Annotated in this window: 41 protein-coding genes (1 of these 41 cut by a window edge); 17 read left to right on the top strand and 24 right to left on the bottom strand. The window is 62.8% G+C overall.

Annotation, left to right across the window (positions count from 1 at the left end):
- Nucleotides 1-125: 125 nt before the first annotated feature.
- The 4 genes from PQR40_RS31900 to PQR40_RS31885 are packed head-to-tail and all read right to left on the bottom strand — an operon-like array spanning nt 126 to nt 3912.
- On the bottom strand, nt 126-866 hold the full coding sequence (locus PQR40_RS31900) for a PqiC family protein (RefSeq protein ID WP_408225303.1): 741 nt from the start codon (nt 864-866) through the stop codon (nt 126-128).
- Nucleotides 863-2521 carry a PqiB family protein gene (locus PQR40_RS31895; RefSeq protein WP_408225306.1) on the bottom strand — a complete coding sequence of 553 codons (1659 nt, stop codon included), beginning with the start codon at nt 2519-2521 and terminating at the stop codon, nt 863-865. The genes PQR40_RS31900 and PQR40_RS31895 overlap by 4 nt, the downstream gene beginning before the upstream one ends.
- Nucleotides 2514-3164, bottom strand: a complete 651-nt coding sequence (locus PQR40_RS31890; RefSeq protein ID WP_408225309.1) for a paraquat-inducible protein A — start codon at nt 3162-3164, stop codon at nt 2514-2516. Before PQR40_RS31890 ends, PQR40_RS31895 begins: the two co-directional genes overlap by 8 nt.
- Before the next feature lie 7 nt (nt 3165-3171).
- Nucleotides 3172-3912 carry a paraquat-inducible protein A gene (locus PQR40_RS31885; RefSeq protein WP_408510634.1) on the bottom strand — a complete coding sequence of 247 codons (741 nt, stop codon included), beginning with the start codon at nt 3910-3912 and terminating at the stop codon, nt 3172-3174.
- Nucleotides 3913-4401: 489 nt separating this feature from the next.
- On the opposite strand from PQR40_RS31885, the gene PQR40_RS31880 reads away from it, so the two are divergent.
- The 4 genes from PQR40_RS31880 (at nt 4402) to PQR40_RS31865 (ending at nt 7741) form a co-directional block, all read left to right on the top strand.
- A complete protein-coding gene (locus PQR40_RS31880) occupies nt 4402-4962 on the top strand; it encodes a cytochrome b (protein WP_408390749.1) in 561 nt (186 codons plus the stop codon).
- Nucleotides 4963-4970: 8 nt separating this feature from the next.
- Nucleotides 4971-5534: a YceI family protein gene (locus PQR40_RS31875; protein ID WP_325043415.1), complete on the top strand. Its 564-nt coding sequence runs from the start codon at nt 4971-4973 to the stop codon at nt 5532-5534.
- A gap of 71 nt (nt 5535-5605) precedes the next feature.
- Nucleotides 5606-6175, top strand: a complete 570-nt coding sequence (locus PQR40_RS31870; protein ID WP_408225938.1) for a YceI family protein — start codon at nt 5606-5608, stop codon at nt 6173-6175.
- Nucleotides 6176-6463: 288 nt separating this feature from the next.
- The gene (locus PQR40_RS31865) at nt 6464-7741 is read left to right on the top strand and encodes an MFS transporter (protein ID WP_408510633.1); all 1278 of its coding nucleotides are present in this window, start codon (nt 6464-6466) and stop codon (nt 7739-7741) included.
- Nucleotides 7742-7899: 158 nt separating this feature from the next.
- Here the strand turns inward: PQR40_RS31865 and secF are convergent, their stop codons facing one another.
- The 5 genes from secF to queA form a co-directional block, all read right to left on the bottom strand.
- Nucleotides 7900-8850 (bottom strand): protein translocase subunit SecF, encoded by a 951-nt coding sequence (gene secF, locus PQR40_RS31860; RefSeq protein ID WP_408225321.1) that lies wholly within the window; start codon nt 8848-8850, stop codon nt 7900-7902.
- 18 nt (nt 8851-8868) lie between these two features.
- Nucleotides 8869-10908 carry a protein translocase subunit SecD gene (gene secD, locus PQR40_RS31855; protein WP_408225324.1) on the bottom strand — a complete coding sequence of 680 codons (2040 nt, stop codon included), beginning with the start codon at nt 10906-10908 and terminating at the stop codon, nt 8869-8871.
- A 118-nt stretch (nt 10909-11026) separates the two neighbouring features.
- Nucleotides 11027-11356, bottom strand: coding sequence for a preprotein translocase subunit YajC (yajC, locus tag PQR40_RS31850; RefSeq protein WP_169486259.1), 330 nt, complete (start codon nt 11354-11356; stop codon nt 11027-11029).
- A 206-nt stretch (nt 11357-11562) separates the two neighbouring features.
- Complete coding sequence (tgt, locus tag PQR40_RS31845) at nt 11563-12768, bottom strand: tRNA guanosine(34) transglycosylase Tgt (RefSeq protein WP_408225327.1); 1206 nt, start codon at nt 12766-12768, stop codon at nt 11563-11565.
- Between the two features lie 230 nt (nt 12769-12998).
- Nucleotides 12999-14057: a tRNA preQ1(34) S-adenosylmethionine ribosyltransferase-isomerase QueA gene (queA, locus tag PQR40_RS31840; RefSeq protein WP_408225330.1), complete on the bottom strand. Its 1059-nt coding sequence runs from the start codon at nt 14055-14057 to the stop codon at nt 12999-13001.
- Nucleotides 14058-14205: 148 nt separating this feature from the next.
- Here queA and recG point away from each other — a divergent pair, with 148 nt between their 5' ends.
- The 6 genes from recG to PQR40_RS31810 all read left to right on the top strand — a co-directional run bounded on the left by recG (nt 14206) and on the right by PQR40_RS31810 (nt 20294).
- Nucleotides 14206-16500, top strand: coding sequence for an ATP-dependent DNA helicase RecG (gene recG, locus PQR40_RS31835; RefSeq protein ID WP_408225333.1), 2295 nt, complete (start codon nt 14206-14208; stop codon nt 16498-16500).
- A 102-nt stretch (nt 16501-16602) separates the two neighbouring features.
- Nucleotides 16603-17562, top strand: coding sequence for a hydrogen peroxide-inducible genes activator (locus tag PQR40_RS31830; RefSeq protein WP_408333156.1), 960 nt, complete (start codon nt 16603-16605; stop codon nt 17560-17562).
- A gap of 182 nt (nt 17563-17744) precedes the next feature.
- The gene (locus PQR40_RS31825; protein WP_408225338.1) at nt 17745-17885 is read left to right on the top strand and encodes a hypothetical protein; all 141 of its coding nucleotides are present in this window, start codon (nt 17745-17747) and stop codon (nt 17883-17885) included.
- Nucleotides 17886-17954: 69 nt separating this feature from the next.
- Nucleotides 17955-19409 carry a catalase gene (locus PQR40_RS31820; RefSeq protein ID WP_408510632.1) on the top strand — a complete coding sequence of 485 codons (1455 nt, stop codon included), beginning with the start codon at nt 17955-17957 and terminating at the stop codon, nt 19407-19409.
- Between the two features lie 80 nt (nt 19410-19489).
- Nucleotides 19490-19651: a hypothetical protein gene (locus tag PQR40_RS31815; protein WP_408225344.1), complete on the top strand. Its 162-nt coding sequence runs from the start codon at nt 19490-19492 to the stop codon at nt 19649-19651.
- Nucleotides 19652-19805: 154 nt separating this feature from the next.
- Nucleotides 19806-20294: a Dps family protein gene (locus PQR40_RS31810; protein WP_027777895.1), complete on the top strand. Its 489-nt coding sequence runs from the start codon at nt 19806-19808 to the stop codon at nt 20292-20294.
- Nucleotides 20295-20503: 209 nt separating this feature from the next.
- Here PQR40_RS31810 and PQR40_RS31805 read toward each other — a convergent pair whose 3' ends face one another.
- Nucleotides 20504-20656, bottom strand: a complete 153-nt coding sequence (locus tag PQR40_RS31805; protein ID WP_408510631.1) for a hypothetical protein — start codon at nt 20654-20656, stop codon at nt 20504-20506.
- On the opposite strand from PQR40_RS31805, the gene ubiA reads away from it, so the two are divergent.
- Entirely contained in the window at nt 20655-21518 is an 864-nt protein-coding gene (ubiA, locus tag PQR40_RS31800) for a 4-hydroxybenzoate octaprenyltransferase (protein WP_408225350.1), read from the top strand. The two genes, PQR40_RS31805 and ubiA, sit on opposite strands and share 2 nt — an antisense overlap.
- A gap of 199 nt (nt 21519-21717) precedes the next feature.
- Here ubiA and proC read toward each other — a convergent pair whose 3' ends face one another.
- From proC to PQR40_RS31770, 6 genes are all read right to left on the bottom strand, one after another.
- Entirely contained in the window at nt 21718-22533 is an 816-nt protein-coding gene (gene proC / locus PQR40_RS31795) for a pyrroline-5-carboxylate reductase (RefSeq protein ID WP_408510630.1), read from the bottom strand.
- A 53-nt stretch (nt 22534-22586) separates the two neighbouring features.
- On the bottom strand, nt 22587-23285 hold the full coding sequence (locus PQR40_RS31790; protein WP_408225356.1) for a YggS family pyridoxal phosphate-dependent enzyme: 699 nt from the start codon (nt 23283-23285) through the stop codon (nt 22587-22589).
- A 208-nt stretch (nt 23286-23493) separates the two neighbouring features.
- Nucleotides 23494-24720, bottom strand: a complete 1227-nt coding sequence (gene glcF / locus PQR40_RS31785; protein ID WP_408225359.1) for a glycolate oxidase subunit GlcF — start codon at nt 24718-24720, stop codon at nt 23494-23496.
- An 8-nt stretch (nt 24721-24728) separates the two neighbouring features.
- Nucleotides 24729-25817 (bottom strand): glycolate oxidase subunit GlcE, encoded by a 1089-nt coding sequence (gene glcE / locus PQR40_RS31780; protein WP_408225362.1) that lies wholly within the window; start codon nt 25815-25817, stop codon nt 24729-24731.
- A 149-nt stretch (nt 25818-25966) separates the two neighbouring features.
- On the bottom strand, nt 25967-27460 hold the full coding sequence (locus PQR40_RS31775) for an FAD-linked oxidase C-terminal domain-containing protein (protein WP_408510629.1): 1494 nt from the start codon (nt 27458-27460) through the stop codon (nt 25967-25969).
- A gap of 99 nt (nt 27461-27559) precedes the next feature.
- Entirely contained in the window at nt 27560-28975 is a 1416-nt protein-coding gene (locus tag PQR40_RS31770) for an FAD-linked oxidase C-terminal domain-containing protein (protein ID WP_408333144.1), read from the bottom strand.
- 238 nt (nt 28976-29213) lie between these two features.
- On the opposite strand from PQR40_RS31770, the gene PQR40_RS31765 reads away from it, so the two are divergent.
- Together PQR40_RS31765 and hmpA are read left to right on the top strand one after the other, a co-directional pair.
- Nucleotides 29214-29768: a cob(I)yrinic acid a,c-diamide adenosyltransferase gene (locus PQR40_RS31765; RefSeq protein ID WP_408510637.1), complete on the top strand. Its 555-nt coding sequence runs from the start codon at nt 29214-29216 to the stop codon at nt 29766-29768.
- A gap of 98 nt (nt 29769-29866) precedes the next feature.
- Nucleotides 29867-31072 carry an NO-inducible flavohemoprotein gene (gene hmpA, locus PQR40_RS31760; RefSeq protein ID WP_408510628.1) on the top strand — a complete coding sequence of 402 codons (1206 nt, stop codon included), beginning with the start codon at nt 29867-29869 and terminating at the stop codon, nt 31070-31072.
- A 54-nt stretch (nt 31073-31126) separates the two neighbouring features.
- Here the strand turns inward: hmpA and PQR40_RS31755 are convergent, their stop codons facing one another.
- From PQR40_RS31755 to PQR40_RS31730, 6 genes are all read right to left on the bottom strand, one after another.
- A complete protein-coding gene (locus tag PQR40_RS31755) occupies nt 31127-31459 on the bottom strand; it encodes a helix-turn-helix domain-containing protein (protein ID WP_408510627.1) in 333 nt (110 codons plus the stop codon).
- A 3-nt stretch (nt 31460-31462) separates the two neighbouring features.
- On the bottom strand, nt 31463-31801 hold the full coding sequence (locus tag PQR40_RS31750; protein ID WP_408510626.1) for a type II toxin-antitoxin system RelE/ParE family toxin: 339 nt from the start codon (nt 31799-31801) through the stop codon (nt 31463-31465).
- 198 nt (nt 31802-31999) lie between these two features.
- Nucleotides 32000-33073: a 3-deoxy-7-phosphoheptulonate synthase AroG gene (gene aroG, locus PQR40_RS31745; protein WP_408333132.1), complete on the bottom strand. Its 1074-nt coding sequence runs from the start codon at nt 33071-33073 to the stop codon at nt 32000-32002.
- Nucleotides 33074-33476: 403 nt separating this feature from the next.
- Entirely contained in the window at nt 33477-34943 is a 1467-nt protein-coding gene (gene tldD, locus PQR40_RS31740; RefSeq protein WP_408225379.1) for a metalloprotease TldD, read from the bottom strand.
- A gap of 92 nt (nt 34944-35035) precedes the next feature.
- Complete coding sequence (locus tag PQR40_RS31735; protein ID WP_408333129.1) at nt 35036-35914, bottom strand: carbon-nitrogen hydrolase family protein; 879 nt, start codon at nt 35912-35914, stop codon at nt 35036-35038.
- 128 nt (nt 35915-36042) lie between these two features.
- Nucleotides 36043-40245 carry a YhdP family protein gene (locus PQR40_RS31730; protein ID WP_408390775.1) on the bottom strand — a complete coding sequence of 1401 codons (4203 nt, stop codon included), beginning with the start codon at nt 40243-40245 and terminating at the stop codon, nt 36043-36045.
- A gap of 186 nt (nt 40246-40431) precedes the next feature.
- Here PQR40_RS31730 and glnE point away from each other — a divergent pair, with 186 nt between their 5' ends.
- A complete protein-coding gene (gene glnE, locus PQR40_RS31725) occupies nt 40432-43224 on the top strand; it encodes a bifunctional [glutamate--ammonia ligase]-adenylyl-L-tyrosine phosphorylase/[glutamate--ammonia-ligase] adenylyltransferase (protein WP_408510625.1) in 2793 nt (930 codons plus the stop codon).
- Nucleotides 43225-43397: 173 nt separating this feature from the next.
- Here glnE and recN read toward each other — a convergent pair whose 3' ends face one another.
- Entirely contained in the window at nt 43398-45068 is a 1671-nt protein-coding gene (gene recN / locus PQR40_RS31720) for a DNA repair protein RecN (protein WP_408510624.1), read from the bottom strand.
- A gap of 117 nt (nt 45069-45185) precedes the next feature.
- The gene (locus PQR40_RS31715; protein WP_408225394.1) at nt 45186-46088 is read right to left on the bottom strand and encodes an NAD kinase; all 903 of its coding nucleotides are present in this window, start codon (nt 46086-46088) and stop codon (nt 45186-45188) included.
- Between the two features lie 354 nt (nt 46089-46442).
- Here PQR40_RS31715 and hrcA point away from each other — a divergent pair, with 354 nt between their 5' ends.
- From hrcA to hslR, 3 genes are all read left to right on the top strand, one after another.
- A complete protein-coding gene (gene hrcA, locus PQR40_RS31710; protein WP_408216074.1) occupies nt 46443-47468 on the top strand; it encodes a heat-inducible transcriptional repressor HrcA in 1026 nt (341 codons plus the stop codon).
- Nucleotides 47469-47642: 174 nt separating this feature from the next.
- On the top strand, nt 47643-48713 hold the full coding sequence (gene hemH, locus PQR40_RS31705) for a ferrochelatase (RefSeq protein ID WP_408225400.1): 1071 nt from the start codon (nt 47643-47645) through the stop codon (nt 48711-48713).
- A gap of 8 nt (nt 48714-48721) precedes the next feature.
- Nucleotides 48722-48950: the 5' portion of an Hsp15 family ribosome-associated heat shock protein gene (gene hslR / locus PQR40_RS31700; protein ID WP_408390779.1), read on the top strand. It continues 179 nt past the right edge of the window; the window shows 229 of its 408 coding nt (coding positions 1-229); the start codon lies at nt 48722-48724; the stop codon falls past the right edge of the window.

The following is a 48950-nucleotide window of genomic DNA, read 5'->3' as shown; positions in this document are numbered from 1 at the left end:
GCGGCGGCAAAGAAAGTAAGTGCCTGCCCCGCACAGGGGCGAACGCTAATAGACCAATAACAATTCAAGGAAAGGCCAACACCATAAGCAAACAGACAAAGCGCCGCAAAGGCAAAAAAAAGCCATTAACTACCGGCAGAGGCAGCCCCAACCACAACAGCAGAAGGACACGCCGGCACGGCAAAAACAGCCCCTTTCCCACTCCCCCCAGCCTTCCCTTGCGGAGCAACAGATGCCATTCCTTGCACAGCAGAAGCAATCTGCAAAGCAATCTGCTGCAACGCCACCCGATGCCCATTAACAAGAGCGTCATACCCGCCGCTAACCGGCTCACTCACCACGCTCCGACAGGTCATCACAGCAGTACTACGTACAGCCCTCACACTCCAGACCGCATCGATCAATGCATGCGACCCCGGCCATGACTCGAACCGCTGCACATTCAGGCTGACCCGATACACAGGTGTCGCATCCGGATAAGCCGTGCCGTACACATCGATCGTGCCGAGTTGCTGCGTGAGACTGGTCGACAAAGCCCGCCGGATCTCATCGCCCGGCAACGAAGCCCAACGCTCCTGTTCGAGCACCTGGACCTGCGTAGGGCCCGTCTGCACGACAAGCTGATTCTTCGCCACTTGCGGCGGTACGTCGATCGGCGCGACTTCGATCAGCCACGCCGGCGCGGCCGTCGTCCGGGCGCTAACCGGCGCCGCTGAGCCGGCAGGTGCACCATCCGCGCCGAGCGTATAAAAGCGGCTGCTCGGCGACGAACATGCCGCCATCGCCAGCAGTCCAGCCAGAGCGCCAACACAGGCAGCACCGCGCAAGAACCCGCGCGGCGGGCGGGGGAGCCGGGCAAACATCATGGTTTATCTCCTGTTTTACCGCGCAACAGCGATTCCGGATGACGCTCCAGATAATCCGACAGCGCATTCAGCGACTGCAGCGTGCGTGTCAGTTCCTGCAACGCCTGATGAACATCCGACTGCAACGGCGAGTCCTGTTGCAACGTCGCCTCGGCCGAACCGAAGGTCTGCTTCGCCGCGGCCAGGGTATCGCGCGCCTCCGGAACGACTTCCTTGTCGAGTCGCGTGAACAGCTGGTCGGCATTCTTCAATGCGCTGTTCAGGTTCGTCCCGATCTGATCGAACGGCACCTTGTCGAGCTTCTTCGCAATGTCGGCAACCTGCACCTGCAGTTCGTCGAGCGAGTTCGGAATGGTCGGCAACTCGAGCGGATCGCCCGTTACGTCAACCGTAGCCGGCGGCGCTTTCGGGAAGATATCGAGCGCCACGTACAACTGGCTCGTAATCAGGTTGCCGGTGCGCAACTGGCCGCGCAGGCCATGCTTGACGAGCTGTTGCAGCAGGCTTTGACCCGCCAGGGTGCCCGGCGTCGGCGCGGTTTCGCGGAAGCGCTTGCCGAGGCGGTCCGGATACAGGTTCATCGTTACCGGCATCGTGAAGCTGCGCGTCTTCGGATCGTAGTCGATGCCGATATTGGTCACCTGGCCCAGTACGATGCCGCGGAAATCGACCGTCGCGCCGACCGACAAGCCACGCAGCGACTGATTGAAGTTCATGACTACGCGCAATGGCACGCCGTCCGGTTCGCGCATCGCGTCCGATTCATCCGGGGCGAGGCGGAACGTCATGTTGTTCGGTGCCTGCGCACCCACGCTCTGGCCAGGCGGCGACTGGAATGACAAGCCGCCGACGATCACCGTCGCAAGCGATTGCGTATTCAGTTTGAAGCCGCTCGAGTCGAGCCGTAGATCGACGCCGCTCGCATGCCACCATCGCGAATTGGTGCCGACGTACTGGTCGAACGGCGCCGACACGAATACCTGCATCGTCACACCGGTACCGTCCTTGTCGAGCGAGAAGCCGACCACCTGGCCGACCTGCACGCGCCGGTAGAAAATTGGCGAGCCGATGTCGATCGAGCCGAGTGAGTCACCGTGCAGAATGAACTGGTGGCCCTTCTGGTCGCCCGTAATCGGCGGCGGTGTTTCGAGGCCGACGAAGTTTTTCTCGGTGTCCGGTGAGTGCCCGGCGTCCGCGCCGATGTACGCACCCGAGAGCAGTGTGGTCAGTCCCGATACCCCGCTCGCACCGACGCGAGGGCGCACCACCCAGAAGCGCGAATCCTTCACCGCGAAGTCTTCGCCTTCCTTGGTGAGCTGCACCTGAACCAGCACGTGCGAGAGATCCTTCGACAGCGTGATGGTCTTCACCGAGCCGACGTCGACGTCCTTGTACTTGACCTTGGTCTTGCCGGGCTCGAGGCCTTCGGCGCTGACGAACGTGATCGTAATGGTCGGGCCTTTTTCGGTCACCGACTTGATCACAAGCGCGAGGCCGATCAGCGCGGCGATCAGCGGAATCACCCAGACCAGCGAGGGCAGCCAGCGGCTGCGCGGCTCGATGTCGGGATCCGGCAGTTGGGGCGGCAGCCTGGGTCCGTTCGAATCGTTGCGCGGCGCATCGGAGGCGGGCGTCGGTCCTTGCGGGCTAGTCATGGTTGAGGTCCTGAGGTTTTTGAGTGCGGCCTTCCACGTTGTCCCAGATGAGCCGTGGATCGAATTGCATGGATGCCATCATCGTCAGAATCACCACCGAACCGAAGGCAATCGCGCCGGGTCCGGCCGTGATCACAGCAAGCGACTTGAAACGTACCAGCGCAACGGTCAGCGTGACGACGAATACGTCGAGCATCGACCAGCGTCCGATCCGCTCGACCATCCGGTAGAGCGTGGTGCGTTGCTCGGGCCGCCAGCGCGAACGGCGCTGCGCGGTGGCGGTGAGCAGCACCAGCACGCTCAGTTTGAGCATTGGCACCATGATGCTGGCGATGAACACGATCACGGCCAGCGGCCAGTCGCCCGAGGTCCAGAAGTACACGACACCGCTCATGATGGTGTCGTCTTCCGAACCGAGCAGTGACGACGTGTGCATGACCGGCAGAAGATTCGCGGGAATATACAGCAACGCCGCCGCGATGAGCAGCGCCCAGGTGCGCATCAGGCTATCGGGGTTGCGCACGTGAAGGGCGGCGCCGCAGCGACTGCAGTGCTGCGGTGTGACGGAGCGGATTCGCGGCTCGACGCGTCCGCACGCATGACAGGAGACAAGACCCGCGCGCTTTGCGGTGACGTATTTCATCGTGCGCTCATCCCTGATGCGGCGCCGGCGGCGCGTCTGGCGGCAATGGGGATTGCACCGCGGGGTCGTCAAGCGAACTGACCGCGACCGCCGCGCTGTCCGCTGAGGTGCGCGGCTGCGGTCTCTGGCTGCGCGCGCCCAGTTCGTCGGCGAGGTCCCACAGGATGCGCGGGTCGAATGTGACAACCACGGCGAACATCAGTGTCAGCACGCCGAAGGCGAACAGCGCTGCTTCGGGAATCACGCGCGCGAGGCTCACCATCTTCACGATGGTGATCAGCACGCCGAGCATGAACACTTCGATCATGCCCCACGGCCGCACGAATTGAACGGCGCGCAACACGCGGTTGAAGGCGGGCGGCACGTAGCCGGCGCGCAGCGGGATCAGCACGTAGAGAAGGGCGACCAGCTCGGTTAGCGGGAACAGGATGGTCGAACAGAACACCATGACCGCGACGATCTGCATGTCCTCGCCCCACAGTGCGATGAGCGCGCCGAACAGCGTGGTCTGCGAGGTGATGCCGTTGGTTTCGAGTTCGACGATCGGGAAGCCCTGAGCGATCAGGAAGGTGATCAGCGCGGCCAACGTCATCGAACAGATACTGTCGAGCTTGCGGGAGACGCCGCGATAGAGCGTTGCGCCGCAGCGCGGACAGCGCGGACAGCGCGCGACCGCTCGCCCGACAAGCCGGGGCTTGCGGAACAGCGTATCGCATTCATGGCACGCGATCAGGTTGTCATGTTCCATACGGCAGAAGGGCTAACGACATGAGGGGAGGCGTGCGATGCCGGTTTTAGGGCCGCGCTGCAGAAAGCGTGGAGCAATAGTACCAAACGCGCTTCGCCGCTGGGCAGGCCATTGCGCCTGGCGCCGCCGTGGGGCAGGCGGCGCGGGCATCAGGACTAGTCTTACACACAATCAATGGGCTCTGACAGATTCCGTCCCCAATTGTTCAATACTGTACTGCACGCGGGAAAACTTTCTGTCTAGCCGCGTTTCGGGCCTGTGGCTTTGCGTGGGACCAGAGTAAGCGCTTTGCATGGGATCGGAGTAAGTGCTAAAGCGCTAACTCTGGTCGACACAGCCAGCTTTTTCCGCTTGCGGTAGCATGGCGGCCTTGGCGTGTGCCGCGGCCGCCATGCTTTCTATCGAGTCGCACGATGCAACATGCATTGGCAGCATGGAATAGCAGGGCCGGCTGCGCCGTTAACCTCTCTTAACTTGCGCTGACCTGTCATGGCACTCAATCCTTCTTTCGGTGGCCGGGAGTCGTACACGCGGACGGCCATCGCCTTTCATTGGCTGATCGCGCTGCTGATCGTGTGTGGCTTCGCGCTCGGTTGGGTGATGACCGACATTCCCGGCTTCACGCCCACCAAGCTGCGCTACTTCTCCTGGCACAAATGGATCGGCGTGACGGTGTTCGCGCTCGCCGTGCTGCGCATTCTGTGGCGCGCCACCCACGCGGCCCCGCCGCTGCCGCGCCGCATGCCGTCCTGGCAGCGCGCCGCCGCGCATCTCATGCATCTGCTGCTCTACGTGCTGATGATCGCGATTCCCGTATCTGGCTATCTGTATAGCTCGGCGGCCAATGTGCCGGTGGTGTACCTCGGACTGATCCCGCTGCCGCGCCTGATCGCGCCGGACCCGCATCTCAAGGAGTTGCTGAAGAACGTCCATATCACGCTGAATTACACGTTGCTCGTGCTGGTCGCGCTGCACGTCGCGGCGGCGCTCAAGCATCAATGGCTGGACCGCGACGGCTTGCTGTCGCGCATGCTCCCTTTCATCAAATAAGGATAACCATGAAAGTCTCGTTTTATCGCTACATGCTCGCCGCGTTTGCGGCGGCCTCGCTGACAGCCGCCGGCAGTGCGCTCGCGCAGGTCGACGTCTCGAAGAGCTCGGTGACGGCAACGTCGAAGCAGATGAACGTGCCGGTAGAAGGTAAATTCGGTAAATTCACCGCGCAAGTGAAGTTCGATCCGGCAAAACCGGCTGACGGCAGTGCCCAACTGAGCATTGACGTCGGCAGTTACGATCTCGGCGACGAAAGTTACAACGACCAGGTGCGCGGCAAGGACTGGTTCGACGCGAAGACCTATCCGACTGCAACTTTCGTGTCGAGCGCGATTGCGCCGGCCGGCGGCAACCAGTTCAAGGTCACCGGCAAGCTGACCATCAAGGGTAAATCGCAAACTGTGGTGGTGCCGGTCACGGTCACCCAGCAGGGCGCGACGCAAACCTTCGACGGCTCGCTGTCGATCAAGCGTTCGCAATTCGACATCGGCACTGGCGAATGGAAAGACACCTCGGTGGTCGCCGATGACGTGGTGATCAAGTTTCATATCGTTGCAGCACGCAAGTGACGTACGCTGTGCCGCCGTTCGGGCGCAGCAGCTTTCCTTCCAGAACAAAGGAGCATGAATTGAAAACTTCCCTGTTGATCGCCGTCGGCGCACTGGCTTCTTCTTTCTCGCTCGGCGCGTTTGCTGCTGCCGATACCTATCAGCTCGATCCGACCCACACCTATCCGAGCTTCGAAGCAGATCACTTCGGCGGCCTCTCGGTGTGGCGCGGCAAGTTCACCAAGAGCTCCGGCACGGTCACGCTCGACCGCGCGGCGAAAACCGGCACGGTGGACGTCACGGTTGACCCGGCTTCGGTCGATACCGGTAACAGCAAGCTCGACGAGCATCTGAAGACGGACGCATTCTTCGACGTCGCCAAGTATCCGTCGGTGACTTATAAAGGTACCGATATCAGGTTCGACGGCGACAAGCCGGTCGAAGTGGTCGGCAGCCTGACGATTCGTGGCGTGACCAAGCCGCTGAATCTGAAGATCGAATCGTTCAAGTGCATGCAGCACCCGGTGCTCAAGCGCGAAGTGTGCGGCGTGGAAGCGAGCGCCCATTTCAGCCGGGCCGACTACGGTATGGATTTCGGCGCGAAGTACGGTTTCAGTATGGATACCAAGCTGCATATTCAATCTGAGGGCATCAAGCAATAAGCGCTTTAGTGAGCCTTTTACGTATTCGTATTTAAGGCCGCTCACGGCGCTGCCGTTGCGTCGCAACAAAAACCGTTTCATTCGCTTTTGCGATGAAGCGGTTTTTTATTGCCTGCTCGGCGCGCTGGAAGCCCTATGCCGCCGTCATCGCCCATTTGTCGCTCGCCTCGTTTTAATTTTTCAGGTACATAGAGCGCTGACGCCGTATTGGCTGTGCGCGCATCCGGTTCGGCAAAGTGGGCGCGTCAAGCCTACGTTAATAATATTTAGCGCGCATTGGAGATCTGCATGAATGCAACGACAGCGGCAAGCCTGGCGGGGAGCCGGCAAAATTCGTGGCGCGCGGTGGCCGCCGCCTCGATCGGCAACGCGCTGGAATGGTTTGATCTGGTGGTGTATGGCTTTTTTGCGGTCATCATCGCGAAGCTGTTTTTCCCGGCGGGTAACGACACGGTCTCGCTGCTGCTGACGCTCGGCACCTTCGGCGTGTCGTTCTTCATGCGACCGCTCGGCGCGATCGTGATCGGTGCTTACGCCGACCGCGCCGGACGCAAGGCGGCGCTCACGCTGTCGATCCTGCTGATGATGTGCGGCACGCTCATCATCGCGGTGCTGCCGACGTATCAAAGCATCGGCATTGCGGCGCCCGTGATTCTCGTGGCGGCGCGTCTGATGCAAGGCTTTTCGGCGGGCGGCGAGTTCGGCAGCGCCACGGCTTTTCTCGCGGAACACGTACCGGGGCGGCGTGGTTTCTTCGCGAGCTGGCAGGTCGCGAGCCAGGGGCTCACCACGCTGCTCGCGGCCGGCTTCGGTGTGCTGCTGACCGGCAAGCTTTCGCCTGAGCAGATGGGCTCGTGGGGTTGGCGCGTGCCGTTCTTCTTTGGTCTTCTGATCGGACCAGTGGCATGGTACATCCGCACCAAGCTCGACGAAACGCCGGAGTTTCTCGCAGCGGAAACTACCACGACGCCGCTGCGCGACACCTTCGCCAGCCAGAAGCTGAGCCTCGTGATTGCGATCGGCGTGGTGGTGCTCGGTACGGTGTCGACCTATCTGGTGCTGTTCATGCCGACCTACGGCGTGAAGCAGTTGGGATTGGCGCCTTCGGTCGCGTTCGCGGCGATTGCGCTAACCGGTTTGATCCAGATGGTATTTTCGCCGTTGGTCGGCCATCTGTCTGACCGTCACGGGCGCACCACGATCATGCTGATATCGGCACTCCTGCTGCTCGTGCTGATCAACCCGGCATTCGTGTATCTGGTCGCGCATCCGACCTTCGGCACGCTGATGGTGCTGCAGATCGTGTTCGGCTTTCTGATGACAGGTTACTTCGCGGCACTGCCGGGTTTGCTCTCCGAAATGTTCCCGGTGCAGACGCGTACGACCGGCATGTCGCTGGCCTATAACATTGCCGTGACGATCTTCGGCGGCTTTGGGCCGTTCATCATCGCGTGGCTGATCAGTTTCACAGGTTCGAAGGCCGCGCCGAGCTACTACATGATTTTTGCCGCGGTGGTTAGCCTGGTCGCGCTAATGGCGGCGCGGCGCAAGCTTGGGTTCCGCTAACACGTTGCCACGTTATCCTGCTGCGCGACAGGGCTCGGCGAGCGTATAGGGCGCGAGAGCAGCAAGTTAGAGCAGAGTCGTGCGGTAAAAGCGGTAAACGTAAAAGGCCGGTTCGAGAGAACCGGCCTTTTTTCATTGCGACGCGATCGACAGCAAAATCAGACTTGCGCGCCTGCGTTTGGATCGTCCGGATCGGTGCGTTCCTTCTTGTCCTTCACCAGATCTTCGCGCTTCACGCCGAGCCACATGGCGAGCGCCGCGGCGACGAACACTGACGAGTAGATACCGAACAGAATACCGACCGTCAGTGCCAGAGCGAAGTAGTGCAGCGTCGGGCCGCCGAACAGGAACATCGACAGCACCATCATCTGCGTACAGCCGTGCGTGATGATCGTGCGCGACATGGTGCTGGTGATCGCGTGGTTGATCACCTCGATCACGGTCAGCTTGCGTTCGCGGCGGAAGGTTTCACGAATCCGGTCGAAGATAACGACGGATTCGTTCACCGAGTAGCCGAGCACCGCGAGCACTGCCGCCAGCACCGACAGCGAGAACTCCCACTGGAAGAACGCGAAGAAGCCGAGAATGATGATCACGTCGTGCAAGTTCGCGATCACGCCGGCCACCGCGTATTTCCACTCAAAGCGGAACGACAGATAGATCACGATGCCGACCACCACACAAGCCAGCGCCATCAGGCCGTCGGTAGCGAGTTCCTTGCCGACCTGGGGGCCGACGAACTCGACGCGCTGCAACTGCACCTGCGGATCCTGGCCCTTCAGCGCGCCCATCACCTGGTCGCTCTGTTGCGCCGACGTGTAGCCCTGCTTGAGCGGCAGACGGATCAGCACGTCGCGCGAAGTGCCGAAGTTCTGCACCTGCGCGTCGGGATAGCCGAGCTTGTTGAGCGTGCCGCGCACCGGTTCGAGCGGCGCGGCGCCTGGATACTGCACTTCGATGACGGTACCGCCGGTGAATTCCACCGACAGATGCAGCCCGCGATGCAGCAGGAAAAACACAGCAGCGACGAACGTCAGCAGCGAGATTGCGTTGAACAGCAACGCACGCTGCATGAACGGAATGTCTTTGCGAAAACGGAAAAATTCCATGGTCTTGTTCTCCGGGACTCAGCGGGATGAACCCGGTTTCTGCGGCGTATTGGACGCGTCACGGCGGCGCACGGTCGGCTTGCTACGCGCCTGGGCCGCAGCTTTGGCCTTCGGCTTGGCGCTGGCCGCTGCGACGGCTCGCGCTGTGTCGGTCGCTGCATCTTCGTTACCGAGGTAGGCGGCAGCGCCGTCGATGCCTTCTGGCTGCGGGCGCCACACCTGACCGATGGCCAGCGACTTGAGCTTCTTCTTGCCGCCGTACCAGAGGTTCACGAGGCCACGCGAGAAGAACACGGCCGAGAACATCGAGGTCAGGATACCGATACAGTGGACCATCGCGAAGCCGCGTACCGGGCCGGAGCCGAAGGCGAGCAGCGCGAGACCGGCGATCAGCGTGGTGACGTTCGAGTCGAGAATCGTCGCCCATGCATGCGCGTAGCCGTTCTGGATAGCCAGCTGCGGCGGCGCGCCGTGGCGCAATTCTTCACGCACGCGTTCATTGATCAACACGTTCGCGTCGATCGCCATACCGAGCGCGAGCGCGATAGCGGCGATACCCGGCAAGGTGAGCGTGGCCTGCAACATGGACAGCACGGCGATCAGAAGCAGCAGATTGACCGACAGGCCGATCATCGAGATCACGCCGAACAGCATGTAGTACGCAATCATGAAGACGGCGATAGCCGCGAAGCCCCACACCACCGAGTGGAAGCCCTTCTTGATGTTGTCCGCGCCGAGGCTCGGGCCGATCGTGCGTTCTTCGATGATGTCCATCGGCGCGGCCAGCGAACCGGCGCGCAGCAGCAGCGCGAGGTCGGCGGCGCCTTGCGGCGTGGCCTGGCCCGTGATCTGGAAGCGGTCGCCCAGTTCCGACTGGATGGTCGCCACCGTCAGCACTTCGCCCTTGCCCTTCTCGAACAGCACCATGGCCATCGGCTTGCCGATGTTGTCGCGCGAGACGCTGCGCACCGCGCGGCCACCCGCCGAGTCGAGGCGGATATTGACCGACGGACGCTGATGTTCGTCGAAGCCAGCCGACGCGTCGATGATGCGGTCACCCGTGAAGATGATCTGCTTGCGCAACAGCACCGGCGTCTGGTTGCCTTGGGTAAACAGCTCGTCGCCCGGCGGCACCGGATCGGACGGATTCGGATGCGTGTTCACCGGATCGGCAAGGCGCGCTTCGAGCGTTGCCGTGCGGCCGATGATGTCCTTGGCCTTCGCCGTGTCCTGCACACCTGGCAGTTCGACGACGATACGGTCCGAGCCTTGCTGCTGGATCACCGGCTCGGCCACGCCGAGTTCGTTGACGCGGTTATGCAGCGTGGTGATGTTCTGCTTGAGCGCGGCGTCCTGCACGGCTTTCTGCACCGCCGGCGTGAACGTGCCGACCAGTTGCACACCGCCGTCAGGGTTCGCTTGCGAGGCCCACTGGAGTTCGCCGATGCCGCGGCCCAGTTGCTTGATCGCTGCGTCCGCCGTGGCCTGGTCGGCGAAATTGATCACCACCGTCTGGTTGACGCGGTTCACGCCGCCGTCGCGGATGTTGTTGTCACGCAGCATGGTGCGCGCATCGGAAGCGTCGGAATCGAGCTTCTTGTTCAGCGCGCCTGCCATGTCGACCTGCAGCAGGAAGTGCACACCGCCGCGCAGATCGAGACCGAGGTACATCGGCAGCGCGTGCATTGCGGTCAGCCAGCGCGGCGACGCGCTTTGCAGGTTCAGGGCAACGACAAACTGCGGATCGGTCGGGTCGCTGTTCAGCGACTTTTGCAGCAGGTCCTTCACGCGCAATTGCGTGTCGGTGTCGGGAACGCGCACGCGGATGTTCGCGTTGGTCGACGAATTGTCGAACGTGACTTCGTCAGGCTTGATCTGATTGGCAGCGAGCGCCGCTTCGACTGCCGACAGCGTGGTCGAGTCGAGCTTGACTGTTGCCTTGCCGCTCGACACCTGCACCGCCGGCGCTTCGCCGAACAGGTTGGGCAGCGTGTACACGAGGCCGATGACCAGAGCCACCAGCATCACGGCATATTTCCAGAGGGGGTAACGATTCATGAGTGGTCCAACGGGAAGGTTGGCTTGGAAGCGATGCGTCCGGCGATGAGCGCGGGCAGTTCAGCGTTGTTCTGCGAAAACCGCCGGCGAGGCCGCGCCGGACGCGAGAGAGCAGGCCTTACAGCGACTTGATCGTGCCCTTCGGGAGAATCGTCGTAACCGACGCTTTTTGCACGGTGATTTCCGTGCCTTCCGAGATTTCGACGCCGACGTAAGCCTCACCCACCTTGGTCACCTTGCCGACGATGCCGCCGTTCGTGACCACTTCGTCGCCCTTCGCCATCGCGGAGAGCATGTTGCGATGTTCCTTCTGGCGCTTCATTTGCGGGCGAATCATGATGAAGTACAGCACGCCGAACATAAGGATCAGCGGCAGGAAGCTCATCAGGTTCGATTCAATGCCACCTGTTGCTGTGCCTTGGGCAAAGGCATCGGTAATGAACGACACGTTGGTCTCTCCGTTATAAATCAAAACAATCAAAAAAATCAGCCGGTTATTCTACCACCGGCCTTGCGCGCGTCGGCGCGGCGAATCGGCTTTGGGATCAAACGGTTAAAGCCTTTTTCACCGTCAACGAAAGTTAATTGTAAGGTTTTCTGCGCCGAGCCGACGGATTCCTCCAGCAAATTCGTCAGTTGATTGCCGATTGCCGGCTAGTCGATGCCGCGCGCGCGGTTCTCGTGGAAGCGCTTGCGGAAAGGCTCGAACAGTTTTGCGTCGATCGCGTCGCGCATTTCCTGCATCAGTTCCAGGTAGTAGTGCAGGTTGTGGATCGTGTTCAACTGCGCACCGAGGATTTCCCCTACACGATGCAGATGGTGCAGGTAGCCGCGGGTGAAATTTCGGCAGGTGTAGCAACCGCATTGCTCGTCGAGCGGGCGCAGCGAGTTCTTGTGCGCGGCGTTGCGGATCTTGATGTCGCCAAAACGCGTGAAGAGCCAGCCGTTGCGTGCGTTGCGGGTCGGCATCACGCAGTCGAACATGTCGACGCCGGCGGCTACGCCCGCCACCAGATCTTCCGGTGTGCCGACGCCCATCAGATAGTGCGGCTTGTCGGCCGGCAGCTTCGGGCCGATGTGATTCAGCACGCGCATCATGTCTTCTTTCGGCTCGCCAACAGACAGGCCGCCGATCGCGAGACCGTGGAAATCCATCGCCGCGAGACCCGCCAGCGACTCGTCGCGCAGGTCCTCGAACATGCCGCCCTGGACAATGCCGAACAATGCGTTCGGATTGCCGAGGCGGTTGAATTCGTCGATTGAGCGCTTGGCCCAGCGCATCGACATGCGCATCGAATCGGCGGCTTCCTGATGCGAAGTCGGCACGTTGTTGGTCGCGTACGGCGTGCACTCGTCGAACTGCATGACGATGTCCGAGTTCAGCACCTTCTGGATCTGCATCGACACTTCCGGCGACAGGAAGAGCTTGTCGCCGTTGATTGGCGACGCGAACGTGACGCCATCTTCGGTGATCTTGCGCAGATCGCCGAGCGAAAACACCTGAAACCCGCCCGAGTCCGTCAGAATCGGCTTCTTCCAGCCCATGAAGCCATGCAGGCCGCCGTGCGCCTCGATCGTTTCCAGGCCCGGGCGCAGCCATAGGTGGAACGTATTGCCGAGGATGATCTGCGCGTGCATTTCTTCGAGCTCGCGCGGCTGGACCGCCTTCACCGTGCCGTAGGTGCCGACCGGCATGAAGATCGGGGTTTCGACCACGCCGTGATTCAGTGTGACGCGACCGCGCCGCGCCTGGCCGTCGGTGCCGAGCAGTTCGAATTTGAGGCCGTTGTCAGGGCGCTCAGGAGTGTGCGCGCAGGTATTGCAGGTACTGCTTGTATCGTGGCTATGACCGTCGGTCATGGGGGACTCCTGTGCTACCGGAGAACAGTCCGGCGCAAACGATGAACGCCGCCGGGTAGGCCACGGCGGCTGGGTAAAGAAAACTTGAGATGCGGCGCCGATCTGTCGCTGCACGTGGGTGCAGCAACGACTGCCTCTACATCAACGTGGCAAGGAGCGGCAGACTACCGCGCGCGCTGCCGTCGCGCAACGCTATCGCACGGGGATATCGCCGTGCGATACGAAACGGTTCAAACGTCGCGGCGCGTGAGCAGCATCGCGTCGCCATAGCTGAAGAAGCGGTAACGCTGTTCGATCGCGTGGCGGTAAGCCTCGCGAATCGTTTCGACACCGGCGAACGCCGAGACCAGCATCAGCAACGTCGACTTCGGCAAATGGAAATTGGTTACGAGCCGGTCGACCACGCGGAATTTATAACCGGGCGTGATGAAGATGTCGGTTTCCGTGCTGGCCGCGCCGAGCGGCCGGCCGGCCGCGTCCGCATCGCGCGCGGCGGCTTCGAGCGCGCGCATCGACGTCGTGCCCACCGCGATCACGCGATTGCCGCGCGCCCGCGTGGCCGCGATTTTGTCGGCGAGCGATTGCGGCAAGTGATACCACTCGCTGTGCATTTTGTGTTCGGACAGATTCTCGACCCGTACCGGCTGGAAGGTGCCCGCGCCGACGTGCAGCGTCAGCGTCGCGCGCTCCACGCCGCGGGCGTCGAGCCGTGCGAGTAGCGCGTTGTCGAAATGCAGGCCCGCGGTGGGCGCGGCCACCGCCCCGGGGTTTTGCGCGAACACTGTCTGGTAGCGGGTTTCGTCTGTCGCGTCGGGATCGTGCTCGATGTACGGCGGCAACGGCAGGCGGCCGAATTGCTCGATCAGCGTCAGACAGTCGTCGGGAAAATGCAGCGTGTAGAACGGCTCGACGCGTTCGCCGATCGTCACGTCGAATGCATCCGCGAGGCGGATCGTCGTGCCCGGCTGCGGGCTCTTGCTCGCGCGGATCTGCGCGAGCGCGGTGCGTTCGCCGGTCAGACGCTCTACCAGCACTTCGATCTTGCCGCCACTGGCCTTCTGGCCGAGGAAGCGCGCCTTCAGGACTTTGGTATCGTTGAAGACCAGCAGGTCGCCGGCCGCGATGCACTCGGGCAGCTCGGCAAAGCGGCGGTCGATCAGGCGCGCTGCGCCGGTGGCATCGGCCGGGTTGGCCACGTCGAGCAGACGGCTGGCGCTGCGCTCGGGCAGCGCCACTTGCGCGATCAACTCAGGTGGCAGATCGAAATCGAAATCAGAAAGCGTAAACATGCGGACGACTGGAAGCGAATTGGGACTGAATTGAGCCGAAGCCGGAGCCGGGCGGCTATGATTGCGGGACGCCAGAGCGGCCCGCGAGCCCGCGCGCTGATTGGCGGCGACACCTTTGACAGCCGATATTGTACTTGCGAAGCAACCCATGCCTTTGTCCGAACGCCGATTGCCCTCCGCCACCGATGAAGTGAGCGCCGAGCCGAAGCGCCGCGTCTCGCGGGGCAAAGCAGCGGCGGCGGACTTAAACGACCTCGGCGCGGGCGTCCCGCCAGAGAGCGGCAAGGCCGCGCGTGAAGGTGAAGTTGTTGACCCATTCGGCGACAAGCCCGCTGGCAAACCCGCGGGCAAAGCCACCGGAAAGCCTGTTGCCAAGGCCGCGGCCAAACCCGTCGACAAGCTCGCCAAACTCGGCCTCACGCGCGACATCGATCTGGTGCTGCATCTGCCGATGCGCTACGAAGACGAGACCTCGCTGACGCCGATCGGGCATCTGCTGCCGGGCGGCATCGCGCAGACCGAGGGCGTGGTGTTCGACAACGAGATCGCCTATCGTCCGCGCCGCCAGTTGCTGGTGAAACTGCGCGACGACGCCGGCGACGAGCTCGTCCTCCGCTTTCTGAATTTCTACGGTTCGCAGGTCAAGCAGATGGCGATCGGCGCGCGGTTGCGAGTGCGCGGCGACGTGCGTGGCGGCTTCTTCGGGATGGAGATGGTGCATCCGGCGGTACGTGTGGTCGACGAAGACACGCCGCTGCCGCAGGCATTGACGCCGGTCTATCCGAGCACCGCGGGCGTGACCCAGGCCTACCTGCGCAAATCGATCGACAACGCGTTGTCGCGCACGTCGTTGCCGGAGCTGCTGCCCGAGCCGATCGCGCAAGCTTTTTTGCGGCCGCTCGGCGTGCCCGCGTTGATGGAGGCGGTGCGCACGCTGCATCATCCGGGCGTGCAATCCGATGAAACCGCGTTGATCGACGGCACGCATCCGGCGTGGGTGCGGATCAAGTTCGAGGAATTGCTGGCGCAGCAGATGTCGTTGAAGCGCGCTCATGAAGAACGACGCACGCGTGCGGCGCCGACCATGCCGCGCCGGAAGCTGGGCGATGAATCGGCGCTGGTGGCGCGTTTGCTGAAGGCGTTGCCGTTTTCGCTGACGGCGGCGCAGGAGCGCGTGGGTGGCGAGATTGCGCTCGATCTGACGCAGCCTCATCCGATGCAGCGGCTGCTGCAGGGCGACGTCGGCAGCGGCAAGACGATCGTGGCCGCGCTGGCCGCCGCGCAAGCGATCGACGCTGGCTACCAGGCCGCGTTGATGGCGCCGACCGAAATCCTCGCCGAGCAGCATGCGCGCAAATTGCGCGGCTGGCTGGAGCCGCTGGGTGTGAGCGTTGCGTGGCTCGCCGGCAGCCTGAAGACGAAGGAAAAGCGTGCCGCGATTGAAGCGGCGGCGCTCGGCACGGCGCAACTCGTGATCGGCACGCACGCAATCATTCAGGATGCGGTTGAGTTCGCGCGGCTGGGGTTGGTGATCGTCGATGAACAGCATCGCTTCGGCGTGGCGCAGCGTCTCGCCTTGCGCGCGAAGGCGCAGAACGCCGCCGACGGTGCGCGCGATTTCCAGCCGCATCAATTGATGATGTCCGCCACGCCGATTCCGCGCACGCTGGCGATGACCTATTACGCCGACCTCGACGTCTCGACCATCGACGAACTGCCGCCGGGGCGCACGCCGATTCTGACCAAGCTCGTCTCCGATGCACGGCGCGAGGAGGTGATCGGCCGTGTGCGCGAGGCCGCGCTGACGGGGCGGCAAGTGTACTGGGTGTGTCCGCTGATCGAGGAAAGCGAGACCTTGCAGCTGCAGACCGCGGTGGAGACCTACGAGACGCTGGTGGCCGCGCTGCCCGAATTGAATGTCGGCCTGGTGCACGGACGCCTCGCGCCGGCGGAGAAGGCTGCGGTCATGGATGCGTTCACGCGCAACGAGGTCCAGTTGCTGGTGGCGACAACGGTGATCGAAGTAGGTGTGGATGTGCCGAATGCGTCGCTGATGGTGATCGAGCACGCCGAGCGGTTTGGCCTCGCGCAGTTGCACCAGTTGCGCGGGCGGGTGGGGCGCGGCAGTGCGGCTTCGGTTTGCGTGTTGCTCTACACCGGGCCGCTGTCGATGACGGCCCGGGCGCGCTTGCAGACCATGCGGGAAACAACGGACGGTTTCGAAATCGCACGGCGCGACCTTGAGATTCGCGGTCCAGGAGAGTTTCTGGGTGCGAGGCAGTCGGGCGCGGCCATGTTGAGGTTCGCCGATCTCGAGAATGATCAGTGGCTAATCGAGCCGGCCCGGGAGGCCGCCGCGGCTTTGCTCGAGCAGTATCCCGAGGTGGTGATGCAGCATCTGGCCCGTTGGCTCGGGGCTCGAGAGCAATATCTGAAGGCCTAGGGTCGTGCCTTTGGTGGCGGCAAAAGACCAAAAGGTTGGCGAACCGACCCTATAGGTGTATAACTAGAACCTATCGAACTCATCGTACTGATTGGTCCCCCAATGACGCTCACCGAATTGAAATACATCGTCGCGGTTGCCCGCGAGCGGCACTTCGGCCGGGCCGCCGAAGCGTGTTTCGTCAGCCAGCCGACCCTGTCGGTGGCGATCAAAAAGCTCGAAGACGAGCTCAACGTGCAGATTTTCGAGCGCGGCACCAGCGAAGTCAGTGTCACGCCGATCGGCGAACAGATCGTCACGCAAGCGCAGCGCGTCCTCGAACAAACGCTCGCCATCAAAGAGATCGCGAAACAGGGCAAAGATCCGCTGGTCGGGCCGTTGCGCCTCGGCGTCATCTATACGATCGGGCCGTATCTGTTGCCTACGCTCGTCAAGCAGATGATCAAGCGTGTCCCGCAGATGCCGCTGATGCTGCAGGAAAATTACACGATCAAACTGATCGAACTGCTCAAGCAGGGCGAAATCGACGTCGCCATCATGGCGTTGCCGTTTCCGGAAACGGGCCTGATGCAACGCGCGCTCTATGACGAACCGTTTGTCGTCGCACTGCCATCCGGTCACGCGTGGGAAAACCGCGCGAAGATCGACGCCGAGGATCTCAAGCAGGAAACCATGTTGTTGCTCGGTAGCGGCCACTGCTTCCGCGACCACGTGCTGGGCGTTTGCCCTGAACTGATGCGCTTCTCGCAGAACGCGGACGGCATCCAGAAGACGTTCGAAGGTTCATCGCTGGAAACCATTCGTCATATGGTGGCGAGCGGCGTCGGCATTACCGTGCTGCCACGCATGTCGGTGCATGAGGTCAAGCCTCATGCGGGCGGCATCGACGCGGGCCTGCTCAGCTACGTCGCTTTTGGCGAGCCCGTGCCGGATCGCCGTGTTGTGCTTGCCTGGCGCAAGAGTTTCACGCGGATGCCTGCTATCGAAGCCATCTGCGATGCCATCAATGCTTGCGATCTGACGGGCGTCAAAAAACTCGATCTGCCCGTCGCCGTCAATTAAGAGCGTTTCCCATGCTCTACGCCGGCCCGCCGTGTACCGTCGGCGGCCGGCCCGGCGACCGCCAAGGCGCCGATAGTGGCAATCCCTATCGAATAGATAAAATTAATCAACCACGTAAATTCAATAGGGTTGGTATAGTTTCCTCCATGGATCGCCCGATCCCATAAGACCCGGAGGAAATCATGACGCAATCGAACTCGCAGCAAGTCCAAACCGTTGCCACTCAATCTCTTCGCGTAACGACCGGCACCTTCTCCGCCTCGCTGAGCAGCATGCGCACGGTTGCATTGTCCTTGCTGGTCGATCGGGCTCTGTCCGCTTAAGCCATAGGCATCAGCACGCCGCGCCTCTCCCCATATTCTGTTTCCGATAAAGCTACTCAGGAGTCACGCATGTCCGAACGTAAGCTCACCAATGCAGCCGGCGCGCCCATCGCCGACAACCAGAATTCGATGACCGCCGGCGCGCGCGGTCCGGTCGTTCTGCAAGACGTCTGGCTGCTCGAAAAACTCGCTCATTTCGACCGCGAAGTGATTCCGGAACGTCGCGTTCACGCCAAAGGCTCGGGCGCATTCGGCACGCTGAAGGTCACGCACGACATCTCGCGTTACACGAAGGCGAAGGTGTTCGCTCAGGTCGGCAAGGACACGCCGCTTTTCATGCGTTTTTCGACTGTGGCGGGCGAACGCGGTGCGGCCGATGCGGAACGCGACGTGCGCGGTTTCTCGATCAAGTTCTACACGGAAGAAGGCAACTGGGACGTGGTCGGCAACAACACGCCGGTGTTTTTCATCCGCGATCCGCTGAAGTTTCCGGACTTCATTCACACGCAAAAGCGCGATCCGTACACCAACATGCGCAGCAATGTCGCAGCGTGGGATTTCTGGTCGCGTCATCCGGAGTCGTTGCACCAGGTCACCATCCTGATGAGCGATCGCGGCATTCCGCAGAACTACCGCCAGATGCACGGCTTCGGTTCGCACACGTACTCATTCATCAATGCGAACAACGAGCGTTTCTGGGTGAAGTTCCACTTCAAATCGATGCAGGGCATTGAGAACTTTACGGATGCCGAAGCGGCGCAGGTTGTGGCGCAGGATCGTGAAAGCGCGCAACGCGATCTGGTCGGCAACATCGATGCAGGCAATTTCCCGACATGGCGTTTTGCTATCCAGGTGATGCCGGAAGCGGAAGCGGCGAGCTATCGCTTCAATGCGTTCGACATCACGAAGGTGTGGTCGCAGAAGGACTACCCGTTGATCGACGTCGGCACGATCGAGTTGAACCGCAACGCGGCGAACTACTTCGCGGACGTAGAGCAGGCAGCGTTCACGCCGGCCAACGTGGTGCCGGGTATCGGCTTCTCGCCGGACCGTCTGTTGCAAGGCCGTTTGTTCTCGTATGGCGACACGCAGCGCTACCGCCTCGGTATCAATCACCATCAGATTCCGGTGAATGCGTCGCGTGTGGGGAGCCCGTATTCGTTTCATCGCGACGGTGCGATGCGCACGGACGGCAACCTCGGCGGCAACCTGAACTACGAGCCGAACCGCCTGGGTGACTTCGCGCAGGACACCAACGCGTCGGAGCCGCCGCTCGCAGCGGGTGCGGTCGATCGTTACGATCATCGCGTGGACGAGGACTACTACACGCAACCGGGTATGTTGTTCGCGCTTTTCGATGCAGCACAACGTCAGCGGCTGTTTGGCAATATCGCTCGCCATATCAACGGTGTGCCGCAAGACATCGTTGCGCGTCAGATCGAGCATTTCCGCCGCGCCGATCCGGCCTATGCGGAAGGCGTGATTGCCGCGATCGCCGACCTCGCTGAAGGCGGCAACAAGTAAGCAGTTGAAGTGAATGGATGCAACAGGGCGGGGCGCATCGGCGCCCCGCCGGTATTGATACGAATCGGGAGAACACGATCATGATCCAGATGATGATGTCCACCATTGGCGGCTCGTCTGCCGCACGCCGCGCGCAACAGCAGCAAGCATTGATGCTGCGCAAGGCAGTGGGCTTCGCGATCGTTTCGAGCGGGCTGGTGGTGATCGTTACGCAGGCCCTGCAACACGCGCTCGGCGCGTGATCGGGCAGAAGGCTTTGGGTGCGGCAAGCGACCACGCGTCACACGAACGCAGCAGCTTTCTAAGATAAACTGGCGGACGTTCGTTGTACCGGGTTTGCCAGCCGCACACCGTCACTTTGCCGACCGGTTCGTATCACTCTTCAAAGGAGTCATCATGGCCAAGAAAGAAGCCGTACAGCACGTCAATATCGGGATCAGCGACAAGGATCGCAAGAAGATTGCAGAAGGTCTGTCGCGTCTGCTCGCCGACACCTATACGCTGTACCTGAAGACCCACAACTTCCACTGGAACGTGACGGGTCCGATGTTCAACACGCTGCATCTGATGTTCGAAACGCAGTACAACGAGCTGGCGCTTGCGGTCGATTCGATCGCTGAACGTATTCGTGCGCTGGGCGTGCATGCGCCGGGCAGCTATAAGGAATTTGCGAAGCTGTCGTCGATTCCGGAAGCGGACGGCGTGCCGGCTGCGGAAGAAATGATCCGCCAATTGGTGGAAGGTCAGGAAGCCGTGGTGCGTACCGCGCGCGCGATCTTCCCGTCGACGGAAGCCGCCAACGACGAGCCGACCGCCGACCTGCTGACGCAACGCATGCAAACGCACGAAAAGACCGCGTGGATGCTGCGCTCGATGCTGGCTTAAATGCCTTGATGTTCCGGGCCCGTAGTGCCCGGGATTTCAGCGCGGCGCCTGAGGCGTCGCGCTGAATGGCAGCATGAAAAAGGCCTCCCTTTGCGGGAGGCTTTGTTTTTTTGCGGCGCGGATTCTGGACGCGAGCTTCAGAGTTGAACTCGGACTTTGCGTTGGCCGTGATTTCGGCTTCGGTCCCTGGAGCTGGTTTCGGACCCCGCTTAGACCTCGATCTCTATCCGGGCCTCGATCGTGATTCCCGCAGCGGCCTCGGCTTCGGCGCTCAGCATGTCAGCCTCGCCCGCGAGGAGGCCGCTTGCCGCCCGCATCCCGTAAAATAGCGGCACCGTCTGCACTTCACCGAATTCGCCCATGTTCGCCCGACTTCCTCTGTATCTGCGCCTCGTGCGCATGGACAAGCCGATCGGCAGCCTGCTGCTGCTGTGGCCGACGCTCAACGCGCTGTGGATTGCGTCCGACGGTCATCCTTCGTGGCTGCTGCTGGTGATTTTCACGGTAGGCACGGTGTTGATGCGATCGGCGGGCTGCGCGATCAACGACTACGCGGATCGCGACTTCGATCGCTACGTGAAGCGCACGGAAAACCGGCCGATTACGTCGGGCAAAATCAAGGCGTGGGAAGCGGTGGCGCTGGCGGCCGGTTTGTCGCTGCTGGCCTTTCTGCTGATTCTGCCGCTGAACACGCTGACCAAGGAGCTATCGGTGGCGGCGCTGTTCGTCGCCGGTTCGTATCCGTTCACGAAGCGTTTTTTTGCGATTCCGCAGGCCTACCTTGGCATTGCGTTCGGCTTCGGCATTCCAATGGCGTTTGCCGCGATTCAGGATCACGTGCCGATGCTTGCCTGGGTCATGTTGCTGGCCAACGTGTTCTGGTCGGTGGCGTACGACACCGAATACGCAATGGTCGATCGCGACGACGATATCAAGATCGGCATCCGCACCTCGGCACTGACCTTCGGCCGCTTCGACGTGGCGGCGATCATGCTGTGCTATGCGGTGACGCTGGGGATTTACGCCGGCATCGGCGTGATGCTTGATTTCGGCCTGTTGTATTGGCTCGGATGGGCGGCTGCGGCAGGCTGCGCGATCTATCACTACATGCTGATCCGAAACCGCGAGCGGATGGCGTGCTTCGCGGCGTTCCGTCATAACAACTGGTTGGGCGGCGCGTTGTTTGTCGGCATTGCAGCGCATTACGCGGCGGCTTCGTTTTAATGTTTCAGGGCTTCTTCATGGCTCGGACCACAGAAGCTGGCTAGTTTTAGTTCTTCCGTGCTTCTTCGAACCTCGGCCATATAAACCGCTTCGGTTTGAACGGCGCCCAACTGTCCCTCTTGCACTGCGGACGCCGCCCCCGTTTGATCCAGGGCGCAGCGTCGTTCCATGTACGTCTCTTCCAGACCGCTAACCGCGCTTACAGCTTGCCGAACTCGTCGCCCATTTCCTTGGCGCGCGCATCGGCGGCGAGCACGCCGCGCACGATCGCGTCCTTGATCCCGCTTGCATCGAACGACGCCAGCGCGGCCGCCGTGGTGCCGCCCTTCGACGTCACACGTTCGCGCAACAAGCCCGGCGGCTCGTCCGAGTTCGCAGCCAATTGCGCCGCTCCGGTGAAGGTTGCGACTGCCAGCGCGCGGCCTTGTGCTTCATCCATGCCCAGTTGACGCGCGGCTTCCTGCAACGCCTCGATGAAATAAAACACGTAAGCGGGACCGCTGCCCGAGATCGCTGTGACAGCGTCGATCTTCGCTTCGTCGTCGAACCAGACGGTTTGGCCGACTGCGCCCAACACTTGCGACGCGAGCGCGCGGCCTGTTTCGTCGACGCTGCCGGTCGCGACGAGGCCCGTCACGCCCATGCCGATCAGCGCCGGCGTATTCGGCATCACGCGCACGATGCGCGCGTGGCCGTTCAGCCAGCGCGACATGTCATCCATGCGGATGCCCGCGACGATGCTGATTGCCAGCTGCGACCCCTGCAGATGCGGCGCCAGCGCTTCGGTGACGCTCTTCAGTATCTGCGGCTTCACCGCCAGCACGACGGCGTCGTACGACGCGAGCGCAGCGTCCGCGGCCGCGCCGGTCTTGATGCCGAATTGCTGCTCATTGCGCTTGCGCGCGTCTTCGTTGGGATCGATCGCGTACAGGTCAGCGGGCGCGACGCCGCGCTTGATAAGGCCGCCGATCAACGCGGCGGCCATGTTACCGCCGCCAATAAAAGCAATTTTCATGATGTTCCGAAAGATGTCCCGTGAGGTGTCAGGAAAGGAAAGGCCCGAAACGCTTAGTTAGAGTAATCTCGCGCGCCGAAGATCGCAGTGCCGACGCGCACGATCGTTGCGCCTTCCAGCACAGCGGCTTCGAGGTCGCTCGACATACCCATCGAGAGCGTGTCGAGCTCAAGGCCGTCGTTACGCAGCCGCTCGAACAGCTCGCGTAATTGCCGATGCGGCACACGTTGCTCCTCGATGTTGCCGGCAGGTTCCGGAATCGCCATCAGGCCGCGCAGATTCAGCTTCGGCAGCGCGGCGATTTCCTGCGCGACCTCGACGGCCTCGGGAATGCTCACGCCGCTTTTCGACGCTTCGCCGCTAACGTTGACCTGCAGGCAGACGTTCAACGGCGGCAGGTTGTCCGGGCGCTGCTCCGACAGCCGCTGCGCGATTTTCAGGCGGTCGACCGAATGCACCCAGTCGAAGCTCTCGGCGACCGGCCGCGTCTTGTTCGATTGCAATGGCCCAATGAAATGCCATTCGATCGACGCACGCAGATCCGCCAACGCTTCGATTTTGGTGACAGCTTCCTGCACGTAGTTCTCACCGAACGCGCGTTGGCCGGCCGCGTAGGCGGCGCGCACGTCTTCGGCGGGAAACGTCTTCGAGACCGCGAGCAGGGCGATCGAACGCGCATCGCGTCCGGCCACCTGCGCGGCGAGGGCGATGCGCTGCTGCACCGCTTCGAGGTTGTGGATCAGATCGGGCATGGGGCGGAACCGGAAGTCCAGCGAGAGACAATGTATGAATTATACGGACGCCGCCGCCCGATGCCGTTGCGGCCTGATCGGCAATGCGGCCAACCACTTCACGAACGCAGTTGCGCAACTGGGTTACGGCCTGCGGCAGGGGCGGCGAAAGCGGACAACGTGACGGGCAGCAAGCCACGTGCCGCGCTTGCGTCAAAAATGGATCGCCTCAGGCGGACAGCATATGCTCCACCAGTTCGATCCAATGCGCGACCGGCGTCGACGTGCCGCTTTGCAGATGCGCAATGCAGCCGACGTTCGCCGATACGATCACTTGCGGCTCCTGCGCCTGCAGCCGCTCGAGCTTCTGATCGCGCAGCGCGTACGAGAGCTTGGGCTGCGTCAGCGAATACGTGCCGGCCGAGCCGCAGCAGAGATGATTGTCGGCGGGCAGGCGTACTTCAATGCCGAGTGCCGCCAGCAGATGTTCGACCTTGCCGTGTATCTGCTGACCATGCTGCAACGTGCACGGCGGATGGAACGCGACCGTATGGATTGCGCGGCGGCGCGTCACAGCCACGAGCGCCTCTTCGAACTCCGGCAGGATCTCCGCGACGTCGCGTGTCAGCTCGGTCACGCGGCGTGCTTTCTCCGCATACGCGGGATCGTTGCGCAGCAGATGCGCGTACTCCTTGACCGTCGCGCCGCAGCCGGACGCGTTCATCACGATCGCTTCCACACCTTGCTCGATATACGGCCACCACGCGTCGATGTTGGCGCGCAGGTCGTCAAGCGCTTCGTCGTTGTAGCCCAAATGCAGACGGATCGCACCGCAACAGCCTGCTTCGGGTGCGATTAACGTTTCCACGCCGAGTGCGTCGAGCACCCGCGCCGTCGCGACGTTGACGTTCGGCATCATCGACGGTTGCACGCAGCCCGCGAGCATCAGCATCTTGCGCGGGTGTTTCGCGGTCGGCCATTCGAGCGGACGTTGCCGCGCGGGCACCTTGTCGCGCAGTTTCTTGGGCAGGAGCGGGCGGATGTGCTGGCCGATGCGCATGGTCGGCGTGAACAGCGCGCTGTTCGGCACGAAGCTCGCGAGCAGCCGGCGCATCATCCGCTGACCGAACGGCCGCGTGATTTTTTCCTCGGTAATCTTGCGGCCGATCTCTACCAGCCGGCCGTATTGCACGCCGGATGGACAGGTGGTCTCGCAGCTGCGGCAGGTGAGGCAGCGGTCGAGGTGAACCTGAGTGCTGCGCGTGACCTCGGCGCCTTCCACCATCTGCTTGATCAGATAGATGCGGCCGCGCGGGCCGTCGAGTTCGTCACCCAGTATCTGATACGTCGGACAGGTCGCCGTACAGAAACCGCAATGCACGCAATTACGCAGGATGGCGTCGGCTTCGTCGCCATCGGGCGTGTTGCGAATGAAGTCCGCGAGGTTGGTTTGCATCGCGTCGCTCAGAAGTCGGGGTAGAGGCGGCCGCGATTGAAGATGCGGGCCGGGTCGAAGGCGGTTTTCAGGCCGCGATGGATTTTCATCAGCGGTGCGGGCAGCGGTGTGAATACCCCGGCGCTGCGGTCGTAGCCGTGGCCGGTACGGAAGATGGTGGCGTGGCCGCCGGCCTGTTTGGCGCTGATACGCACGGTTTGCGCGTCGGTGTCGGTAATCCACCAGCGCTGGCCGCCGCCCCATTCCATCAGTTGCGCACCGGGCAATTGCAGCGGTTCGGTGATCGACGGCAAAGCGAGGCGCCACAGCGCGGCTTTCGGCGGGATGGCCGAAAAGAACGAGTCGGTCTGTTCGCGCAGGCCGGCCCAGAAACGCTCAGCCTCCACAGCATCGACGACTTCACCGCCAAGCGCGGTGCGCGCCGTTTTGACCGCAGCTTCCGCGCCGGCCATGCGCACGGCCAGCGTGCCGTGACGCCATGCGCTCGCCGTGATCGGCAGCGGGCGGCCGCCCCATTCATTGAGCTTGCGGACCGCGTCGGTACCGTTCATATCGAATTTGAGCGTGGCTTCGGCCTGCGGCAGCGGCAGTACTTTGACCGACAGTTCGAGGATCAGCCCGAGGGTGCCCAGCGAACCCGCCATCAAACGGGAGACGTCATAACCGGCGACGTTCTTCACCACCTGGCCGCCGAAATGCAGCTTCTGGCCCTGGCCGTTCAGGATGACCGCGCCGAGCACGAAGTCGCGCGCCGCACCGGCGGACGGGCGGCGCGGACCGGCGATGCCCGCCGCGATGCAGCCGCCGAAGGTAGCCTGCGGCCCGAAGTGCGGAGGCTCGAAGGCGAGCATCTGGTCGTGTTCGGCCAGCGCGGCCTCGATTTCCAGCAGGGGCGTGCCGGCGCGCGCCGTAATGACCAGTTCGGCCGGATCGTAGGCGATGATGCCGCGATAGGCGCGCGTGTCGAGGATGTCACCTTCCAGCGTCTGACCGTACCAGTCTTTGGTGCCGCCGCCACGGATGCGCAATGTGCGCCCTTCGGCGCTGGCTGAACGCACGCGTTCAGCCCAAACGGCGACGATGTCGTCCTCTTCCATGGTGTCCTGCTTCGTTGTGTTTCGATTGATTGTACCGGGCGGCGGCGCGCTGGCAACCCGGAGCGGACCCGCATCGGGTAATCAGGGTGGGTGCTGGGAAAAGGGTCCGGGGCGGGCTATGCGCGGTGCGTGCATAGCCCGTAGACGCCTTAGAACCGGGGTAGGTCCGGATGCGGCAGTAAGCCGCCACGCACATGCATCTTGCCGTATTCGGCGCAGCGGGCGCGGGTGGGAATGCCCTTATCGGGATTGAGCAGGCCCGGCGTGTCGAAGGCGCGTTTGACCGCGTGAAACGCGTCGCGCTCCTCCGGTGAAAACTGCACGCACATCGAATTGATTTTCTCGATGCCCACGCCGTGCTCGCCGGTCACCGTACCGCCCAGTTCGACGCACGTTTCGAGAATGTCGCAACCGAAGGCTTCGGCCCGGTGCCACTCATCCTTATCGTTGCCGTTGAACAGGATCAGCGGGTGCATATTGCCGTCGCCGGCGTGGAATACGTTGATGCAACGCAGGCCGTATTTCTTCTCCATCACTTCGATGCGCGCCAGCAGCGGTCCGATACTGCGGCGCGGCACGGTGCCGTCCATGCAGTAGTAGTCAGGCGAAATGCGGCCTGCCGCCGGAAACGCATTCTTGCGCCCGGACCAGAAACGCAGCCGTTCGTTTTCCGAACGCGAAATCTGGATGCGCGTTGCGCCCTGTTCGCGCAGCACCGCGGTCATGCGCACGATTTCGTCGGCCACTTCTTCCGGCGTGCCGTCCGATTCGCACAGCAGGATTGCCGCTGCGTCGAGGTCGTAGCCGGCTTTGACGAACTCTTCGACTGCGCGCGTAGCCGGTTTGTCCATCATCTCCAATCCAGCCGGAATGATGCCCGCTGCAATGATGCCGGCAACCGCGTTGCCGCCTTTCACGACGTCGTCGAAACTGGCCATGATGACCTGCGCCGTTTGCGGCTTCGGAATCAGCTTGACGGTGACTTCGGTGACGATTGCGAACATGCCTTCGCTGCCGATCAGCACCGCGAGCAGGTCGAGCCCTGGCGCGTCGGGCGCGAGCGAGCCGAATTCGACGATTTCGCCTTCCATCGTCACGGCGCGCACACGCAGCACGTTGTGTACGGTGAGGCCGTACTTGAGACAGTGCACGCCGCCCGAATTCTCGGAGACGTTGCCGCCGATCGTGCAGGCAATCTGCGACGACGGATCGGGCGCATAGTAAAGGCCATACGGTGCGGCGGCTTCGGAAATCGACAGATTGCGCACACCCGGTTGCACCGTGGCGGTCCGGGCGTACGAATCGACTTCGACGATCTTGCGAAAGCGCGCGAGCGACACCACCACGCCGTGACGAATCGGCATCGCCCCGCCGGACAAGCCGGTGCCCGCACCGCGTGGCACGATCGGCACGTCGAGCCGGTGACAGATCTGCACGATGCGCTGCACCTGCGATTCCGTCTCGGGCAATGCGACCGCGAGCGGCAGACGCCGATAGGCGGCGAGGCCGTCGCACTCGTAGGCGACAGTGTCTTCTTCGCGATACAGCAGACAGTGGGTCGGCAGCACGGCCATCAGCGCCTGCACGACTTCGCGCTGGCGCTGGGCGAGAACTTCGGCCGTCAGTTCGACGGGTGCGTTCATATGACTTGTCTCCTCGTGTCTTTCACCGTGCGTGCCCGGTCAAGCCTGGTTATACAGCAGCAGGCGTTACCGCTGCCGTAAACCGGTCTTGATGACGTCTCAAGCTGCCCAGGAAAAGATCTTGCCCGGGTTCATCAGATTGCGCGGATCGAGCGCATGCTTGATGGAGCGCATCGTGTCGACGGCGACCTCACCGTGTTCTTCGAGCAGGAAATTCATCTTGTGCAGACCGACACCGTGTTCTCCCGTGCAGGTGCCGTCCATGCGCAGCGCGCGCTGCACGATGCGGTGGTTCAGGCGCTCAGCTTCAGCGAGTTCTTCCGGCTTGTTCGGATCGATCAGGATTGCGACGTGGAAGTTGCCGTCGCCGACATGGCCGACGATCGGGCAGGGCAGCGGCGACGCTTTCAGATCCTGCTCGGTTTCCACCACGCATTCCGCGAGGCGTGAGATCGGCACGCAGACATCGGTCGTGACGGCGCGGCAGCCGGGCTTCAGTTGCAGCATCGCGAAATAGGCGTTGTGACGCGCATTCCACAGGCGGCTGCGGTCTTCCGGGCGGGTTGCCCATTCGAAGCCTTCGCCGGCATTCTGCGCAGTGAGCTCCTGCACCAGTTCGGCTTGCTCTTTCACGCCGGCTTCGGTCCCGTGGAATTCGAAGAAGAGCGTGGGCGCCTCACGTAAGGTCAGATTCGAATGGCGGTTGATCGAGCGGATCGCGAGCGAGTCGACGAACTCGACGCGCGCAACCGGCACGCCCATCTGAATCGTTTCGATGACCGCGCGCACCGCATCCCCCATCGACGGGAACGTGCAGACCGCGGCCGAGACCGCCTCGGGCTGCGGATACAGCCGGACGGTGATTTCGGTAATCACGCCGAGCGTGCCTTCAGAGCCAACGAACAGACGTGTGAGGTCATAACCCGCCGACGACTTGCGCGCGCGCGTGCCGGTTTTGATCACGCGGCCGTCGGCGAGAACCACCGTCAGCCCGAGTACGTTTTCGCGCATCGTGCCGTAGCGTACGGCATTGGTACCTGAGGCACGCGTAGCCGACATGCCGCCGATACTCGCGTCAGCGCCCGGGTCAATCGGGAAAAACAGGCCGGTATCGCGCAGCGCTTCGTTCAGCTGCTTGCGCGAGATGCCGGGTTCGACCGTGACAGTCAGGTCTTCGGCGTTGATCGACAACACGCGGTTCATTTCCGACAGATCGATAGACACGCCGCCTTGCACCGCCAGCAGATGTCCTTCGAGCGACGAACCGTTACCGTAGGGGATGATCGGCACGTTGTACTGGCCGCACAGTTTGACGATGGTTTGCACGTCTTCCGTATTGCGTGCGAATACGACGGCGTCGGGCAGTTGGGGATCGAACGGCGATTCGTCGCGGCCATGATGGGCACGCACGGCTTCTGCCGTGGACACACGTTCGCCGAAAGCGGCTTTGAGTGCAGTCAGCAACTCGGCGGGAAACGGCCGGCGCAACGGGGCCGGCGGCACGGGATGATTCACGCATGTCTCCTGATAATTGAGGCGGAGCTGTTCTACAGCTTGTGCTTCATTTTACGCCGATCGCCCGCGGACCGGCGTTGGAGGCGGCTGCCCGCTTTTATAATGGCGGCGCGCCCGCGTTGCGCGCAATATGGATAAACGCGGTGGCCAACCCGGTGGCTGACTTGCCGGATTCGCTGGATGGATTCACGGGCGCCGCGCTGGCGCATCGTCAATGAATGAATGGATCGGAGACATCATGGGCAACCGCTTGAGCAAGATCGCTACCCGTACGGGCGACGACGGCACCACAGGACTCGGCGACGGCCGCCGCGTGCGCAAAGACAGCACGCGCATTGCCGCAATCGGCGATGTCGATGAACTCAATTCGAATCTCGGCGTGCTGCTGTGCGAAATGCTGCCCGACAACGTGCGGGCAGCGCTGATTTCGATTCAGCACGACCTGTTCGATCTTGGCGGCGAACTCTGCATCCCCGGCCATACGATGCTTACGGATAAGCATCTTGGTCAACTCGACGACTGGCTGGCCGACTACAACGCGACCCTGCCGCCACTGAAGGAATTCATTCTGCCGGGCGGCGCGCGCGCGGCCGCGCTTGCGCACGTGTGCCGTACGGTGTGCCGGCGGGCCGAACGGTCGATCGTCGCCCTCGGAGAATGCGAGGCGGTCAATGAGGCGCCTCGCCAGTATGTGAACCGGCTGTCCGACCTGCTGTTCGTGCTCGCGCGCGTACTCAACCGCGCGGACGGCGGCAGCGACGTGTTATGGCGGCACGATCGTAGCGTCGGCTAACGCGGCGCTTTAGTCCCCTTAAGCGCTGTGACAATCTGTCCGGTGCAAGACTTCTCCTTAAAGATGTATTGTAAATACATCTTTAAGGAGAAGTTGTCATGCCCGCTCTCACCGCAGACCAGATTGCCCGCGTCAAAGCCACCGTTCCCGTGCTCGCCGTACACGGCACGACCATCACCAAACACTTCTACAAGCGCATGTTCGCGCACCATCCTGAGTTGAAGAACGTGTTCAACCAGACTCACCAGCAGAGCGGCAATCAGCCGGAAACACTGGCGAAGGCGGTGTATGCGTATGCCGCCAATATCGATAACCTCGGCGCGCTGGGGCCGACCGTCTCGCGAATCGCTCACAAGCACGCGAGTCTGAATATCCGGCCGGAACAGTATCCGATCGTGGGACGCCACCTGTTGGGCGCAATCGTTGATGTGCTTGGCGACGCAGTCGATCAGGAGACGCTCGGCGCATGGGAAGCCGCATATGCGCAGCTCGCGAATATCTTCATCGGCGCGGAGGCAAAGCTCTACGAAGGTGCGGGGTGGAGCGGTTTTAGGCCGTTCAAGATTGCGCGCAAGGAAGTGGAGAGCGATGAAATCACGTCGTTCTATCTGACGCCCGCCGATGGCTCGCCGGCGGGAGGTTTCGAGCCCGGCCAATATCTGAGCGTGAAGCGTTTCGTGGATGAACTCGGCGTCGATCAGCCGCGGCAGTACAGCTTGTCGGATGCGCCGAACGGTAACTGGCTGCGTATCTCGGTGAAGCGCGAAGCCGGTCACGACAATACGGCGCCCGGCTATGTATCGAATCTCTTACACGATGATGTGGAAGTGGGTGCGGTGGTGCACGTCAGCGCGCCGATGGGCGATTTCACGCTGGACCGCAAAAAGACGACGCCCGTGGTGCTGATGAGCGGCGGCGTAGGCGTGACCCCGATGACCTCGATGCTGTCTACGTTACTCGCCGATCGGAGCGAGCGCCATGTGACCTTCGTGCATGCCTGCCGCAACGGCCGCGTGCATGCGTTCCGACCGTGGCTGAACGATACGGTTGCGGCGCATCCCAACGTCACGCGTGCGGTGTTCTACGAAGCCATTGAAGCAGGGGATCGCGTTGGTACTGACTGCGACTTCGAAGGCCGCCTCGATCTCGCGAAAATCGCCGATAAAGTGATCGTATCCGATGCGGACTACTACATCTGTGGGCCCGTGCCGTTCATGCGTGCGCAATGCGAGGCGTTGGCCGCGTTCGGTGTGGATGCGGCGCGGATTCATACCGAAGTGTTTGGTTCAGGCGTGGTGCAGTGAGGCGAGGGCGCATGGCAAGCGAGTGTGAAAGCACGCAGGGGCGGGTGGTGCGCTCTACCCGACTACCAGCGTAACCGGCTTGCCAATCCGGCTCAACATCTCGACCAGGGTGTCGATAGTAAACTTGGTGGTCTTCTTGTTGACCACATCTGACACACGCGGACGCGACACCATCAGAATCTCGGCTGCCTCGGCCTGCTTCAGATGATGCTGTCCGATCCAGCTGGACAGCTCGGTCATCAACTGCTCCTTGAGCAGCCGCGTATCGTTGATCTGCTTTTGCGACGCGGCGTGCAAGCGTTTCGCCTCTGCGGCGGGAAAACCGAGTTCGAGAAACAGGTTTGCGCCGGGTTTTGTTACGTGACGGATTTTTGTGTCGGTCGTCATTTGCTAAGTTTTCCTGTCATTGATGATGGCGCGGTACCGGGTCTCGGCAATCCTTCTATCCTGCGGCGTTAGCTTCTGCGTTTTCTTCTGAAAGCAATGCAGCACGTACAGCGCTTCTACAAACTTGGTGACATACATCACGCGGTAAATGCTGTCAGCTTCCTTGATGCGAATCTCGCGCGTTCCGGCACCGATCGAATCAAACGGCTTCCAATCGTCGGGGTCCAGTCCTGCCTGAATCTTGCCAAGCTGAAATCCGGCCCGACGACGCGGCTCTTCGGGAAAGGCGAGTAAGTCGTGATAGCTGGAACCCATCCAGCGCATTTCTTTTTCCTGCTCCATAGCCGCCTTTCATGTACAAAATATTATACGCAACACCCAGCCTGGTCAAGTCGTATCCGACCCGGCAACGAGTTGTTACGGTACAGAGGCGGTTCATGGCGCACCATTCGTCCGTTTGGCTAACAAAAAACCCGGCTGCTTGAGCCGGGTTTTCGTTGAGCCAACTTCAGCAATCGCGCAGAGGCGTATAGCAAGGTTTTAGTTGCCGCTGCCGCGTGCCACACGCCGTTGCTTGACCGCTTCGGCGAGACCTTCCAGCACAGCGATGCTTTCGTCCCAACCGATGCACGCATCAGTGATGCTCTGGCCGTACGTCAGCGCGCAGCCTTCCTGCAGATCCTGACGGCCCGCGATCAGGTGCGATTCCACCATGACACCGACAATCCGTTCGTCACCCGAAGCAATCTGGCGGCCGATGTCCGCACACACCGGAATCTGGTTCTCGTGCTTCTTCGAGCTGTTCGCGTGGCTCGCGTCGATCATCAGACGCGCCGCGAGACCCGCCTTGCCGATATCGGCGCAGGCCGTATTGACGCTGTCCGCATCGTAGTTCGGCGTCTTGCCGCCGCGCAGGATGATGTGGCAGTCCTCATTGCCGGCGGTCGAGACGATCGCCGAGTGGCCGCCCTTGGTGACCGACAGGAAATGGTGCGGCTGCGACGCGGCCTTGATTGCGTCGACGGCGATCTTGACGTTGCCGTCGGTGCCGTTCTTGAAGCCGACCGGGCACGACAGTCCCGAAGCCAGTTCACGGTGCACTTGAGATTCGGTCGTGCGCGCGCCGATTGCGCCCCACGAGATCAGATCGGCGATGTACTGCGGGCTGATCATGTCGAGGTATTCGGTGCCGGCCGGCAGGCTGAGTTCGTTGATACGCAGCAGCAGTTCACGCGCGGTGCGCAGGCCGTCATTGATCTTGAAGCTGTTGTCCATGTGCGGGTCGTTGATGAGACCCTTCCAGCCCACCGTCGTACGCGGCTTTTCGAAGTACACGCGCATCACGATTTCGAGTTCGCCGGCGAAGCGCTTGCGCTGCTCGACGAGGCGCCCGGCGTATTCCATCGCCGCCTTCGTATCGTGAATCGAGCACGGTCCGATGATGACGATCAGACGGTCTTCCATGCCGTGCAGGATGCGATGCATCGCGTTGCGCGAGTTGTAGATTACGTCGGACACCGTTTCGTCGCAGGCGAATTCGCGGATCAGGTGAGCGGGCGGCGTGAGTTCTTTCAATTCGCGGATACGGACATCGTCGGTGTTGTGCGGGGGCATGCTTGTTCTCCTGAATCGGGTCGTAGCGTGTTCGCGCGGGCAACGAAGGCTGCGATCAGACAACAATCAGGCAGCGATGCCAGGGCGGACAACAATCAAAAAGGTTTCAACGGCAAAAGTTTCAAAGGCGTGAGGCGAAAAAAAACCGCCAGGCTAGCTGGCGGTTTTCGTGAATTCTGGGTGTCTTGCGTGCACTAACACCCCTCTCGATCCGCCAGCGGTCTGAGATGCCAAAAAAAGTAAAAGTAAAACTTGGCGGACATGGCGAAATAGGTCGCTGGTCAAAAAGGGTGAGTGACTTTATAACCCGTGCAAGCTCGGCTGGCAAGCTGCAGGGTGCAAAAATGCGGTAAATCCGCATACTTCGTGCATTGTGTACACGAAATATGCGTCTACATCCAAATCAGGCCGTGCCGCCGACCGTCATCCGGTCGATGCGCAGCGTCGGCTGACCGACGCCCACCGGCACGCTCTGGCCTTCCTTGCCGCACACGCCGACGCCCGAATCGAGCTTCATGTCGTTGCCGATCATGCTGACGTACTTGAGCGATTCCGGGCCGCTGCCGACCAGCGTCGCGCCCTTGACCGGGTAAGTGACCTTGCCGTTTTCGATCATGTACGCCTCGGACGCCGAGAACACGAACTTGCCGTTCGTGATGTCGACCTGGCCGCCACCGAAGTTCACCGCGTACAAGCCGTTCTTCACGGACGCGATGATTTCCTGCGGGTCTTTGTCGCCGTTGAGCATGTACGTGTTCGTCATGCGCGGCATCGGCAGGGCGGCGTACGACTCGCGACGCGCGTTACCGGTGACCGGCATTTTCATCAGGCGCGCGTTCAGCGTGTCCTGGATGTAGCCCTTCAGGATGCCGTCTTCGATCAGCGTCGTGCATTGGGTCGGATTGCCTTCGTCGTCGATGTTCAGCGAGCCGCGGCGGTTCGGCAGCGTGCCGTCGTCGACGACCGTGACGCCTTTGGCGGCAACCTGCTCACCGATTCGACCCGCGAACGCCGACGATCCCTTGCGGTTGAAGTCGCCTTCGAGGCCGTGGCCGATCGCTTCGTGCAGCAGCACGCCGGGCCAGCCCGGTCCGAGCACGACGGTCATCGCGCCGGCCGGAGCCGGGCGGGCATCGAGGTTCACCAGCGCCGCATGCACCGCGTCGTCGACATAGCTCGACAGCACTTCGTCGGTGAAGTACCCGTAGTCGAAGCGTCCGCCGCCACCGCCGCTGCCGATTTCGCGGCGGCCGTTCTGTTCGGCGATTACCGTGACCGACACACGCACCAGCGGACGGATATCGGCTGCAAAACCGCCGTCGCTGCGCGCCACCAGCACCACGTCGTATTCGCCGGCGAGGCCTGCCATGACTTGCTGGATACGCGGGTCACGACCGCGCGCCATCTTTTCGATGCGCTCGAGCAGCTTGACCTTGGCGGTTGCGTCGAGCGAATGCAGCGGATCGGACGGCAGGTACAGATCGCGCCCGGCAATGCCGGTCAGCGACGAGGCCGCCTTGATCCTCTGCTTGCCGCCGCCGACCTTGGCGATCGCCCGCGTGGCGATCGCGGCCTGACGGATCGCTTCGGGCGACAGGTCGTCCGAATAGGCGAAGGCCGTGCGGTCGCCCGACACGGCGCGCACGCCGACGCCCTGGTCGATGCTGAAGCTGCCCGACTTCACGATGCCTTCCTCGAGACTCCATGCTTCGCTGCGCGTGTACTGGAAGTACAGGTCGGCGTAATCGATCTTGTGCGTGAAGATTTCGGCGAGCGTGCGAGTCAGCAGGGATTCGTCGAGACCGTAGGGCGTCAGGAGGATGTCCTTGGCGGTGGCGAGATTACGGATACCGGGTTCGATGATGTTCATGCGAAGTATGTTCTGCTCGATACGAAGGATTCGGTTAGCGCCACGATCACTATATGGGTGACAGGCGCCGCACTTTCAATGTCAGGTACACATCAGCAACTCAGCACGCGGTGACGCCAGGCGGGCAGGCTCTGCCGCACTTCGTCGATGCGCGCACGCTCGAGATTGCCGGCCACCACGCCGGCGCCTTCGTCGCGCACCGCGACGATTTCGCCCCACGGGTCGATGAGCATGCTGTGGCCCCATGTCCGGCGGCCGTTTTCATGTTTTCCGCCTTGCGCGGCGGCCAGCACGTAACACTGGTTTTCGACCGCCCGGGCGCGCAGCAACATTTCCCAATGCGCGCGGCCGGTGGTGTAGGTGAACGCCGACGGCACCACGATCAGCGCGCAGTCGCCCATGCGCCGGTACAGCTCAGGAAAGCGCAAATCGTAGCAGACCGACAGGCCGATCCGGCCGAACGGCGCCTCGAAGGTGCGGACTTCGCCGCCGGGGCAGATGGTGCGCGCCTCGTCGAACGATTCCTCGCCCTTTTCGAAGTTGAACAGGTGGATCTTGTCGTAGCGCGCGGCCTCGTTGCCTTGTGGGTCGAACACCAGCGTGGTGTTCAGCACGCGCGACGGCTCCGGCGACATCAACGGCAAGGTGCCGCCGATCACCCACACCTTGTGGCGGCGCGCGGCGTCGGCGAGAAAGCGCTGGATCGGGCCGTCCTGGTAGGGCTCGCGCACGGCGAGCTTGTCCGTGTCCTTGAAGCCCATGAAGCAGAAGTATTCGGGCAGCAGGACCAGTTGGGCACCGTCGGCGGCCGCTTCGGCGATCAGGCGTTCCGCTTCGGCCAGATTGCGTTCGCGATCCGGCGTACTCACCATTTGCAGCGCGGCAACCCGGAACGCGCTTTCGGAAGACCCGCTGGATGCCGCATTGGGCGAGGCGGTGGACGAGGATGAAAAGACGTGTGTTTCGCTCATGAGCGTTTCGAAAAACTCCCGGCAAGGCGGCGGCGCAAACCGCTGGCACCGCATACGTCGTTCAAGGCTGGCTTGGGCCTGCGGCGCGCCACGGCGCTCTTCTGATCAAACACAGGATCGGATCGAGCTCAGTGCGCTTCCACGGTCGAAGCTGGAGCGTCCATCTTACCGCGATCGCTCTTCACCCGCTCGATGTGCGGTTTCGACCACGGGCCGGTGATCGCGTACTCGCGCGCAAACGCCGTGGAGACCGATTTGCTGAACGCCAGATCGGCCACCAGCGCGCCGAGCCCGAGCAGCGGATTGATCACGGTCGCGGCGATCACGGCGGCGCCGGCGCTGACGGTCGGCACGATCTGCACGTGCAGATCCTGGGTTTCCTGCGCCAGATCCACCGAGCCCTTCATTTCAGCGCGGGCCGGCGCCGTTACCATCTCGAAGTTCTCGGTGCGGCCAATGCCATTGTGGATCTGGCCCGTGCCGGTGACGTGTTCGAACGGCAGCCCCTCGCCGACCACGTCGCGGAAATTGAGTGTGGCAAAGCGCTCGAGGCTCTGCAGGCTGAGCACGCCCAGCAGTTTCGCGACGCCCGGGTCGACCTTGAGAATCTGCCCATGGCGCAGATCGACGGCCAGATTGCCGTTGAGCGTCGGATAGTCGATGGTGGTCGGACCGCCGCGCCACACCACCTTGCCTGACAGTGTGCCGTTGCCGGCCTTAAGCGTGTGCGGTTGGCCGAAACGCTCCAGCAGGCCGCCGGCGTCCTTGATATCGAGTTTGAAATCGAACACGGTACGGCGCGGTGTCGTTTCGTCGGCGCTGTTGCCGAGGCCCGTCGAAGTACGCCAGTTTGCCGTGGCGGTCAATGTGGCGGCGGGGTTGGTGATGTCGAGCTTGTCGAGTTGCCAGACCGGCACGCCGTCTTCCTCGAAATTGTGCGCGTCCACTTCGAGCCGGCCTATGTTGCGATCGCGCACGATCAACTCGTTGACCACCAGATCGATTGACGGCATGTTCTGCGCCGGCGCCGACATGGCCTGGCCGAGCAGGTCCTTGTCGGTGGCCGACGGAATCACCACGCGGGCAAAACGCGCCTGCAGCGTGCCGGGAGATTCCCTGGTGGCGCCCGGCAGCCAGGAAACGTGCCCCGACACCTGGTTCGACGCGATATTGGCCTGCCATTTATTGTCCGCATGCGACGCGCCGACGATCACGCTGTCCCAGTGCCGCTTGAGCAACGTCAGCGTGCCGATGTGCAGCGCGAAGCGGCTCGGCAGGAATTGCGCGAGGGTCGGATTCGGCACAGCCGGCGCGGCTGCAGCTGCAGCGGGCGCAGGCGTTGGCGCGTCCTTGTTGCGCATCTGCGTGACGAGCGCGCGCCAGGCATCGGCGTCGAACGCTTCGACATCGACGGCGGCGATTACGCCATCGGACGGCAAGTCAGCGGGCCTGTTGACGCCGATCGCGCCGCGCACGACCGTGGGCGGGGTTTTCGGCTGGTAACGCAGCAGATAGCTGGCGGCGATAGGGCCGAAGGTGAGGTCGGCGCGTTCCAGACCGGCTTCGCTCGCGTCGGTGGACGGGCTGACCGCGAAGTGCAGCGGCATTGGCGTGCCGACCGGTTTGTCGAACGGCGCGGGGAAGTCGAGCGCGAGGCCGGTCAGATCGGAGTTCGCCGTGACCTCGGGCAACCGCCCCTTGGCGCCGCGCACGTTGAACGCGTAGGGCGCGCTGCCGCTCATGCGCGTCAGCACCTGCGCAGCCGGACCATGCAGATTCAGGCCGCGCGCGGCATCGACGGCAATGTGGCCGCCGAGGTCGAGTGCATACGTGCCGTCCTGCTTCAGGCCGCCATTTGCGTGCACGTCGCCGCCGAGGAACCGGCCCGAGAGCCGGTCGACCTGTGCCGTATGTTCGGTAAAGCGCACCTTGCCGTTCAGTTGGGACAACGGCGGCACGTTATCGACAGTCAAACGATTGTTCTGGAAGCCGACCGCGCCTTCCACGCCGATATGCGGCTGCGGCGTGCGCGGCACGGTCAGTTTGAGGGCCAGTGAGGCGGACCCTTCGGCCCGCACTTTCTCGGTCTCATGCTTGGCCATAATGCCAAGCGAGCTTTCGTTGACGTAGTCGAGCATGTCGGCAAGCGGCCCACGGCCGTTGCCATCGATGACGAGGTTGGACGCCTTGGTGCCGAGATCGTCGATCCTGCCGCTCACCTTGTTTAAAGCAACCTGCTTGTAACGGGCGCGGTCGATATCGAAGCGCAGCAGGTTCTCCTTGAGTTCGAACACGCCGTCGATGCCATCCAGCGGCGGCCATACGTTCGGCGTGCCGTTCTTCATCTTGCGCGGCGGGTACGGCGAAGGGTCGAACTTGCCACCCTTGAACGGCGCGACGATATGGAAGATGCCGGCCTCAGGCGCGCGCGAGTAAGGGAATTTGGTCAGATCGCCGTGTATTTCGATCGATGCGCCGCGCGATACGCCGGCTTGCAGCCCGTGGCCCAGGTAGATGCGCAGCTTTTCGCTGATGCTGGTCGGCAGATAGCGGACGATGCGCGTGACCTGCGCGCGCTGGAAGTCGGCTTTCAGGTCGAGTGAGCCGCGCCCGTGGCCCGGGTTGCTGTAATTGGCGGTCGCGGTGGCATCGGCGTCCGCGTTCGAGACACCGAAATCGGCCAGCTTGACGGTGAAGGCAGGGTGATTTTCTCCCGGTGCTTTCGGCGCGATGGTCCAGTCTGCCCGGCCATGCAGACGATCGAGTTTCAGGCGAGGGTCGTCGAACACGCCCGGCAGCGTAATCGCGACGTTGGAGGTGTTGAGTATGGCGGTGCCGTGATTTTCGTCGGCGTCGACGCTGCCCCACAGATTTTCGATGCCGGGAATGCCCGCGCGCGGGTGATTCAGCGGGGTAAGCCCCGGCGGCGGTTCCTGTGCGGCGACGCTGATGCCCTGCAGGTCGCCCTTGAAACGATAGCGCTCGATCGGCTCGGCCCCGCTTGGCGGATGCTCGACGCCCGCTTCGCCCGACTCCGGTTTGCCGCGCTCGACCTCAATCACATAGTTCGCCACCAGCCCGCGTGGATTGAAGCGCACGAGATTGTTCAGCAAACGCGACGGCAGAGGCAGCGCGCGGCTGAATTCGGCGAGGATGCCGAGGTCGACACGGTCGCCGCTGACGCTGACGAGCTGGCCATGTTGCAGCGAGGCCGTCCGGTAGCGGCCGCTCAGCGTGGATAGCGCAAGGGTGCGAGTGAGCGGCGTGCCGTCTTCGAGCGGCGGCTGGCCCAGTTCTGCGTGCAAGTCGTTCAGTTGCAGCTTGTAGTCGCCCTGGTCTGCTTCGAGGCGCCACGCGAAATTGGCCACCGGCACGACCAGCTTGGGTTGGGTGGGGCGCACCCGCATTGAGACATCCATGCCGGCCAGTTGTCCGCTCGCGGACTTCATGTGGCCATCGGCGAAGTCGGCCCAGATCGCATTGTCGATGCGGCCGGCGAACATCTCGATCGGGAAATTGATGTAGCGCGCGAGGGTCGGCAGATCGACGGGACCGGTCGACATATAGACCTGGCCGGCCCAGTTGACGGGTTTGCCGATCGCGGAGAGCCGGGCGTGTTTGAAATGCGTGCGGAAATCGATCGGGCCGTGTAAGACGTGGCCGTCGGCGGGCGCCTGCAACGCGAGCCGGTGATCGTAGCCGTCATTGAGAATCGCGATCCGGATGTCGCGCAGGGCGAGTTCCGGTGCGTCATGCTGCGCATCGCGCCAGCGCAGCACGCCGCCGCGCACCACGATCGCCTGTTGCCGCAATAGCCACGTGGAGAGGGTGTCGTTGCCGCTGTGCCGGGTCGGCACCGGCACGCCCGCTACCGAAATCACGCCGTCGCTGCCGCGCGACACCAGCACGTCGGGCTGATCGACGATCAGGCTGGAAAGCGCAGGGTGGAATTGCCAAAGCGACTTCCACGAGAGTGTGGCGGTGGCGTGCGGAATGGTCAGCGCCGCTTTGCCTTCAGGGTCGCGGATGACGATATCGGTGACGTCGAGTCCTGGCTGAAAGCCGCTCCAATGCGGCGCCAGCTTGCCGATGGTGAACTGCGTGTGCAGCTTCCCGGAGACGGTGGCTTCGATGCGCGGCCGGAACGAATCGATGCGCGGCAGCAGCACATAGCGCAAGCCGAGAAAGAGACCTGCCGCGATGAAGTAGAAGGCGAGCGCGAGCGCCAACACCACGTGGGACGTCCGATGCAGCAGCACGTGGGCGCTTCCGCTCGCGGGCCGGACCTGCCTGGTTTCGTGTGGGTCGGCGGATTCGTTTCGCTCGGACATGCTGCGGCGGGTGGGCGTATGGTAGTTTTGCGAATTAACGACGAAATGTAACACACGGGAAAGGGTCGGCGAACTTCCGGCAAACCCTTTCTGCATGCCGTCTCGCGACCTGCGCGAGGCCACCGGACCCGTGTGTTGCGGCGAACTGAACAACGCTGATAAAGCAACGAGCGAGCCAGACCCTTGATGACCGACGCCACTCTACTGAGTTCCAACTATTCACATTACGCGGCACGCGCCGCGGCGGCTCGTCCGCAAATCGTGGCGCATGTGGCGGCGCTCGCGTCCGCCCCCCTGACACGTGAACGGATCGACGCGCGCTTTGACGCGCTGTGCGCCGAGGCGGCTGGCGGGGGCGATGGCCCATTGAGCGAGGATGCACTCAAACGGGCCTTGCGTCAGTTGCGCACTGAGGTATTTTGCGCCGTGATGGAGCGTGACCTGGCGGGCGAGGCGGATGTCGCCGAAGTCACCGGCGCAATGACCGATCTGGCGGAGACGACAATCCAGCGTGCGCTGGCGGTCCTGTCCGCCGAGCTCGAAACGCTCTACGGCGAGCCGCGCGGACCGCAGGGCGAACGGCTCGCGCTCGGCGTGGTGGGAATGGGCAAGCTGGGTGGCCGCGAGCTGAATGTGTCGTCGGATATCGACCTGATCTTCATCTACGAAGAGGACGGTGAGACGGCGGGCGGTCAGCGTTCGTCGATCGCGACGCAGGACTTTTTTACGCGTCTGGGTAAGCGCCTGATCGGCGCATTGGCCGAGGTGACCGCCGACGGCTACGTGTTCCGGGTCGATATGCGCTTGCGGCCGAACGGCGATTCGGGGCCGCTTGTCTGCAGCCTCGGCATGCTCGAAGAGTATTTCTACGTGCAGGGCCGCGAGTGGGAGCGCTATGCATGGATCAAGGGCCGGCTCGTGTCCGAAGGCGCGAGCGAGGCGGCGGAGCGGTTGCAGAAGCAGCTCGACGCGATCGTTACGCCGTTCGTCTATCGGCGCTATCTGGACTTCGGCGTGATCAGCGCGATTCGCGCGCTGCATCTGCAGATTCGCCAGGAAGCGCAGCGGCGCGCCTCGATGCGGCCCGACAAGGCCGATGACATCAAGCTGGGCCGCGGCGGCATCCGCGAAATCGAATTCAGTGCGCAGGTATTTCAGCTGATTCGCGGTGGGCAGGATGCCGGCTTCCGGGTGCGTCCGACGCTCGCCGTTTTGCGGCACGCGGCCACGCACGGGCTGCTCGACACCTCGGTCTGCGTGAAGCTCTCTCAGGCATACCGTTTTCTGCGCGAACTCGAGCACCGCCTGCAATACCGCAACGATGCGCAAACCCACGCGATGCCGGTCGATCCTGAGGAGCGTGTGGCGCTCGCGCGCGCAATGGGTTGCGATGACTATGCCGAACTGATGCTCAAGCTCGACACGCACCGCGAGTTCGTCGAACAGCAATTCGACCAGATTTTCGCCGACAAGGTGAGTGGCCGCGACGGTTGCGGCGCGCCGGAAGACGGCGCGGCGGCGTGGGTATGGAGCAGTGCGCTCGCCGACGACAGTGCTGGCGAAGCGCTGCGCGCGCGCCTCATCGAGCTGGGCGTGCCCGAGCCGGGCGAACTGCTGGCACGGTTGCGCGCGGTGTGGCAGTCGTCGCGTTACGCGGGGCTCGCCGAGCGTAGCCGGCAACGGTTCGACATCGTCGCGCAGCGTGCGCTGGAAGCCGCGCGTACGCTGGAGCCGCCCGAGCGGCGCGGCGATACGGTGGCGCGCTTCTTCGACCTGCTCGAAGCCGTGAGCCGGCGCGGCGCGTACCTTGCTCTGCTGACCGAATATCCGCAGGCGCTGCATCGGGTGCTCTCGGTGCTGGGCGGTTCGCGCTGGGCCGCCGGCTATCTGATTCGTCACCCGCAATTGCTCGACGAACTTCTCGACGACGAGGCGATGGACAGTCCGTTCGACTGGCCTGAATTCAAGCGCACGCTGCGCTTGCGTCTGGCCGCGGCGGATGGCGTCGAACAACAGATGGATCTGCTGCGCCACGCGCACCAGGCCGAGGTGTTCCGCATCCTGCTGATCGATCTGGCCGGCAAGCTGAGTGTCGAGCATGTGAGCGACCGCCTGTCCGAGCTCGCCGACGCCGTGCTCGACGTGACGCTCGAAGCCGTCTGGAAGCAACTGGCTAAACGCCACCGTGAGGTGCCGAAGTTTGCGGTGATTGCATACGGCAAGCTGGGCGGCAAGGAACTCGGTTACGCGTCCGACCTCGACATCATCTTCCTCTACGACGATCCGGACGATGCCGCCGCCGACGTCTACGCCACCTACACTCGCCGGCTCATTAGCTGGCTGACGACAGCGACCGGCGCGGGCACCCTGTTCGATGTCGACTTGCGGTTGCGGCCGAACGGCGAGTCGGGTCTGCTCGTCACCGATCTGGACGCATTCCGCCGTTATCAACTGCGCGAAGGCGATGCCGCCAATACAGCGTGGGTGTGGGAGCATCAGGCGCTGAGCCGCGCGCGCTACTGCGCGGGCGATGCCGAAATCGGCGCGAAATTCGAGCAGATTCGTGAGCAGGTGCTGACCACGCCGCGTGAGGCCGCGCCGCTCGCCAAGGAAATCGTCGAGATGCGCGAGCGCGTCGAGGCCGGGCATCCGAACCATACGGCGCTGTTCGACCTGAAGCACGATCGTGGCGGCATGGTCGATATCGAATTCACCGTGCAGTACTGGGTGCTGCTGCATGCGGCAAGCGATTCCGAACTGATCCGCAATACCGGCAACATCGCGTTGCTGCGTGAAGTGTCGCGCTTCGGCTTGATGAGCGAGGGAGAAGCGGAGATCGTCGGCGCGGCTTATCGGACCTACCGGAAGTTGCAGCACAAGCTGCGGCTGGACGGGATGGAGAAGGCGCGCGTCGACCCGGCGCTGGTGGTGACCGAGCGAGAGGCGGTGCTGGGGCTTTGGAAGCGGGTGTTTGGCTGAGGTTGAAGGGGCGAGGTGTGGCAGGTGTCGCGCCAGTCGCGCTGCCTGGGTCGCCGCAGTTCGCTGAATTCGGTCGGCACTGTTGCCCGTAGCGGCGGCGCGCACCACGGAGCAGCATGCGCCGCCCTTGCCTTGCGTTCGCAGATGGCCGCGACGATTCCCTGCCCGGGTTCCTAGGCCGCCAGCATTTCCTTCGCGTGCTTGCGGGTGGTCGCGGTGATTTCCAGTCCGCCCAACATCCGCGCAACTTCTTCGACGCGGCTTGCGCGGTCGAGCGAGGTCACGCTGCTAACCGTGCCGCCCTTGCCATTGCCCGCCTTCGCCACCTGGAAATGATGGTCGCCGCGCGCGGCGACTTGCGGCAAGTGCGTGACGCACAGCACCTGACGCGCTTGTCCCAGTTGATGCAGCAGCCGTCCAACCACTTCGGCGACGCCACCGCCGATCCCCGTATCCACTTCGTCGAAGATCAGTGTCGGTGTCGGACTCGCGGCGCTCGCAATGACAGCCAAGGCGAGACTGATCCGCGCCAGTTCACCACCTGAGGCAACCTTCGCGAGCGGCCGCAACGGCACTCCAGCATGGCCGGCGACGCGGAATTCGACCTGCTCGAGTCCGTGCGCACCACCGTCCGGCAACGGTACCAGTGCCACTTCGAAGCTGCCGCCTTTCATCGACAGTTCCTGCATACCGGTGGTCACTGCGACACCCAAAGCCTTACCGGCCTTGGCGCGCGCCTTCGACAGTTTTTTCGCTTCAGTGAGAAAGGCTTCTTTAGCTTTGGCTTCGGCCGCGTGCAGACTGTCGAGATCGGCTGCGGCGTCGAGCGCGGCAAGTTGCGCGCGACGTGCTTCGTGTTCTTCAGGCAGCGTCTCGGGTTTCAGGCGGAATTTGCGCGCGGCCGAGTGCAGTGCGTCGAGACGCTTTTCGACCTGGGCGAGCCGGTCGGGATCCAGTTCGAGTTTCTGTGCGTAGTGGCTGAGCGAATAGGCCGCTTCCTGCAACTGGATCTCGGCCGGCTCCAGCGCTGCCAGCACATCGTTCAGCGCCGGATCGATCTCGGCCAGGTCGCGCACCTTCGACACGATCGAGGCGAGATGCGTGATCATCGCCTCGTCGGATTCGGATAGCGCGCCGAGCGCACCTTGAACGCCGTCGATCAGATTGGCTGAATGCGACAGGCGGCGGTGTTCGCTGTTGACCTCTTCCCATTCGCCGGGTTGCGGCGAAAGTTTGTCCAGTTCGGTGAGTTGCCAGGCGAGGCGCTCACGCTCCAGTTGTAGTTCGCGGTCGCGTGTTTGCGCATGCTCGACGGCCTGAACCTTGTCGCGCCACGTTCGCCATGCGCGCGCGACGGTTGCTGCGGTTTCCGTGAGGCCGGCATGGGTGTCGAACAATTCGCGTTGCGCGTCCGGGCGCATCAGCAACTGGTGCGCATGCTGCCCGTGAATATCCACCAGCATCTCGCCGACTTCGCGCAACTGCGCAAGCGTTGCCGCCGTGCCGTTGATGAAGGCACGCGAGCGGCCGTTCGCATCCACTACGCGACGCAGCATGACGGTGCTGCCGTAATGGCCCTCGTCGGCGGTCGTGCCGAGCGCCTGCTCGTCGAGCCATTGCTCGACTTGCGCATGCGTCTCGAACTCCGCGGTGATGTCGGCGCGGCTCTCGCCGGTGCGCACCACGCTCGCATCGGCACGGGCGCCGAGCGCGAGGGCCAGCGCGTCGATCAGGATCGACTTGCCGGCGCCTGTTTCGCCGGAGAAAACGGTAAAGCCGCTGTCGAATTCGAGATCGAGCGCGGCGACGATGACGAAGTCGCGTATCGAGAGGTGGCGAAGCATGGAGGTCGTCAGTTGGGCTTGAGATTCAGGGTTCGGCAGCGGCGGCGTTCGCATTCCGGTGGCCGGCATTCCGGTGGCCGGCACTCCGGCACTCCGGTGTTCCGGCGGTCCGGCCGCTTAGGGCTTGGGGTCTTCTTCGTGCGACGGATATTCATTCCAGTGCAGCTTCTTGCGCAGCGTGGCGTAGTGGCTGTAGCCGACGGGGTGCAGCATCGGCACCGTATGACGCGAGCGGCGTACTTCGATCGTGTCGCTCAATTCCAGCGAAGTGAACGACTGCATGTCGAAATTGACGTTCACTTCGCGGCCCGAGACGATCTGGATGCTCACCTTCGAGTTGTCCGGCAGCACGATTGGGCGGTTCGATAGCGCATGCGGCGCGATCGGCACCAGTACGATGCCTTGCAGTTGTGGATGCAGGATCGGCCCCTGCGAGGACAGCGCATAGGCGGTCGAACCCGTAGGCGTGGCGACGATCAGGCCATCCGAGCGCTGGTTGTACATGAAGCGCCCGTCCACCGAGACATGCAGTTCCGCCATGCCCGAGAAACCGCTACGGTTGACCACCACGTCGTTGAAAGCAAGCGCGTGATAGATCGGGGCGCCGCCGCGCATGATGCGGGCTTCGAGCAACATGCGCTCTTCGCGCTCGAAGTTGCCGGCGAGCATTTGCGGCACGATCTCGCGCATGTCGGAGATCGGAATGTCGGTAATGAAGCCGAGCCGCCCGTGGTTGATGCCGATCAGCGGCGTGCGGTAGGGCGCAAGCTGGCGGCCGATGCCTAGCATCGTGCCGTCGCCGCCGAGCACCACGGCAACGTCGGCACGCGCGCCGATCTCGGCGGGACGCAGCGCCGGATAGTCGGTGACGCCAATTTCGGCGGCGGTGTCGGCTTCGAACACGACCTCGAAGCCGCGCTTCGCGATGCACGAGGCGAGCGCGGTTAGCGGCTCCCCGATGCCTGGCGTATTGTTGCGCCCGACGAGCGCGACGGTCTTGAACTGGCTAGTCACTTGCATGCCGGCATTACACCATAGGTAGGGCCTGAAAAGAACCGCAGACAGACCCGGTGGCGGGCCTGTGCAGACGGGCTGTCAGCGCGTTGGACGATTATCGTTAGAATGGTGAAGCTTTGATGACATGCATGCCGGTTGTAGTCCGGCGGCGTGCGGCCAGCGGACTCGTGGAATGGGCGGCTGGCGAGGCGCCGGGCCTGGGTCTGGACGAGGTGCCGGCAAGAATGCTGGACACAGCGCCGGTCAAGGCGCCGCACAGAATACCAGGCGCCGCCCCGCCGACCGGTAGCACGATAGTCAGGGGTCGGCGACGTTAGCGCTCGCTGTAGTCGCGTCATTAAGCTAAAATTTTCCGTCATGCTAGATCCTCGCGCACAAACCCTCCTCAAAACGCTGATCGAGCGTTACATCGCCGAAGGTCAGCCGGTCGGCTCGCGCACGTTGTCGCGCTATTCCGGCCTCGAACTGAGTCCGGCAACGATCCGCAACGTGATGTCCGATCTCGAGGACCTGGGGCTCGTGATTAGTCCGCATACTTCAGCGGGCCGGATTCCGACGCCGCGCGGCTACCGCTTGTTCGTCGATACCATGCTGACGGTGGAATCCGCCGCAGACGAAGAAGCGGTGATGCGCATCGTCAAGACCACGCTGCAGGCGGGCGACCCGCAGAAAGTCGTCGCCGCGGCGGCCAGCGTGCTGTCCAATCTGTCGCAGTTCGCCGGTGTGGTGCTCACGCCGCGCCGCAGCCACGTGTTCAAGCAGATCGAGTTCATGCGCCTGTCGGACAAGCGCATCCTGCTGATCATCGTGACGCCCGAGGGCGACGTACAGAACCGCATCATGGCGACCCAGCGCGACTTTTCGCCGTCGCAGCTGGTGGAAGCCTCCAATTACATCAACGCGCACTTCGCGGGCCTCTCTTTCGACGACGTGCGCCGCCGCCTGCGGGAAGAAATCGACGAGCTGCGCGGCGACATGACCACGCTGATGCACGCCGCGGTCACGGCCAGCACGGATGAATCCGACACCGGCGAGACCGTGCTGATTTCCGGCGAGCGCAACCTGCTCGAAGTCGCCGACCTTTCGTCGGACATGGCGCGCTTGCGCAAACTGTTCGATGTATTCGACCAAAAGACCAGTCTCCTTCAGTTGCTCGACGTATCGAGTCACGCCGCGGGCGTGCAGATTTTCATCGGCGGCGAGTCGAATCTCGTTCCGATCGAGGAAATGAGCGTGGTAACCGCGCCTTATGAGGTGAACGGCAAGATTGTCGGCACGCTCGGTGTGATCGGGCCGACTCGCATGGCCTACAACCGCGTGATTCCAATCGTGGATATCACCGCGCGGCTGCTTTCCCTGACGCTCAGCAGTAACCAGCAATAACCGGCGGTATCTGCAGGCTGCGACACCGCGTGCTGCAAATGATGCGCGACGGCGCGCAGCTTGCCAATTGGCCGAATGGCCAGGGGTCCCTGGCGGACCTTGCAATGGACCGCGCCGCTATAATGAATCTCACCTGAACCGACTTTCCGCCTAAAGCGGTTATACCTGCTGCCTATGCGCTTCGACCTCGAGCGGCCATCACAGAACGCCACGTCACACCGTGTCGCCGTGTTGCTGATCAATCTCGGCACGCCTGACGCGCCGACGCCGCGTGCGGTCCGTCGCTATCTTGCGCAGTTCCTGTCCGATCCGCGCGTGGTCGAAATTCCGGCACTGCTCTGGCAGGTGATTCTGCGGCTGTTGATTTTGCCGTCCCGGAGCCGTTCGTCAGCGAAGAAATACGCGGCCGTGTGGATGCCGGAGGGTTCGCCGCTGCGAGTCTTCACCGAGAAGCAGGTGGAGGGTTTGCGCCATCTTCTGCAATTGAACGACTACACGGTGCTGGTCGACTACGCCATGCGCTACGGCACGCCCGGTATTCCGGCCATGCTGAACCAGCTGAAGCTGGCGGGCGCCGAGCGCGTGCTGCTGGTGCCCATGTATCCGCAATACTCGTCGTCGACCACGGCCACGGCTTTCGACGACGCCTTTTCAGCCCTCAAGCGCATGCGCAATCAGCCGGAAATCCGCACGGTGCGCCAGTATGCCGATCATCCGGCGTACATCGCCGCGCTCGCCGCGCAGGTGCACCAGTACTGGCATCAGTACGGCAGGCCGGACTTCGCCGCGGGCGACAAGCTGGTGCTGAGTTTTCACGGGGTGCCCAAGCGCACGATGGATCTCGGCGATCCATACCACGAGCAATGCCAGCAGACCGGCGCGTTGTTGACACAGGCGCTGGGATTGACGCAGGTGGAATGCCGTATCACGTTTCAGTCGCGATTCGGCAAGGCCGAATGGCTGCAGCCGTACACCGCACCCACGCTGAAGGAATTGGGCGCGGCGGGCGTGCGGCGTGCTGACGTGTTCTGTCCGGGTTTTACCGCCGATTGCCTTGAAACGATTGAAGAAATCGGGATGGAAGTACGTGACGAGTTCCTGCGGGCGGGCGGCAAGGAATTTCATCGGATTCCCTGCGTGAACGCTTCACACGCGTGGATCGCCGCGCTAGGCGAAATCGTCGCGCAGAATCTGCAGGGCTGGCCCGTGCAAGCGGTGCCGGTGCCGCACACGACCGGGGCTTGAGCAGGCTCATGAATTACAGGATTTCAACTGAATCGGGCGCGAAGTTGCGCATCGACAAATGGCTGTGGGCGGCGCGCTTCTTCAAGACCCGCTCGCTGGCGGCGGACGCCGTCGACAAAGGACACGTACGCATCGGCGGTGCGAGCGTCAAGCCGGCCAAAGATGTGCGTGTCGGCGACCTCGTCGAGATCGAGATTGAGCGGATTGTATGGCAGGTGGAAGTGCTGGGCGTTTGTG

The sequence above is a fragment of the Paraburkholderia sediminicola genome, from assembly GCF_046026855.1.
Lineage (GTDB): Bacteria > Pseudomonadota > Gammaproteobacteria > Burkholderiales > Burkholderiaceae > Paraburkholderia > Paraburkholderia sediminicola_A.
This window is presented reverse-complemented; position numbering and strand designations above follow the sequence as displayed.

Coding starts and splice junctions, on each gene's coding strand:
- PQR40_RS31900 (WP_408225303.1), bottom strand. CDS start 866: ATGATGTTTGCCCGGCTCCCCCGCCCGCCGCGCGGGTTCTTGCGCGGT.
- PQR40_RS31895 (WP_408225306.1), bottom strand. CDS start 2,521: ATGACTAGCCCGCAAGGACCGACGCCCGCCTCCGATGCGCCGCGCAAC.
- PQR40_RS31890 (WP_408225309.1), bottom strand. CDS start 3,164: ATGAAATACGTCACCGCAAAGCGCGCGGGTCTTGTCTCCTGTCATGCG.
- PQR40_RS31885 (WP_408510634.1), bottom strand. CDS start 3,912: ATGGAACATGACAACCTGATCGCGTGCCATGAATGCGATACGCTGTTC.
- PQR40_RS31880 (WP_408390749.1), top strand. CDS start 4,402: ATGGCACTCAATCCTTCTTTCGGTGGCCGGGAGTCGTACACGCGGACG.
- PQR40_RS31875 (WP_325043415.1), top strand. CDS start 4,971: ATGAAAGTCTCGTTTTATCGCTACATGCTCGCCGCGTTTGCGGCGGCC.
- PQR40_RS31865 (WP_408510633.1), top strand. CDS start 6,464: ATGAATGCAACGACAGCGGCAAGCCTGGCGGGGAGCCGGCAAAATTCG.
- secF (WP_408225321.1), bottom strand. CDS start 8,850: ATGGAATTTTTCCGTTTTCGCAAAGACATTCCGTTCATGCAGCGTGCG.
- secD (WP_408225324.1), bottom strand. CDS start 10,908: ATGAATCGTTACCCCCTCTGGAAATATGCCGTGATGCTGGTGGCTCTG.
- tgt (WP_408225327.1), bottom strand. CDS start 12,768: ATGACCGACGGTCATAGCCACGATACAAGCAGTACCTGCAATACCTGC.
- queA (WP_408225330.1), bottom strand. CDS start 14,057: ATGTTTACGCTTTCTGATTTCGATTTCGATCTGCCACCTGAGTTGATC.
- recG (WP_408225333.1), top strand. CDS start 14,206: ATGCCTTTGTCCGAACGCCGATTGCCCTCCGCCACCGATGAAGTGAGC.
- PQR40_RS31830 (WP_408333156.1), top strand. CDS start 16,603: ATGACGCTCACCGAATTGAAATACATCGTCGCGGTTGCCCGCGAGCGG.
- PQR40_RS31825 (WP_408225338.1), top strand. CDS start 17,745: ATGACGCAATCGAACTCGCAGCAAGTCCAAACCGTTGCCACTCAATCT.
- PQR40_RS31820 (WP_408510632.1), top strand. CDS start 17,955: ATGTCCGAACGTAAGCTCACCAATGCAGCCGGCGCGCCCATCGCCGAC.
- PQR40_RS31815 (WP_408225344.1), top strand. CDS start 19,490: ATGATCCAGATGATGATGTCCACCATTGGCGGCTCGTCTGCCGCACGC.
- PQR40_RS31810 (WP_027777895.1), top strand. CDS start 19,806: ATGGCCAAGAAAGAAGCCGTACAGCACGTCAATATCGGGATCAGCGAC.
- ubiA (WP_408225350.1), top strand. CDS start 20,655: ATGTTCGCCCGACTTCCTCTGTATCTGCGCCTCGTGCGCATGGACAAG.
- PQR40_RS31805 (WP_408510631.1), bottom strand. CDS start 20,656: ATGGGCGAATTCGGTGAAGTGCAGACGGTGCCGCTATTTTACGGGATG.
- proC (WP_408510630.1), bottom strand. CDS start 22,533: ATGAAAATTGCTTTTATTGGCGGCGGTAACATGGCCGCCGCGTTGATC.
- PQR40_RS31790 (WP_408225356.1), bottom strand. CDS start 23,285: ATGCCCGATCTGATCCACAACCTCGAAGCGGTGCAGCAGCGCATCGCC.
- glcF (WP_408225359.1), bottom strand. CDS start 24,720: ATGCAAACCAACCTCGCGGACTTCATTCGCAACACGCCCGATGGCGAC.
- glcE (WP_408225362.1), bottom strand. CDS start 25,817: ATGGAAGAGGACGACATCGTCGCCGTTTGGGCTGAACGCGTGCGTTCA.
- PQR40_RS31775 (WP_408510629.1), bottom strand. CDS start 27,460: ATGAACGCACCCGTCGAACTGACGGCCGAAGTTCTCGCCCAGCGCCAG.
- PQR40_RS31765 (WP_408510637.1), top strand. CDS start 29,214: ATGGGCAACCGCTTGAGCAAGATCGCTACCCGTACGGGCGACGACGGC.
- hmpA (WP_408510628.1), top strand. CDS start 29,867: ATGCCCGCTCTCACCGCAGACCAGATTGCCCGCGTCAAAGCCACCGTT.
- PQR40_RS31755 (WP_408510627.1), bottom strand. CDS start 31,459: ATGACGACCGACACAAAAATCCGTCACGTAACAAAACCCGGCGCAAAC.
- PQR40_RS31750 (WP_408510626.1), bottom strand. CDS start 31,801: ATGGAGCAGGAAAAAGAAATGCGCTGGATGGGTTCCAGCTATCACGAC.
- aroG (WP_408333132.1), bottom strand. CDS start 33,073: ATGCCCCCGCACAACACCGACGATGTCCGTATCCGCGAATTGAAAGAA.
- tldD (WP_408225379.1), bottom strand. CDS start 34,943: ATGAACATCATCGAACCCGGTATCCGTAATCTCGCCACCGCCAAGGAC.
- PQR40_RS31735 (WP_408333129.1), bottom strand. CDS start 35,914: ATGAGCGAAACACACGTCTTTTCATCCTCGTCCACCGCCTCGCCCAAT.
- PQR40_RS31730 (WP_408390775.1), bottom strand. CDS start 40,245: ATGTCCGAGCGAAACGAATCCGCCGACCCACACGAAACCAGGCAGGTC.
- glnE (WP_408510625.1), top strand. CDS start 40,432: ATGACCGACGCCACTCTACTGAGTTCCAACTATTCACATTACGCGGCA.
- recN (WP_408510624.1), bottom strand. CDS start 45,068: ATGCTTCGCCACCTCTCGATACGCGACTTCGTCATCGTCGCCGCGCTC.
- PQR40_RS31715 (WP_408225394.1), bottom strand. CDS start 46,088: ATGCAAGTGACTAGCCAGTTCAAGACCGTCGCGCTCGTCGGGCGCAAC.
- hrcA (WP_408216074.1), top strand. CDS start 46,443: ATGCTAGATCCTCGCGCACAAACCCTCCTCAAAACGCTGATCGAGCGT.
- hemH (WP_408225400.1), top strand. CDS start 47,643: ATGCGCTTCGACCTCGAGCGGCCATCACAGAACGCCACGTCACACCGT.